The organism is Micromonospora chalcea, assembly GCF_002926165.1.
Classification (GTDB): Bacteria; Actinomycetota; Actinomycetes; order Mycobacteriales; family Micromonosporaceae; genus Micromonospora; species Micromonospora chalcea.
Genome location: NZ_MAGP01000165.1, coordinates 1 through 56853 on the forward strand (window position 1 = coordinate 1; position 56853 = coordinate 56853).

The 56853-nt window shown below is 70.1% G+C and carries 51 protein-coding genes and 3 tRNA genes; 35 read left to right on the forward strand and 19 right to left on the reverse strand.

The features are described from left to right. The coding region (locus BAW75_RS28540) for a non-reducing end alpha-L-arabinofuranosidase family hydrolase (RefSeq protein WP_208635332.1) at positions 1-991 on the reverse strand (991 nt) is incomplete at its 3' end. A 306-nt stretch (positions 992-1297) separates the two neighbouring features. Between BAW75_RS28540 and BAW75_RS28545 the strand changes: the two genes are divergently transcribed. From BAW75_RS28545 to fxsT, 7 genes are all read left to right on the forward strand, one after another. Further along, positions 1298-3343, forward strand: a complete 2046-nt coding sequence (locus BAW75_RS28545) for a hypothetical protein (RefSeq protein ID WP_244206300.1) — start codon at positions 1298-1300, stop codon at positions 3341-3343. Between the two features lie 10 nt (positions 3344-3353). Continuing rightward, positions 3354-5615: a hypothetical protein gene (locus tag BAW75_RS28550; RefSeq protein ID WP_104115579.1), complete on the forward strand. Its 2262-nt coding sequence runs from the start codon at positions 3354-3356 to the stop codon at positions 5613-5615. A 273-nt stretch (positions 5616-5888) separates the two neighbouring features. Continuing rightward, positions 5889-6062 carry a hypothetical protein gene (locus BAW75_RS32490; RefSeq protein WP_166456745.1) on the forward strand — a complete coding sequence of 58 codons (174 nt, stop codon included), beginning with the start codon at positions 5889-5891 and terminating at the stop codon, positions 6060-6062. A 6-nt stretch (positions 6063-6068) separates the two neighbouring features. Next, entirely contained in the window at positions 6069-8372 is a 2304-nt protein-coding gene (locus tag BAW75_RS28555; protein ID WP_104115580.1) for an FxsB family cyclophane-forming radical SAM/SPASM peptide maturase, read from the forward strand. Then, the gene (locus BAW75_RS28560) at positions 8360-9175 is read left to right on the forward strand and encodes an AAC(3) family N-acetyltransferase (RefSeq protein WP_104115581.1); all 816 of its coding nucleotides are present in this window, start codon (positions 8360-8362) and stop codon (positions 9173-9175) included. Before BAW75_RS28555 ends, BAW75_RS28560 begins: the two co-directional genes overlap by 13 nt. 129 nt (positions 9176-9304) lie before the next feature. Further along, entirely contained in the window at positions 9305-10495 is a 1191-nt protein-coding gene (locus BAW75_RS28565) for a TIR-like protein FxsC (protein WP_064448829.1), read from the forward strand. Next, a complete protein-coding gene (gene fxsT / locus BAW75_RS28570; protein WP_104115582.1) occupies positions 10492-14427 on the forward strand; it encodes an FxSxx-COOH system tetratricopeptide repeat protein in 3936 nt (1311 codons plus the stop codon). The genes BAW75_RS28565 and fxsT overlap by 4 nt, the downstream gene beginning before the upstream one ends. Here fxsT and BAW75_RS28575 read toward each other — a convergent pair. Beyond that, positions 14405-15325, reverse strand: coding sequence for an alpha/beta fold hydrolase (locus BAW75_RS28575; RefSeq protein ID WP_104115583.1), 921 nt, complete (start codon positions 15323-15325; stop codon positions 14405-14407). The genes fxsT and BAW75_RS28575 overlap by 23 nt on opposite strands. 41 nt (positions 15326-15366) lie before the next feature. Next, a complete protein-coding gene (locus tag BAW75_RS28580; protein ID WP_104115584.1) occupies positions 15367-18837 on the reverse strand; it encodes an NACHT domain-containing protein in 3471 nt (1156 codons plus the stop codon). Positions 18838-19003: 166 nt separating this feature from the next. On the opposite strand from BAW75_RS28580, the gene BAW75_RS28585 reads away from it, so the two are divergent. The 4 genes from BAW75_RS28585 (at position 19004) to BAW75_RS28600 (ending at position 22480) form a co-directional block, all read left to right on the forward strand. Continuing rightward, positions 19004-19612 (forward strand): class I SAM-dependent DNA methyltransferase, encoded by a 609-nt coding sequence (locus BAW75_RS28585; RefSeq protein WP_104115585.1) that lies wholly within the window; start codon positions 19004-19006, stop codon positions 19610-19612. A gap of 96 nt (positions 19613-19708) precedes the next feature. Next, positions 19709-20050, forward strand: a complete 342-nt coding sequence (locus BAW75_RS28590; RefSeq protein WP_030499352.1) for a DUF1330 domain-containing protein — start codon at positions 19709-19711, stop codon at positions 20048-20050. 47 nt (positions 20051-20097) lie between these two features. Next, entirely contained in the window at positions 20098-21099 is a 1002-nt protein-coding gene (locus BAW75_RS28595; protein WP_104115653.1) for a P1 family peptidase, read from the forward strand. An 88-nt stretch (positions 21100-21187) separates the two neighbouring features. Then, entirely contained in the window at positions 21188-22480 is a 1293-nt protein-coding gene (locus tag BAW75_RS28600; protein WP_104115586.1) for a hemolysin family protein, read from the forward strand. A 15-nt stretch (positions 22481-22495) separates the two neighbouring features. On the opposite strand, the gene BAW75_RS28605 is transcribed toward BAW75_RS28600, so the two are convergent. Continuing rightward, a complete protein-coding gene (locus tag BAW75_RS28605) occupies positions 22496-22873 on the reverse strand; it encodes a winged helix-turn-helix transcriptional regulator (RefSeq protein WP_104115587.1) in 378 nt (125 codons plus the stop codon). A 79-nt stretch (positions 22874-22952) separates the two neighbouring features. Here BAW75_RS28605 and BAW75_RS28610 point away from each other — a divergent pair, with 79 nt between their 5' ends. Continuing rightward, positions 22953-23363, forward strand: a complete 411-nt coding sequence (locus BAW75_RS28610) for a RidA family protein (RefSeq protein ID WP_104115588.1) — start codon at positions 22953-22955, stop codon at positions 23361-23363. 474 nt (positions 23364-23837) lie between these two features. On the opposite strand, the gene BAW75_RS28615 is transcribed toward BAW75_RS28610, so the two are convergent. Then, positions 23838-24905, reverse strand: coding sequence for a polysaccharide deacetylase family protein (locus BAW75_RS28615; protein WP_043327788.1), 1068 nt, complete (start codon positions 24903-24905; stop codon positions 23838-23840). Positions 24906-25515: 610 nt separating this feature from the next. Here BAW75_RS28615 and BAW75_RS28620 point away from each other — a divergent pair. The 3 genes from BAW75_RS28620 to BAW75_RS28630 all read left to right on the forward strand — a co-directional run bounded on the left by BAW75_RS28620 (position 25516) and on the right by BAW75_RS28630 (position 28055). Beyond that, a complete protein-coding gene (locus tag BAW75_RS28620; protein WP_208635333.1) occupies positions 25516-26646 on the forward strand; it encodes a DNA cytosine methyltransferase in 1131 nt (376 codons plus the stop codon). 25 nt (positions 26647-26671) lie between these two features. Continuing rightward, positions 26672-27094 carry a very short patch repair endonuclease gene (locus tag BAW75_RS28625; protein ID WP_275937813.1) on the forward strand — a complete coding sequence of 141 codons (423 nt, stop codon included), beginning with the start codon at positions 26672-26674 and terminating at the stop codon, positions 27092-27094. Positions 27095-27341: 247 nt separating this feature from the next. Beyond that, positions 27342-28055, forward strand: a complete 714-nt coding sequence (locus BAW75_RS28630; protein ID WP_208635334.1) for a GIY-YIG nuclease family protein — start codon at positions 27342-27344, stop codon at positions 28053-28055. 35 nt (positions 28056-28090) lie between these two features. Here BAW75_RS28630 and BAW75_RS32495 read toward each other — a convergent pair whose 3' ends face one another. Then, on the reverse strand, positions 28091-28699 hold the full coding sequence (locus tag BAW75_RS32495; protein WP_167435627.1) for a hypothetical protein: 609 nt from the start codon (positions 28697-28699) through the stop codon (positions 28091-28093). Positions 28700-29050: 351 nt separating this feature from the next. Here BAW75_RS32495 and BAW75_RS28640 point away from each other — a divergent pair, with 351 nt between their 5' ends. Further along, positions 29051-31078 carry an ATP-binding protein gene (locus BAW75_RS28640; RefSeq protein WP_167435628.1) on the forward strand — a complete coding sequence of 676 codons (2028 nt, stop codon included), beginning with the start codon at positions 29051-29053 and terminating at the stop codon, positions 31076-31078. 1023 nt (positions 31079-32101) lie between these two features. Here BAW75_RS28640 and BAW75_RS28645 read toward each other — a convergent pair. The 4 genes from BAW75_RS28645 to BAW75_RS28660 form a co-directional block, all read right to left on the reverse strand. Further along, complete coding sequence (locus BAW75_RS28645; RefSeq protein ID WP_146074912.1) at positions 32102-32725, reverse strand: hypothetical protein; 624 nt, start codon at positions 32723-32725, stop codon at positions 32102-32104. A 117-nt stretch (positions 32726-32842) separates the two neighbouring features. Further along, positions 32843-33049: a hypothetical protein gene (locus BAW75_RS32175; RefSeq protein WP_146074913.1), complete on the reverse strand. Its 207-nt coding sequence runs from the start codon at positions 33047-33049 to the stop codon at positions 32843-32845. 390 nt (positions 33050-33439) lie between these two features. Beyond that, complete coding sequence (locus BAW75_RS28655) at positions 33440-34135, reverse strand: HAD family hydrolase (protein WP_104115596.1); 696 nt, start codon at positions 34133-34135, stop codon at positions 33440-33442. Next, a complete protein-coding gene (locus BAW75_RS28660) occupies positions 34132-34998 on the reverse strand; it encodes a GntR family transcriptional regulator (RefSeq protein ID WP_104115597.1) in 867 nt (288 codons plus the stop codon). Before BAW75_RS28660 ends, BAW75_RS28655 begins: the two co-directional genes overlap by 4 nt. Positions 34999-35183: 185 nt before the next feature. On the opposite strand from BAW75_RS28660, the gene BAW75_RS28665 reads away from it, so the two are divergent. The 13 genes from BAW75_RS28665 to BAW75_RS28720 all read left to right on the forward strand — a co-directional run bounded on the left by BAW75_RS28665 (position 35184) and on the right by BAW75_RS28720 (position 43883). After that, a complete protein-coding gene (locus BAW75_RS28665; protein ID WP_013477439.1) occupies positions 35184-35582 on the forward strand; it encodes a hypothetical protein in 399 nt (132 codons plus the stop codon). After that, positions 35582-35791 carry a hypothetical protein gene (locus BAW75_RS28670; RefSeq protein ID WP_104115598.1) on the forward strand — a complete coding sequence of 70 codons (210 nt, stop codon included), beginning with the start codon at positions 35582-35584 and terminating at the stop codon, positions 35789-35791. The genes BAW75_RS28665 and BAW75_RS28670 overlap by 1 nt, the downstream gene beginning before the upstream one ends. 269 nt (positions 35792-36060) lie before the next feature. Beyond that, complete coding sequence (locus BAW75_RS28675; protein WP_104115599.1) at positions 36061-37704, forward strand: FtsK/SpoIIIE domain-containing protein; 1644 nt, start codon at positions 36061-36063, stop codon at positions 37702-37704. Further along, the gene (locus tag BAW75_RS28680) at positions 37701-38012 is read left to right on the forward strand and encodes a spread protein (RefSeq protein WP_104115600.1); all 312 of its coding nucleotides are present in this window, start codon (positions 37701-37703) and stop codon (positions 38010-38012) included. The genes BAW75_RS28675 and BAW75_RS28680 overlap by 4 nt, the downstream gene beginning before the upstream one ends. A gap of 25 nt (positions 38013-38037) precedes the next feature. After that, positions 38038-38226 carry a hypothetical protein gene (locus BAW75_RS28685; RefSeq protein WP_104115601.1) on the forward strand — a complete coding sequence of 63 codons (189 nt, stop codon included), beginning with the start codon at positions 38038-38040 and terminating at the stop codon, positions 38224-38226. After that, entirely contained in the window at positions 38223-38483 is a 261-nt protein-coding gene (locus BAW75_RS28690) for a hypothetical protein (protein ID WP_104115654.1), read from the forward strand. Before BAW75_RS28685 ends, BAW75_RS28690 begins: the two co-directional genes overlap by 4 nt. After that, the gene (locus BAW75_RS28695) at positions 38468-39070 is read left to right on the forward strand and encodes a hypothetical protein (protein ID WP_104115602.1); all 603 of its coding nucleotides are present in this window, start codon (positions 38468-38470) and stop codon (positions 39068-39070) included. The genes BAW75_RS28690 and BAW75_RS28695 overlap by 16 nt, the downstream gene beginning before the upstream one ends. Further along, on the forward strand, positions 39067-39213 hold the full coding sequence (locus BAW75_RS32500; protein ID WP_167435629.1) for a hypothetical protein: 147 nt from the start codon (positions 39067-39069) through the stop codon (positions 39211-39213). The genes BAW75_RS28695 and BAW75_RS32500 overlap by 4 nt, the downstream gene beginning before the upstream one ends. Positions 39214-39297: 84 nt before the next feature. After that, entirely contained in the window at positions 39298-39741 is a 444-nt protein-coding gene (locus BAW75_RS28700) for a hypothetical protein (RefSeq protein WP_104115603.1), read from the forward strand. Positions 39742-39955: 214 nt separating this feature from the next. Next, the gene (locus BAW75_RS28705; RefSeq protein ID WP_208635335.1) at positions 39956-40717 is read left to right on the forward strand and encodes a DNA cytosine methyltransferase; all 762 of its coding nucleotides are present in this window, start codon (positions 39956-39958) and stop codon (positions 40715-40717) included. Continuing rightward, positions 40714-42429, forward strand: a complete 1716-nt coding sequence (locus BAW75_RS28710) for a replication initiator (protein ID WP_104115604.1) — start codon at positions 40714-40716, stop codon at positions 42427-42429. The genes BAW75_RS28705 and BAW75_RS28710 overlap by 4 nt, the downstream gene beginning before the upstream one ends. 15 nt (positions 42430-42444) lie before the next feature. Then, positions 42445-42651: an excisionase family DNA-binding protein gene (locus BAW75_RS28715; protein WP_104115605.1), complete on the forward strand. Its 207-nt coding sequence runs from the start codon at positions 42445-42447 to the stop codon at positions 42649-42651. Then, positions 42651-43883 carry a site-specific integrase gene (locus BAW75_RS28720; RefSeq protein WP_104115606.1) on the forward strand — a complete coding sequence of 411 codons (1233 nt, stop codon included), beginning with the start codon at positions 42651-42653 and terminating at the stop codon, positions 43881-43883. Before BAW75_RS28715 ends, BAW75_RS28720 begins: the two co-directional genes overlap by 1 nt. A gap of 76 nt (positions 43884-43959) precedes the next feature. Here the strand turns inward: BAW75_RS28720 and BAW75_RS28725 are convergent. Both BAW75_RS28725 and BAW75_RS28730 read right to left on the reverse strand, forming a co-directional pair. Continuing rightward, positions 43960-44032, reverse strand: a tRNA-Arg gene (locus tag BAW75_RS28725). Between the two features lie 35 nt (positions 44033-44067). Beyond that, positions 44068-44158 (reverse strand) — tRNA-Ser (locus BAW75_RS28730). 443 nt (positions 44159-44601) lie between these two features. Here BAW75_RS28730 and BAW75_RS28735 point away from each other — a divergent pair. Beyond that, complete coding sequence (locus tag BAW75_RS28735; RefSeq protein ID WP_275937814.1) at positions 44602-45525, forward strand: hypothetical protein; 924 nt, start codon at positions 44602-44604, stop codon at positions 45523-45525. A gap of 91 nt (positions 45526-45616) precedes the next feature. Here the strand turns inward: BAW75_RS28735 and BAW75_RS28740 are convergent, their stop codons facing one another. After that, positions 45617-46390 (reverse strand): CPBP family intramembrane glutamic endopeptidase, encoded by a 774-nt coding sequence (locus tag BAW75_RS28740; protein WP_030499361.1) that lies wholly within the window; start codon positions 46388-46390, stop codon positions 45617-45619. A 122-nt stretch (positions 46391-46512) separates the two neighbouring features. Between BAW75_RS28740 and BAW75_RS28745 the strand changes: the two genes are divergently transcribed. Further along, positions 46513-47634: a globin domain-containing protein gene (locus BAW75_RS28745; RefSeq protein ID WP_104115608.1), complete on the forward strand. Its 1122-nt coding sequence runs from the start codon at positions 46513-46515 to the stop codon at positions 47632-47634. A gap of 67 nt (positions 47635-47701) precedes the next feature. Here BAW75_RS28745 and BAW75_RS28750 read toward each other — a convergent pair whose 3' ends face one another. Next, positions 47702-49234: a peptide deformylase gene (locus BAW75_RS28750; protein WP_104115609.1), complete on the reverse strand. Its 1533-nt coding sequence runs from the start codon at positions 49232-49234 to the stop codon at positions 47702-47704. A 320-nt stretch (positions 49235-49554) separates the two neighbouring features. Between BAW75_RS28750 and BAW75_RS28755 the strand changes: the two genes are divergently transcribed. Beyond that, positions 49555-50337, forward strand: coding sequence for a hypothetical protein (locus BAW75_RS28755; RefSeq protein ID WP_104115610.1), 783 nt, complete (start codon positions 49555-49557; stop codon positions 50335-50337). Between the two features lie 4 nt (positions 50338-50341). On the opposite strand, the gene BAW75_RS28760 is transcribed toward BAW75_RS28755, so the two are convergent. Further along, positions 50342-52120 (reverse strand): DUF6311 domain-containing protein, encoded by a 1779-nt coding sequence (locus tag BAW75_RS28760; protein ID WP_104115611.1) that lies wholly within the window; start codon positions 52118-52120, stop codon positions 50342-50344. Positions 52121-52328: 208 nt separating this feature from the next. Here BAW75_RS28760 and BAW75_RS28765 point away from each other — a divergent pair, with 208 nt between their 5' ends. Further along, on the forward strand, positions 52329-53033 hold the full coding sequence (locus tag BAW75_RS28765; RefSeq protein ID WP_104115612.1) for a class I SAM-dependent methyltransferase: 705 nt from the start codon (positions 52329-52331) through the stop codon (positions 53031-53033). A 53-nt stretch (positions 53034-53086) separates the two neighbouring features. Here BAW75_RS28765 and BAW75_RS28770 read toward each other — a convergent pair whose 3' ends face one another. The 3 genes from BAW75_RS28770 to BAW75_RS28780 all read right to left on the reverse strand — a co-directional run bounded on the left by BAW75_RS28770 (position 53087) and on the right by BAW75_RS28780 (position 54750). Beyond that, a complete protein-coding gene (locus BAW75_RS28770; RefSeq protein ID WP_043327783.1) occupies positions 53087-53620 on the reverse strand; it encodes a YbhB/YbcL family Raf kinase inhibitor-like protein in 534 nt (177 codons plus the stop codon). Positions 53621-53660: 40 nt separating this feature from the next. Next, positions 53661-54350, reverse strand: a complete 690-nt coding sequence (locus BAW75_RS28775; RefSeq protein ID WP_104115613.1) for a DNA alkylation repair protein — start codon at positions 54348-54350, stop codon at positions 53661-53663. Between the two features lie 313 nt (positions 54351-54663). Beyond that, positions 54664-54750 (reverse strand) — tRNA-Ser (locus BAW75_RS28780). A gap of 95 nt (positions 54751-54845) precedes the next feature. Here BAW75_RS28780 and BAW75_RS28785 point away from each other — a divergent pair. Together BAW75_RS28785 and BAW75_RS28790 are read left to right on the forward strand one after the other, a co-directional pair. After that, complete coding sequence (locus tag BAW75_RS28785) at positions 54846-55385, forward strand: AAA family ATPase (RefSeq protein WP_043327781.1); 540 nt, start codon at positions 54846-54848, stop codon at positions 55383-55385. Positions 55386-55394: 9 nt separating this feature from the next. Continuing rightward, positions 55395-56369 (forward strand): NAD(P)H-quinone oxidoreductase, encoded by a 975-nt coding sequence (locus tag BAW75_RS28790; protein ID WP_104115614.1) that lies wholly within the window; start codon positions 55395-55397, stop codon positions 56367-56369. Positions 56370-56372: 3 nt separating this feature from the next. Here the strand turns inward: BAW75_RS28790 and soxR are convergent, their stop codons facing one another. Next, positions 56373-56825, reverse strand: coding sequence for a redox-sensitive transcriptional activator SoxR (gene soxR / locus BAW75_RS28795; protein WP_030499370.1), 453 nt, complete (start codon positions 56823-56825; stop codon positions 56373-56375). Between the last annotated feature and the right edge of the window lie 28 nt (positions 56826-56853).

Sequence of the window (56853 nt, forward strand, 5' to 3'; positions counted from 1 at the left end):
GCGCCGACGACCACCCGTTGGGGTTGGTGGGGTCGTTGGAGGTGCGGTAGGAGAACGCGGTCGGCCCCCACTGGTACGCGAGGACCCAGATGTTGCGCGGCGCGAAGTAGAACAACGTCGGCGCCACAGTCCCCGACGACATCGCGTTCTGGCTGGCCGACGCCATCTGCGACCAGTTCGAGAACAGACCGAAGTTCATCGACCCCCACGACGACCCGGTGTCGTGCGTCGTCGCGTAGACCAGGTGCTGCCCGTTGTACGGCACCACCGTGAAGTCCTTCAACGACACCCAACCCGAACGCGGCTGCGCCAACGCGCCCGTCGACGACCACCGGTACGACGACGGCAGGTTGCACGTGCCACCCGGCGGCGGCGTGGTGGGAGGCGGCGTGGTGGGGTTGCCGCCACCACCGTCGACGCGGACGAGCTGCCACTGCTGGTTGGCGCCGTTCCAGTCGTCGTACTGGACGATGTTTCCGCCGTCGGCGGTCGAGGCGCCCTGCACCTCCACCACCTTGTTGCTGTTGCGGTTGATCAGCCGGATGTAGCCGCTGTCGGAGTCGGCCAGCCGGAACTGCTGGTTGGTGCCGTTCAGGTCGGACCACTGCACGATGCTGCCGCCGTTGGCGGTCGACCAGTTGTAGACGTCGAGCACCTTGCCGGACAGCCGGGACTTCAGCCGGTAGTAGCCGCCGCCGGAGTCGACGAACTGCCACTGCTGCTGGTTGCCGTTGTTGCGCGTCCACTGGGTGATCCGCGCGCCGTCGTTGGTGGCCAGGTTGTAGACGTCGAGCGCCTTGCCGCTGTTGCGGTTGACCAGGACGTACCAGGCGTTCGTGTCGACGCTCGCGGCGACGGCGGGCGCGGACACGGCCGCCACGGCGGCGGCGCCGACGAGGACCGCGGCAGCGCCGGTCGCGACGACTCGCGGCAGCCATCCGCGCCGTCGCGGGGGCGACACCGTCGATGGGGATCTACCAAAAGCAAACATGTTCCTCCCTCAGATCACACTTGTGAGCGCTAACAATCAGCGTCGGCGCACTGACCCCACACCCGGCCTGCCACGCGGCCGTCCGCGCCCGCTCGGCGACCCATCGCTCCCGCCGCCCTGTGCCATCGACTGTGAGCGATAACACGCCGTTCGTCAAGTCGTAACAGTCGATGGAAGGCGGGCGCGTGACGTTACCGGCCCATGTCAGCTTCTCGACCCAGCACTACCGCTGCCCGCACCACGGCTCGACAGTGCACACGGCTGGAGGGGGTGGGGGAATTGGGGCAGCCGGCGAACGAATCCGTCATGATCCGGGACTGGTTCAGCGTGCCGCGGGTGTCCGCCGAGGACCGGGCCGCGATCTTCGGCGTACGCACCCAGGACCCGCGGGTGGAGTTCGTCGCGCTGACCGTCAAGTACTGGCTGGACGCGCACGCCACCCGGTCGATGACCCGCGAGCGGGTCCTGACCGCGCTGAGCGGGCGCATCACCGCCGACAACGTCTGGGACCTGGTCGCGATGCTGGCGAGACTGCGGCTGGCCGAGGCGTTCTTCGACCTGGCCGCCTCGGACGTCGACACCGACGGCGCGTTCCGCCGTCTCCTGCTCGGCCTCGACCCCGCGCTGCTCGACGCGATGCGGCACTACGCGGCCTGGAACGGGATCAACCCGAAGCTGTTCCTCGACGGGTTCGCCGTCGGCGTCGGGGAATCCGTCGCGACGGTGGTGGTCGACCTCGGCAAGCTCGTGCAGTTGATCGGCCGCCTTCAGCAGGAACAGTTCACCACGCTCATCGTGCTGACGGTCGACCCCCGCGCCGGTGTGCAACGCATCGCCGACCAGGCCACAGTCGTACGCCAGGCGCTGGCCGGGATCGTGGCCGCGCTGGACCCGACCACCGTCCCGGATCGGCTGCTGGCGCTGTGGCGCGGCTGGGCGGCCGAGTTCGCCCGCCACCTGGAGAACCTCGACCCGTTCGCCGCCGGCCGGCTGCTCGGCCGCGTCGCCGGTGACCTGTACCAGGTGCTCACCGGCCTGGTGCATCTCGCCCGGCTGCTCGGCGGCGTCGCGGTGCGCGCCGCCGTCCGGTACGTGCCGCTACTGCTCGCGGGCGCCCGCGAGGCGCGCCTGCTGACCGCCCAGATGGCCGCGCTGCTGGTGGCGATCGGCCGGGCCGCGATCGCCGCCACGCCCCGGGTGGGGCTGGCCGTCCTGCGCACGCTCTTCCCGCCGAAGGTGCTCGACGCGCTGTTCCGGCAGGGCCGGGTGCTGCTCGCCGACGCCGAGCTGACGTTGAGCGTGTTCAACCAGGCGGCGCACGCCGAGGCGTTCGCGGGCGCCGGTGCGGGCACCCGGCTCGGCGCGCTGGTCAGCCTCGACGGCCGACCGGTGCTGATGGCGAGCATGTCGGAGACGGTGTCGTCGGCCGGCCGGGCGGCGACCCGGGCCGAGCTGAGCGAGGCGCTGGACGAGATCATCAAGCGGGTCGAGGACCTGCGCGAGCTGAAGCCGCCGAAGACACCCCGGGACGTCCAGGCCGCCGTCGTGCGCGCGGCCATCGCCCGGCAACTGGAGCAGCGGCTGACCACCGCGTTCAACAGGGCGCTCCAGAGCGCCGCGTACGAGGAGTTCCGCGCGCTGCGCAAGGCCGGGCAGGCGCAACCGTGGCGGCTCGGCCAGCAGGTGCACCGGCGGATGGCCGCCGAGGTCGCCCAGCTCGTCGGCCGGTCACCGGGCCTGGAGGCGTTCGCGGAGAAGTCACTGGCGACAGTGGTCGAGGCGGTCCGCACGGCCCACCCGGAGCTGGCGCCCGAGCGGGGCGGCTCCGACGCGGTGCTGCGCCAGACGGTCGCCCAGATGCTGCTCGGCCACCCGGACCGGGATCTGCTGCTGCGCCTCGTCGGCTTCACCGGCAACCCGGCCGCGGCCGGGGCGGAAAAGGCGCTCGCCGGCCACCTCGCCGAGCGGTTCCGGTGGAAGGCGTCCACCACCGTCGGGGACCTCCGCTCCGACCTGCTGCTCGTCGACCCCGAGGCGGCCCGCGTCACGAACGTCGACTGGACCTCCTCGACCAAGCTGGAACGCTTCGAGAAGACCTGGGGCACCGTCGCCGACGACCTCGGGGAGACGTTCGACGGTCGCTGGGAGGCGATCGCGGAGGCGTACCAGCGGGCCGCCAAGGGCGGTGTGCCGGCGGAGGTCGTCGCCGGCCTCGAAGAACTGACCGCGCACGCCGTACGCGAGACGGTCGTCCGCCAGGCCGCCCTCAGCCAGTTGTTCCCCGGATTCTTCGTCACCTCGCACGAGATGACGTACCAGGGGCTGCACTCCCTGTTCACACTGCCGCTGTAGAGGAGCACCGATGGGCAGAGTCGTCGTCGCCGACGCCGATCCGGCGACGCTTGGTTTCAGCACCGCGCATTCCGACAGGTACGTCTACTCCAACTACTTCGTACCGGTCCGGCTCACGTTCGGCGGTGGCGAGACGCCCATCCTGCCGTTCTACGTCAAGCAGGCGCTGATCGAGGCGATCCGCTACGGCGGGCTCGACGGCGACCGGCTGCCGCACCTGCTCAAACAACTCGGCCTCTACGACCTGTGGAAGGCCAACGAGATGGACGCCGCCACCGAGGCGCTGCCCGGCGCCGACTCGGGCATGTCGTACCGGGAGCCGCCGGCGCGACGCCAGACGCTCCTCGGCGACCAGCAGGCGGAGTTCCTCGCCGGCCTGCTCCAGTCCGACGTGGGCATCGCGTTCCTCGACCGCACCCGGATCCGGCCGGTGGGCTTCGCGCTCGGCGAGCACGTCTACGCGCTGGCGCTCGCCCCCGGTGAGGAGGCCGTGCTGGAGCAGCGCACCTACACCAAGCGCGAGCTGACCCTGGAGGAGCAGAACGAGTCGGAACAGCAGACCGACGTCGAGCTGACCAGCGCGCTCACCACCGAACTCCAGGAGGGCTTCGAGCGGCAGAAGTCGCTCACCGACACCTGGGGGCTCAACGCGAGCCACACCGGCCAGTACACCAGCCCGACCGGCATCTGGGGCACCTTCAACGCCAGCCACACCATCGGCTTCGCCACCAGCGTCACCGCGGCGAGCCAGGAGACGAGCCGCCGCGCGGTCAAGGACAGCCGGACCGCCACCTCGAAGGTCGCGGCGCGCTACCGCACCCAGCACAAGACCGATTTCAAGCTCGTCACCGAGACGGGTACGGAGTCGTCCTCGAAGCGCACCGTCCGCAACCCGAACCGGGCCACGCCGATCACGCTGCACTACTTCAAGGTGCTGCAACGGCTGGAGCTGGCGCACGAACGGTACGGGGCACGGGTCTGCTGGGCCCCCACGATCAAGGATCCGGCGTTCGCCTTCGCCCAGAAGATCGTCGACGGGCGGCAGCGGATCCGCGACAACGCGGTCGCCGCGCTGCCCCCGATGCCGGTGAAGCCGGAGCGCCCGCCGCGCGGCGCGCCCGCAGCGGTGGAGACGCGCGTCGTGTACTCCCCCGTGGTCACGCTCGACAAGTGGGGATTCACGGGGGACATGAGCGCGGACTACGACGTCGACGTCCCCGTCGACGCCGGCTGGGAGTGGGACGGCAACGTCGACACGATCCGGCAGAACCTCACGCTGATCACCCGCCGCCCGCCGGATGCGATCGCCGCCCGGGTGGTGGGCGTGCCGGTGGTCACCGAGGCGGACGGACGGCCGGTGCTGCGCGTACGCGTGCACGTCGGCGCCCGGAGCTGGCTGGCGGGTCCGGGCGCGGACGTGCAGCTCGCCGCCGGGTTCCGGCGTACCCCGACGGTGGTGGACCAGACCGCCGACGACGCGGCGTACAACGCGCTGGTCGCGGGCTACCTGACCGATCTTCAGGAGTGGCAGGACCGGCGCGACGCGGCGCTGGCGGCGGCGGAGACGGCGGGGGACGAGTTCGAGGCGCGGCTGCGGGCCGGCTTCTCCCCGGTCAACGAGATGGTCTCGCAGATCGTGGAGGCGCACTTCCCGGCCAGCGTGCGGGACGAGGCGTGGGAGATCGACTTCTGGCACCGGGTCTTCGACTGGGAGCGCGCGTCGTTCGTGGCGTACCCCGGGTGGTGGTCCGGCGGCGACGCCCGCGCCCCGGAGCGCGACCCCGGTGACTTCGTCAACGCCAGCTGGGCGAAGCTCTACCTGCCGGTGCGGGCCGGCATGGAGCTGGCCGCGCTGCGGTGGATCTTCGGGAAGGTGGTGGCGACGCGCCTGGCACCGGAGGTGGAGCGGGAGCTGGAGGCGTTCGTGGACGAGCTGACGGCGTACCGGGCCGGCCATCTCGGCACCGGCGACGAGATGCCCGAGCTGACCACCGAGTGCCAGGACGTGCCGGAGCGGGTGTACTGCCTGGCGAAGTGGACCGAGTTGATGCCCACCGACGGCACCCACCTGGAGGTGGTGCAGGGCGCCACCACGGCGGCCGACGAGGTGACCGCCAAGGAGATCAGCGACGCGGAGGCGCTGCGGGCGGCGCTGCTCGACGGCGAGGTGCAGACCAACCGGCTGCGGACCAGGGCGTACGACCAGATGACCGAGCCGGCCGACGTCGACATCCGCCTCGGCACGCCGTCCGGGAGCGGTCCGGCCGCCTGAGCCGCTCGTCCACCCCGATCCCTCGCCTGACCAGGGGATTGGGGTGGACGATTTCTGGCAAAGTCTGAACTTTCGATTCGTGGCCTAGATCGGTAAAAAGGCGCATAATTGATCCCTTACGCTCGCTCCCTCGGGGCGACGACGACGCCGGCCGGCGAACCGTCCAAAAAGAACCGTCTCCCACCGGTGGGTCGATGGCGCTGGATCCCTAAAGCCACTAGGTTGGCCGTCGCCGCTGTGCTCGGCCGGCATTCACAAACCTAAGGAACACTCATGACGACCGCACCCTTGCGCCAGGATGAGCCCCCGGTCTCGCTGGTCAGGGTCCGCGCGGAGCCGCTCGACCGGCTTTCCGCCGCGGACATCTCCCCCATCGTGCGCCGGGTGATGGCGGCTCACCTCGATCAGACCCGGATCCCGGCGGCGAAGTTCTCGTCGTTCATCTGATCCGCGATGGCCCCGGGGCCCGCCCGCGCGGCGCTCACCGAGTTCGTCCTCAAGGTGCACGCCAGGTGTGACCTGGCGTGCGACCACTGCTACGTCTACGAACACGCCGACCAGAGCTGGCGCCGCCGCCCGGTACGGATGACGCCGGACGTGCTCCGGGCCGCGGCCGGAAGGATCGCCGAGCACGCGGCGGCCCACGGGCTGCCGGACGTCACAGTCGTCCTGCACGGCGGGGAGCCGCTGCTGCTCGGCCCCGACGGGCTGGGCCAGGTGCTCGCCGAACTGCGGCGCGTCATCGGGCCGGTCACCCGGCTCCGGATCGGCATGCAGACAAACGGCGTGCTGCTCTCCGAGCGGTTCTGCGACGTACTCGCCGAACACGACGTGGCGGTCGGCGTATCGCTCGACGGCGACCGGGCCGCCAACGACAGGCACCGGATCTACCGGTCCGGCGCCAGCAGCTACGACCAGGTGCTGCGCGCGCTCGCCCTGCTGCGCCGCCCGGCGTACCGGCGGCTCTGGTCCGGCCTGCTGTGCACGGTGGACGTGCGCAACGACCCGATCGCGGTGTACGAGGCCCTGCTCGCCCAGGAGCCCTCGCGGATCGACTTCCTGCTCCCGCACGCCACCTGGGACGACCCGCCGTGGCGGCCGGCCGCCGGGGACACCGCGTACGCCCGCTGGCTGCGCGCCGTCCACGACCGCTGGCGCGCGGACGGCCGACCCGTCCCGGTGCGCCTGTTCGACTCGCTCCTGTCCACCGCACGCGGCGGACCCAGCGGCACCGAATGGCTGGGCCTCGACCCGGTCGACCTGGCGGTGATCGAGACGGACGGCGAGTGGGAGCAGGCGGACTCGCTCAAGACCGCGTACGACGGCGCGCCGGCCACCGGCATGACCGTCTTCTCGCACGCGGCCGACGACGTGGCGGCAAGCCCGCTCCTGGCCCGCCGCCGCTCCGGCCGGGCCGGTCTCAGCGACGAGTGCCGGCGGTGCCCGGTGGTCGACCAGTGCGGCGGCGGACTCTTCGCCCACCGGTACGGCGCCGGGCACTTCGACCATCCGAGTGTCTACTGCGCCGATCTGAAAGAGCTGATCGTGCACGTGAACGAGAACCCACCGGAACCCGTCCGGCTCGACGCCGGCCTGCCCGACGACTTCATCGACCGCCTCGCGGCGCCGACCGGCGACCGGGTCGCCATCGGCCGGCTCGTCGAGGCACAGATCGCCATCGTCCGCGCGCTGCTCGCCGAGGTGGCCGACCGCCTGCCGGCCGGCGGGGCCGGAGCTGACGGCTGGGAGGCGCTGACCGCGCTCGACCGCAGCGCGCCGGAATCAGTGGCCCGGATCGCGGCCCATCCGTACGTGCGCGCGTGGGCTGTCGACTGCCTCGCCGGCACCGGCACCGGCGCCCGCCAGGGGCCGGGCTACCTGAGCGCGCTCGCCGCCGCCGCCGCGCTCGACGCAGGCGTTCCGGTGCGCCTCGACGTGCCGGTGCGATCCGGCCGCCTGCACCTGCCGACGATGGGCACGGTTCTGCTGCCCGAGGTGGGTGACGGCACCGCCCGGGTGGAGACCGGCCCGGGCTCGCTGCGGGTGCGGGCCGGGGACGTGACGGTGGCCGTGAGTCCGGGCGCGGCGGGCGGGCCCCGCTGGTGGCCGACCCGCCGTCTCGTCGCACCGGACGTGTCGGTGCTGCTGGAGGACGGCGACCCGCACCGCGACTGCCACCGGCTGCCCGCCGATGACCGGCTCGACGACGCGGGCGCCGTGCGCTGGGCGGAGACGTTCGCGGCGGCGTGGCAGGTGATCCGGGACGAGGTGCCGGGCCACGCCGAGGAACTGCGTACCGGGCTGCGGGCGGTGGTGCCGTTGCGGCGCAGCGGCGACGGGGTCAGCGAGGCGTCGACCGCCCGGCAGGCGTTCGGCGGTGTCGCGGCCACGGAGACCGATGCCGGGTCGCTGGCGGTGCTGCTCGTGCACGAGTTCCAGCACAGCAAGATGAACGCGCTGCTGGACGTCTGCGACCTGGTCGACGGCACCGGGCCGATCGACATCACTGTGGGCTGGCGGCCCGACCCGCGTCCGGCGGAGGCCGTCCTGCACGGCATCTACGCGCACGCGGCGGTGGCCGACATCTGGCGCGTCCGGGCGGACCGCCAGGTCGACGGCGCGCAGGCGGTCTACCGGCAGTACCGGGACTGGACGGCCGAGGCGATCGGCGCGCTGCAACGGGCGGACGCGCTCACCCCGGCCGGCTCACGGCTGGTCCGGCAGGTGGCCCGCTCGATGTCCGGATGGCCGTCGTGACCACCGCCGTCCCGCCCGCGCACCGGGTCGACACGCTCGCCGCCGACCTGCGGGCGCTCGGGCTCGGCCGCGGTGACGTGGTGCTCGTGCACTGCTCCCTGCGTGCCCTCGGACCGGTGGCCGGCGGGCCGGCCACGCTGGCCGACGCGCTGCGGGCCGTCGTCGGGCCGTCCGGCACCGTCGTCGTCCCGGCGCAGACCCCCGACAACTCGGTGAGCAGCCCCGCGTACCACGCCGCGACCGCCGGACTCACCGACGAGGAACGCCGGGCGTACGAGGACCGGATGCCCGGCTTCGACCCGGCCGTCACGCCGTCGTTCGGCGTGGGCGCGTTCGCCGAGCACGTACGCCGGTTGCCCGGCGCGGTACGCAGCCCGCACCCGCAGACGTCGTTCAGCGCCTGGGGCCCCCGGGCGGAGGAGCTGATGCGCGTCCACGACCTGGACTCGCATCTCGGCGAGCGCTCGCCGCTGGCCGCGCTGGAGGCCGCCGGGGCCTGGACCCTGCTGCTCGGTGTCGGCTATTCGACATGTACCGCGTTGCACCTCGCCGAGTACCGGTTGCGCCGCCCGCCGCAGCGGCGTCCGTACCGCTGCTACGTGCTGCGCGACGGCCGCCGGGAACGGCTGGACTTCGAGGCGCCGCACCTCGACGCGAGCCCGTTCGCCGAGGTCGGAGTGGAACTCGACAGGGAACCGTTCACCCGGCGCGGCACGGTCGGGAGCGCCCCGGCACGGCTGCTGCCGATGGCCGCGGCGGTACGCGCCACGGTCGCGTGGATGGACGCCCACATCGGACGGTGAGGGCCTGGTAACCCGAGCGCAACCTCTCTACCCTGATCGATAGACGCCGTATCGTGTCGAGCGGGGAGCAGCGCGTGATCATTGACGGTTGGGGGTCAGGCGCACTACCCGTGGAACGGTCGTGTCGCCGTGACCTCTGAGCGGCCCGCGCTGCCGGGCCCGCCCTATTTCTTCCTCAGCTACGTCCCCCCGCCGACGCACAACGACCGCACCCCGGGCGACCACTGGGTCCGCCGCTTCTACCACGATCTCAACCTGGCCATCGACGGCCGGCCCGGCGACCGGTTACGCCGGCAGGGTTTCGCCGACTTCATCGTGCGGCCGCCGGAGGACCGGACGGAACGAAAACGCACCGCGCTCGCCGAGGCCGAGGTGTTCGTGCCGCTGTACTCGCCGGACTATCTCAACCGGGACGACTCGCGCCGGGAACGGGAGTGGTTCCGGCAACGGCTGATCCGGGCCGGCCGCCCGCCCGACGGCGACAACATCCTGCCGGTCCTGTGGATCCCGTCGCCCGCCGCCGTGCACGCGCCGGACCAGGCCCGGGCGGTGGCGATGGCCGCCGACGTGGACGCGTACGCGGCGAACGGCATGAGCGCGCTCTGCCGGCTGCAGAAGTTCCAGCACGCCTACAAGGAGGTGCTGGGCCGGCTCGCGCAGCACATCGTCGACACCGCCGAGCAGACCCCGCTGCAGGCGGCCGAGCCGCCGACCGGCCCGACCGACCTGCCGTCGTCGCCGACCAGCGAGGTGCCGTTCCGGGCGGTGGTGATCGCGCCCGAGCAACCGCACGAGCCGGGCCGGCTCAACGGACGATCCGACACGCACGCCGGCCGGTGGCGCCCGTTCCACGGCCGGCCTCCCGTGGTCGACGACGTGACCGACGCGGTGCAGCGGCTGCGGATGCCGATCGACGTCCGCGACTTCGTACCCGATGCCGGGCTATTCCGGGGCTGCCCGGGCGTACTCATGATCGATCCTCGGGTGGTCGAGACGCCGGACGGTGCGGAGGCCGTCCGCGCGGCCGCCGCCTCGCTGCACCGCTGGGTGGGCGTCGTGGTCATCATCGAGGACCCGGCACCCGGCCGTCGCTCCCAGGCGACGGTGCTGCTCGACCGGGCCATCGCGATCTTCCCGGCCGCGGCACGCCCCCTGGCGATCACCACGTACGACGACTGGCGGGCCGGGATCCACGGCCTGGTCGACCGGATGCGCCGCCGCTACCTGGAGGCGAGACCGGCCTACCCGCCGCCAGGACGGCCGATCAGCAAACCCCGGCTCTGGGAGAACCCGCCGCCCGACGAGGGAGTGGACACATGACCCGACGCGAGGGACAGGTCGTCACCTTCTACTCCTACAAGGGCGGCACCGGCCGGACGATGGCGCTGGCCAACGTCGCCTGGATCCTCGCCGCCAACGGCAAGCGGGTGCTCGCCGTCGACTGGGACCTGGAGTCCCCCGGCCTGTCGCGCTTCTTCGCGCCGTTCATCGACCGGGACGCGCTGGAGAGCACCGGCGGGGTGATCGACCTGATCCGCGAGTACGAGTGGGCGACCACCACCAAGCAGGACAAGGGCGACGACCGCTGGCACGAGCAGTACGCCCGCGTGCACAAGTATTCGTTCTCGCTGAACTGGTCCAACTTCCCCGGTGACGGGACGCTGGACTTCCTCGGCGCCGGCCAGCAGAACAACGACTACGCGGGCGCGCTCGCCGGGATGAACTGGGACGAGTTCTACGAGCGGCAGGGCGGCGGCTACTTCTTCGACGCGCTGCGCGCCGACATGAAACGCAACTACGACTACGTGCTCATCGACAGCCGTACCGGGTTCTCCGACGTCGCCGACATCTGCACCATCCAACTGCCGGACGTGCTGGTCACCTGCTTCACCCTCAGCGAGCAGGGCATCACCGGCGCGGCGAAGGTGGCGCGGCTGGTCGAGCACCGCTACGGGTCGCGGCGGATCCGGGTGCTGCCCGTGCCGATGCGGATCGACCCGGCGGAGAAGGTCAAGGCGGACACCGGGCGGGCGGTGGCCCGGCAGCGCTTCAGCGGGCTGCCGAGCGGGATGAGCGAGGCCGACCGGGACCGGTACTGGGCCCGGATGCAGGTGCCCTACCAGGCGTTCTACGCGTACGAGGAACTGCTCGCCACGTTCGCCGACCAACCAGGAGTCAACGGGTCGCTGCTGTCCGCGTACGAGGTGCTGGCCCGCGAGATCACCCGGGGCGAGGTGGAGTCGCTGCCGCCGATGAGCAGCGCGGTACGCGAGCGGGTGAACGCCCGGTTCACCCGTACCTCCACGTCGGTGGAGAGCGAGATCGTGCTCCGGCACGCCCCGTACGACCGGGTGTGGGCGGAGTGGATCGGCCACCTGCTGGTCTCGGCCGACGTCCGGGTGACCGACCCGTGGTTCACCGACGACGAGGTGCCCCGGACCGCCCGGGAGCTGATCATCGTCTCCGAGTCCAACGCCAACGAGGAGGCGGTGCTCGCCGCGCCGGACCGCTCGCCCGACCAGGTGCCGCTCGTCGTCTACGTGGCGGACGTACGGCGCCTGGCGAACGTGCCCGCGGCGCACACCGTCTCGGTGGCCGGCCTGGAGGCGCGGACCGCCGCCGCGCGGATCCTGCGCCTGGTCGGCCGCGAGGGGGTGCCGGCCGACCTGGAGCTGCCCACCGGTCCCCGGTTCCCCGGCCGGGACAACACCGTGTTCGAGGTGCCGGGCCGCAACAAGCGCTTCACCGGCCGCGAGGCGGACCTGCGCGAGCTGCGGACGCTGCTGCGCAGCAGCCCGAAGGTGGTGCTCTCCGGCACCGGGCCGGTGGCGTTGCAGGGCATGGGCGGCATCGGCAAGAGCCAGCTCGCGCTGGAGTACGCCCACCGTTACCGCGCCGCGTACGACATGGTGTGGTGGATCGACGCCGACCAGGTGCCGTTCATCGAGTCCGCAATCGGTGACCTCGCGCCCTACCTGGGCGTGCCGTCGTCGGAATCGAACCGGGAGAACGCCCGTCTGGTGCTCCAGGCGCTGCGCCGCACCGACCTGCGCTGGTTGCTGATCATGGACAACGCGGACGAGATCGAGGGCGTGCTGCCGTACGTGCCGGACGGCAAGGGCCACGTCCTGATCACGTCCCGGAACCTCCAGTGGGTCGAGCGGGCCACCACCGTCCAGGTCGACGTGTTCAAGCGCGCGGAGAGCATCCAGCACCTCACCGAGCGGGTGCCGAACATGCGCGTCGACCAGGCCGACCGGATCGCCGCCCTGCTCGGCGACCTGCCGATCGCTGTCACCGCCGCCGCGGCCTGGCTCGCCGACACCGGCCACTCCGTCGACAGCTACCTCACCGAGATCGCCAAGTTCGGTCCGGGCGCGGTGATGGAGCCGAACAGCAACGTCTCGGTGGAGGCCACCTGGGAGCTGTCGCTCAACCACCTGCGCACCCGCAACCCGGCGGCCTACCGGGTGCTGCAACTCTGCTCGGTGTTCGCCCCGGAGATCTCCGCCGACCTGGTCTACAGCGACGAGTTCGCCGAAGCGCTGGTGCCGTTCCACCCGCAGGCCAAGGAGCGGCTGGTCCGCCAGCAACTGGTGCAGCAGGCCAACCGGCTCGCCCTGGTGCGGGTCGACCTGCGGGCCGAGAACCCGGCGGGCGGCGAGCGGGGCCGGGGCGGCCTGGTACTCATGCACCGCCTGCTCCAGCACGCCGTCCGGTCCCGGATGACGGAGGCGGAACTCGACGAGGCCCGCCGGCAGGTCCACCTCGTGCTCGCCGCCGCCCGGCCCGAGGGCGAGGTGGACGACCCCGACGGGTGGCCGCGGTTCCGGGTCATCTGGCCGCACCTGGAGGCGTCCAAGGCGCCGCTGAGCAGCAAGGTTGAGGTGCGGGCGCTGATGATCGACCGGGTCCGCTACCTCCAGTTGCGCGGCGACCTGGAGACCGGCCGACGGCTCGGGCAGGAGGTCGCGCAGACCTGGGAGCAGATGCTCGCCGAGGAGACCGACCCGCGGGCTCGCGACGACCTGCGCCGGCAGTTGCTGCACCTCCAGTTCAACCTCGCCAACATCCTCGCCTTCCTCGGCCAGTTCACCGAGTCCCGGGCGCTGGACGAGGAGGTGCTGGCAGCCCAACGGGAACTGCTCGGCGAGGACCACCCGCACACGCTGATGACCGCCGGCGGGCTCGCCCGCGACCTGCGCGGCATGGGCATGTACAACGAGGCGCTGCGTCTCGACGAGATCACGTTCAACGCGTGGAAGCGGAACTTCACCGAGGAGCACCCGCGTACGCTCGCCGCGCTCAACAACCTCGCCAGCACCCAGCGCCTGATGGGCGACTTCCGGGAGGCCCGGAAGAACGACGAGATGGTGCTGGCCGGGCGCCGCGCGATCCTCGGGGAGAACCACCCGGACACGCTCGCCTCCTCCGCGTACGTCGGCATCGACATGCGCGACGCCGGCGACTTCGAGCAGTCGGTCACCCGCCTGCGCAGCGTCCACCGGGAACTGCTGAACACGGCCGGAGCCGAACACCTGATCACCCTGCGGACGCAGACGAACCTGGCGGTGTCGCTGCGCGCGGCCGGGCACGCGGTCGAGGCGGGCAAGCTCCTCGAAGCCGCCTACGAGCTGCTGAACGAGCGGTTCGGGCCGGACAACCCGGAGACGCTCACCTGCCGGCTGAGCCTGTCGATCAACCTGCTCACCGTCGACCTGTTCCAGCGCGCCAGCCGGGAACTGACCGAGGTGCACCGCATCTACCAGCGCAACCTCGGCCCGGCGCACCCGCTGACGCTGGTCTGCATGGTCAACCTCGCCATGGTGGCCCGCCGCGCCGGGGACTTCGCCGAGGCCCGGCAGCTCGCCGGCCGGTCCGCCGACGCGCTCGCCGGCGTGCTGGGCAGCGGGCACCCGTACCCGCTGTCCGGCTGGATGAACCAGGGCATCTGCATCGCCGAACAGCCCGACCCGCCGGAAGGTCGGGAGGCCGCCGACGTGGAGGCGCTGGGCGTGTTGCGGCGCGCGTACGACGGGTTGGTCCGGATCCTCGGCCGCGACCACACGAACACGCTGCGCTGCCAGGCGAACCTGGTGGTGATGCAGGAGCGGGTGGAGAGCGGCCGGCGCGCGGAGCTGGAGGCGGTCACCCGTGAGCTGACCTACCGGCTGGGCGAGAACCACCCGGCCGTCGAGGCCGTCCGGGAGAGCCGGTTGCAGCGGCGCATCATCGACCCGCATCCGATCTGACGGTGGCCCGCTCCACCGGGTCGGCCAGCCAGGCGAGGATCTCCGGCAGCACCTCGACCGCGCCGAAGTGCGCGCTGCGCGGCTGCACGTGCAGTTGCGCGCCGGGGATCTGCTCGGCCAGCCACCGGGTGTGGCTGGCCGGGGCGAAGTTGTCGTCGGCGCCGTGCCAGAGCCGGACCGGCATCCGGATCCCGGCCAGCGTGACGCCCCAGTCGGCGCGCAGCGCCAGCACGTCGTCGATCCAGCCGTCCGGCCCCTGGCGCAGCGCCTCGGCGTAGGCGTCGGTGAGCTGTCGGCGGATCGGCACCCCGGCCACCACCCGGCGGTCGGCCTCGGTCATCTGCTCGACCAGCAGCGCGAGCAGCGAGCCCGGATCGTCCATCGTGCGCTCGGCCCGCAGCCGCAACTGCTCGGCGAGCACCGGCACGGCGCGCTCGGCGGCACCGTAGTCACGGACGTTGGCGTCGGTCATGCCGCCGAACCAGTCCAGCCCGGCCGCCCCCGCCGGGGCGAGACCGACCAGGACGGCGGTACGCCGTACCCGCTCCGGCAGCAGCGCGGCGCAGGCCAGGGCGTGCGGGCCGCCGCCGGACCGGCCGACCACCGAGAACCCGTCCAGGCCCAGGTCGTCGGCGATGGCCGCGACGTCGGCGGCGGCGTCCGCGACCCGGCGGCCGGGCAGCCGGCTGGATCCGCCATAACCCGGCCGGTCGTAGGAGATCAGGCGTACGCCGAGGCGGTGGAGCACGATCGAGCGTGGTCGTGGACCGTTCCGGCTGCCGGGTGTGCCGTGCATCAGGAACACGGGCCAGCCGCGTTCCGCCCCGGCGATGTCGACCGCCAGATCCCTCCTTCCTGTTCGGACGATGTGCTCTCGATGCCGGGGCGAGTGTGCCAATCGGGGCCTCCGAACGGGTGGTGGCGGTACGGGTGGCGTGGTCAGACCGCCTCGGCGGCCGGGATCTGGTCGGGCTGGTCGGGCTGGTCGGTGGGGTCGGTCGCTGCGAGGACGCGCAGCGTGTCGAGGGCGGACACCAGCGAGACCTCGGCCGGCGCCCGGTCGTGCGCCCGCAGGTAGTCCACGAGCAGCCGGCACAGGCTCGCCTCGTCGAGGAACTCGTCCGGCAGCCGGTGCGCCAGCAGCTCGGCCATCGTCCGGGGCGGTATCTTCCGCCAGGCCAGGTCGCCGTACTCGGTCAACGCCATGAGCAGCCACAGCGCGGTGCGGTTGTCGACCCGCGCGGCCGCGAACTGCTCGGCCATCTCGGCCGAGACCACGCCGTCCTCCAGCGGCAGCTCCGCGAGCCGCCCCTCGATGTCGGTGAGCACCTCCCGCACCCGGGCCACGTACCGCTGCGGCAGCCGGTCGAGCCCGTGCCGCAGGATGAGCGCGTGCAGGACCGCGTGGTCGTCGGTCGTGCCGAGCGAGTCGACCAGCTCGGGGAACTCGTCGATCAGGTACGGACACGAGATGATCAGCTCCGGCGGCGCTGTCGGTGAGCTGGGCAAGCGGCTCAGCGCCACCCGGGTCAGCCCGCACACCACCTCGCGTGGCAACTGCGCGCCGTCCTCGGCGAGGCATTCCAGCAGGACCGTGGCGCTCGTGCTGGACACCGCCTCCGGGAACTCGACGGCACGCGCCCACAGTCGCCGGTAGCTGCGCTCGTCGTACAGGATCAGCTGGTGCAGTGACGGCACCGGCCAGCGGCGGGTGGCCAGCTCCACCAGGTCGGCGTGGAACCGGCCCGCCTCGAAGCTGGTCGGCGCCTGGCCGCGCCACGTCCGCGCGCCGGCCTGCAACTGGCCGTAGGTGGTGACGTCGCCGAGCAGCTCGGCGACCTCGGCCGCCACGTTCACCTTCTCCCCCCGCCGTTCCCGCCGCAGCCCGGCGACGATCCGGCCGTCGGCGTCCCGGCGCAGCCAACTGATCATCGCGAGCTGGCCCTTCTCGTCCAGACCCGCCCGCCACAGCCGCACCGTGGACACCCAGGTCTCGTCGTCCATCAGGTCGCTGTGCCGCACCCCGTCCGGTGACACGAGCGCAGCCAGCGCGACCAGGTTCGCGGTGTACGCGGCGAGCAACCGCACCGGGTCGTACGGCGCGGGCCGGTAGCCGTCCACACCGGCCAGGTTGGTCCGCTGCCGGGCCTCGGCCAGCAGTCCGGCGACCGTCTCCACGATCGCGTCCCGGTCCCGTGGGTGCCGGAAGGCGAGTTCCCGCGCGAAGCCCACCACCGCCTCCCGCTTGACCAGCGGCTGGTGCGAGAGAAGCGCCCGGAACTGGCCGGTGTCCAGCTGATAGCCGAACCCGGCCGGGCTGAGGGTGCGCCGCCGCAGCTCGGCCAGACTCCGCAGCGCCCCGATGACGTACTCGGCGATCAGGAAGTCTCCGATGGTGGTGTGCAGGAACTCGTACGTGCGCCGGGCGTCCTCGCCCTGCACGTCGTCCGGGCCGTACACGACGAAGAAGGCGGCGGTGACCAGTTGCTCCGGGCCGAGCACGTCGCCGAGTTCGAACCGGGAGCCGTCGCCGGCCCCGGGCCCGAAACAGTCGAGGTCGGCGCGGAGCGCGGCCCGGTTCACCAGTTCCCGGTTGCGGTTGAACATGGCAAACGCGGTGATCGCCAGATCGCGCCGCAGTTGGTGTTCGCGGGCCTCCCGCTCGTGCGTCGGGAGGGCGGTCGGCGCCTTCTCGCTCACCTGCCGTCTGATGAACGCGGTGAGCAGGCCGGTGAACAGGTCGGACGATGACATGGCGCCGGGACGGCGGTCGGCCCAGTGCTCGTTGTAGTAGATGGCGAGCAGCGTGAGCAGCAAGGGCTGGCGGGCCAGCTCGCCGTGCCACAGCAGCTCGCGGGCGGAGAGCCGACGGTAGCCGGGCCGGTCCTCGTTTGCCGCGTTGACGGCGGCCAACCAGGCCGTCACCTGGGCGTCGGTCAGGTCTTCCAGCCGCACCAGCGCGGTGCCCTGCGGCACGCTGGCGCGATCCATCACCAGCATCCGGGACGTGATGATCGGGATGACGGAGTAGCCCAGGTCCCACTGGGTCTCCTGGAACTCGGCCACCCGGTCGATGTACTGGGAGTGGGCGGTGCCGGTGACCTGGACGAGTTCGTCGAACCCGTCGAAGATCACCACCACCGTGGTGTGCTCGGTGGCCCGGCGCAGGTCCGCCCAGCGGATGCGCTCGTCCATCACCTGCTCGATCGCTGCTTCGATCTGCTCGGTCGGCGACGAGTCCCCGGACATCCGGCGCAGCGGCACCACTATCGCGGTGAACCGGCTCGCCGGCAGCCGGGCCGCGATGACCCGGGTCAGCAACGTCTTGCCGGCGCCCGGCTGACCGAGGAGCAGCAGCGGACGGTGCAGGCTCGCCGGATCGGTCAGGTATTCGGAGAGGAAACCGACCAGGTCGCCCCGGCGCGGCTGGTCGTCCCACCAGGCATCCCGCTCCGGGGACGTGTGCTTGCCGTACTCGGCGGCCCGGAAGTCCGGGCTGATGAACCCCTCCTCCACCGTGGGCAGACGCAGGTGGAAGTCGACGTCCTTGATCCGCAGCAGCGGCTGCCGGAACACCGCGGCCAGCGAACCGGTGAGCCGGTCGAGCGACTCCCGGAGCAGGTCGGGGCGGTCGGCCGGGGCCGGGCCGGACAGCTCGGCGAGATTGCGGTACAGCTGCGCCAGCGCGTCCAGCCGGGCCGAGACCTCGGTGGTCAGGTTCCGGTTGTCGATCAGGTTGTGCTCGATCGCCTGCCGGAGCATCCGGAACCCGAACTCGGGGAGGTCCGCGGCGAGCCGGTCGAAACGGTCCTCGTAGTGCCACATGGCCCGGCCCACCACCCGGGACCGCAGCGACGTGAGGTCGAGCCCACGCCGCACCGACGGCCAGGCGGCGAGGCCCTCGCAGAACGCGATGGTGGCATCGTACAGCTTGACGTAGGCGGCCTCGACGTCGCGCCGGGTGTCGTCCATGCCGTGGACCGAGGACGGCAGCGGGAAGTATCCGCCGTCGATCTCCTTCGGCAGCGTGTGCTGGCGACGGTCGGCCGCCACCATGCCCACCTTTTCCTCGTCGGTCAGCTCCAGCCGGTCGAAACCCGGCCCGACCTCGTCGCGGAAACCGTCGAAGAACGCGGAGAGCGCCAGCACGGTATGGCTGGCCTCCAGCAGCTTGTAATACGATTTTCCGCCGGTCGTGCGGATGCGGCCGGCCTGGTTTCCGGTGGCGTCCCGGACGAGTTGCATGAGCGCGTTCTTCGGGCCGAGCAGAGCGAGCGCCGCGCCCTGGGTGAGCGCCCCGGCGCCGAGGATCCCCGCGCTGACGACCTTGTCGGTCTCGGTGATGCGCGTGCTGCCCGGGGCCAGCAGCTTCAACGCATCTCGATAGCTGAGGCTCGAACGGCGCGGCATGCCGCCCCTTCCGCTGCTGGCGATCGGGATTCTTCAAGGATAGAAACTTCAGTGACGGAAAGCTATCGATTCCGCACCGGGCGGCTGCTTTGCGACGACTTTTCCATTCATTCATCTCATTCATCTGCTAAATGCGGCCAAGGCGTCGGACCCCTATGGTCGAGCGGTGGACGACACACGGGTACGGCAGGCGTACGGGGCGGTCGCGGAGCTCTACATCGAACTGTTCGGCAGCACCGCCGCGGTGCACCCGGACGACCTCGCCCTCATCGGGCGGCACCTGGCCGGCCGGACCGGCCCGGTGCTCGACCTCGGGTGCGGACCGGGGCACCTCACCGACCACCTCCGGTCGCGGGGCGTCGACGCCACCGGGATCGACATGGTTCCCAAGTTCGTCGCGCACGCGCGGGCCACCCATCCGGGCGGCGCGTACCGGCTCGGGTCGCTGCACGACCTCGCCGTCCCGGACCACTCCGTCGACGGCATCCTCGCCTGGTACTCGCTGATCCACCTCCCGCCACCGGATCTCGACGGCGTGCTGGCCGGGTTCCGGCGCGCGATCGTGCCCGGTGGACCGCTCGTGGTCGGCATCTTCGTCGGTGACGAGGTGAGCGCCTTCGACCACAAGGTCGCCACCGCGTACCGCTGGCCGGTGGACGAGTTCTCCGCGCGGCTGCGGCAGGCCGGGTTCACCGAGGTCGAACGCCTGACACGCCTGTACGACGAGACCCACCGCACGCACGCCGCCATCGCGGCCGTGGCGTCCGGCGCCTGAGCGCGCGCCGTCGTCGGCGCCGGGAAAATGGGCGCGAACGTCTGCCGTCCGCTGTGCCAGGATCGGCGTTCGGAGTTCGACGGCCGGAAGGACACCATGCCCGCGTACGCCATCGCCCACCTCCAGGACGCCGCCCCGCACCCGGACATCGCCGAGTACATCGAGCGCCTCCCGGCCACCCTCGCCCCGTACGGCGGCCGGTTCCTCGTGCACGCCACGCCGCACGAGGTGAAGGAGGGCGCCTGGCCCGGCGCGGTCGTGATGCTCGGCTTCCCCGGGATCGCCGAGGCGCGCGCGTGGTGGGACTCGCCCGCGTACCAGGAGATCGCGCCCCTGCGCTCCCGGCACATCGAGGGCGACATCATCCTGGTCGAGGGCGTCCCCGACGACTACTCACCGACCGGCATCGTGCAGGCGATCCGGGCGGCGCTGCCCTGAGCCGGACCGCCCGGCGCGCCCGTGACCTCGGCGTCGTCGTCGGAACGCTGCCCACCGGACGCCACAACGCGATCACCGACGTCCCCGGCGTCCTGGTGGGGCACACCACCGTCGACGACGGCGGCGACCTGCACACCGGCGTCACAGCGATCGTGCCGAGCGGGCTCGGCCCCGGACGGTGGACGCTGCCGGCGGCGGTGTTCTCCGGCAACGGGCACGGGAAGCTCGTCGGGTCGACCCAGGTGGACGAACTCGGCGTACTGGAATCCCCTGTGGTCCTGACCGCGACGCTGTCGGTGTTCCGGGCGGCGGACGCGCTGCTCAGCTGGTTGATGGAGCGCCGGCCGGACGGGGTGTCGTTCAACCCCCTGGTCGGCGAGACGAACGACGGGCACCTGTCGGACATCCGCCGCCGCCCGATCACCGAGGACCACGTCCTGGCCGCCGTCGCTCAGGCGTCCGACGGGCCGCCCGCCGAGGGCTGCGTCGGTGCCGGCGCCGGCACCACCGCGCTGGGCTTCAAGGGCGGCATCGGCACGTCGTCCCGGGCCGTGCGGGCCGCCGGCCGTACGGGGACTGTCGGCGCGCTGGTCCAGTCCAACTTCGGCGGCGTCCTCAGAGTGCTCGGCGTGCCGATGCCGGCCGAAGAACTGGTCCCCGCCGCCGACCGGGCCGAGCCGCCCGGCAACTCGTGCATGATCGTGGTGGCCACCGACGTACCGCTGGACGCGCGACAGCTCGGGCGGGTCGCCCGCCGGGCGGTGTTCGCCATGGCCCGGGTCGGCGCGTCCTTCAGCGGCACCAGCGGCGACTACGCGATCGGGTTCACCACGTCGGATCAACAGCCGATCCCGGACGGGGAGATCGACCCGGTGTTCGCGGCCGTGCTGGACGCGGTCGAGGAGGCGCTGCTGAACTCGCTGTTCACCGCGGTCACCACCACGGGCGTGGGTGGCCGTACCAGTCACGCGGCTTCGCACCGGGCCGTGCTCGAGCGGCTGACGGCGGCTGGCCGGCTGATTCCGGAATCACCGGCGGAAACGCGCTGATTGCTCGCAACCCGGCCCGCCCCGCCCAGCCGCGGTGGCTACGGTTGACGCTGCCGGAGGGTCCGGCCGAGGAGGCGTCGAACTGGCCGTGGACGGCTATGGCGTGCAGGTCACGCTCGTGTTCGTGTTGGTGTTGGTGAACGCGGTGTTCGCGGGCAGCGAGATGGCGTTGGTGTCGCTGCGGGAGAGCCAACTGCAGCGCCTGGAGCGGACCTCCCGGGGCGGCCGGGTGCTGGCGAAGCTGGCGCGGGATCCGAACCGCTTCCTGGCCACCATTCAGATCGGCATCACGCTGGCCGGTTTCCTCGCCTCGGCCGCCGCCGCGGTGTCCCTCGCCGCCCCGCTGGTGGGCCCGCTGGGATTCCTCGGGTCGGCCGCCGAGCCGGTCTCGGTCGTCGTCGTCACCATCATCCTGACCTTCGTCACGCTGGTGCTCGGCGAGCTGGCGCCGAAGCGGATCGCGATGCAGCGTGCCGAGGGCTGGGCGCTGCTGGTGGCCCGCCCGATCGACGCGCTGTCGACGTTCTCCCGCCCGGCGGTGTGGCTCCTGAGCAGGTCGAGCGACGCCGTCGTACGCCTGGCCGGCGGCGACCCCCGGGCGCGCCGGGAGGAGGTCACCACCGAGGAGCTGCGGGACATGGTCGCCGCGCAGCGCAACCTCACCCCGGAGCACCGCACGATCATCTCGGGCGCGTTCGAGGTGGCCGAGCGGATCCTGCGGGAGATCCTCGTCCCACGCCGCGACGTCGTCACGTTGTCGGCGGATCTGTCCGCGCCGCAGGCGCTGCGCGAGCTGGGCAGGTCGGGGCAGACACGCGCCCCGGTCGTGGGTCGCGGCGGACTGGACGACACCGTCGGCGTGGTGCACATGCGGGACCTGCTCGACCAGGAAGGGCCGGTCGCCGACCACGCCAGCCCGGCGGTGTACCTGCCGGAGACGCTGAAGGTGACCGAGGCGATCCGGGAGCTGCGCGCCCAACGGCAGCAGTTCGCGCTCGTGGTCGACGAGCGCGGGTCCATCGACGGCATCGTCACGATGGAGGACCTGGTCGAGGAGATCGTCGGGGAGATCTACGACGAGACCGACCGGGACGTGCAGGCCGTCGTACGGGAGGCGGACGGCGCGCTGCTGATGCCCGGCGGGTTCCCGCTGCACGACCTGGTCGACGTGGGCATCGACCTCGACGAGGCCACCCTCGAAGCCGGGGACTACACGACGGTGGCCGGCCTGGTCCTGGCGCATCTCGGCCACATCCCGAAGACCCCCGGCGAGACGGTCGAGCTGCCCGGCCTGAGCGCCGAGGTGGCGGAGGTGACGGGCCGGGCCATCACCCGGGTACGCCTGCGGACGACGCCGACGCGCGACGAGCCGGGCTCCTGAGTCCGGCCGTACTCGTCACCCCAGCTCGGCGTCGAAGCTCCGGCGGGCCTGCTCGATCTGGGGCAGGTGCGCGTCGGCCCAGTCGAGCAGGACGTCGATCGGCGCACGCAGGGTCTTGCCCAGCCGCGTGATCCGGTACTCGACCGCGACCGGCCGGGTCGCCACCACGTGGCGTTCGACGATGCCGTTGCGTTCGAGCCGTCGCAGCGTCGCCGTGAGCGACTTCTGTGTCACCGCCGGGATCGCGCGGCGCAGCTCGTTGAAGCGACAAGGGCGTTCGCACAGCTCGTTGAGGACGCTCAGCGACCACTTGTCCAGCACCTGATCGAGCAGCTCGCGATGCGGGGCGTCGATGCGCAGCTCGTCGGCGCGAGCGCCTGCGGTATCGCCCATGAAACCAGGTCTCCTTGAAGTGTCCTTCGTCAACTAGGTATCAATGGTAAACCACCTAGGTCCCCATGGAGGAGACACGATGTCCGTCACCCGCTTCAGCCCTGCCGGTCTTCAGCCGCACACGCCGTACCACCACGTGGCGGTGGGCACCGGCGCCCGCCACATCCATGTCAGCGGCCAGGTCGCGCGACTGGGCGACGGCACCCCTGTCGCACCGGGCGACCTCGGTGGGCAGGTCGCGCAGGTGCTGCGCAACACCGGGCGCGCCCTCGCGGGCGCCGACGCCTCGTTCCAGGACGTGGTCCGGCTGACCTTCTACGTCACCGACTGGACGCCGGACAAGATCGGGCCCTTCATGGCCGGCATCGAGTCGGTCGCCGAGGAGCTCGGGCTGCCCCAGCCGCTTCCGCCGGCGTCGCTGATCGGCGTCGAGTCCCTCTTCGAGCCCGACGTGCTCGTGGAGCTGGAGGCGACCGCCGTCGCGCAGTGAACGCCGTCGTGGTCGACGCAGTTCGGCGCTGGTCGTCCCGACGACTTCCACGTCCATCGTCATCCGCGCATCCATGGAACCAGTCCCGCCCTCGGGTGGATCCACCACCACAGGAGGCACGCGGGTGGCCAGTAGGTCACGGCGGCGACGGCGAGATACCAGGGACGCCATCCGCCCAGCAGTCCGCGGTAGCCGTGGGCATCAGCCCAGCCGTGCACGGCCCAACTCCACAGCGCATAACCGGCAAGGAAGGCGAGAGACCAGCCGACTCGTACTGACGTTCCGGGCCTCCGCCCGCGCCGGCGGTCCGGTGCCTCTCGCGCACTCCACGCCATGCGCACATCATGGCGCTGCCCTGCAAAGTCAGAACCCGGTCGGGGTGCCCCTACGGTCCAGGGTCAGCTGGACCGTAGGGGCACCTGGTCGACCACGCTCACCCGAGCCGTTTCCGGTGACCTGGGTGGGCCACCGGGATCAGCCCGCGGTGCAGGAACGGATCTGCGGTCTGGCGCCGCTGTTGCCGTTCATCATCGTGGTGAAGCCGAAGGTGTTGCCGCTGCCGTTGGACCGCATCGTCATCACGTAACCGGTGCTGTCCCAACTGGGGGAGCCGTTCCAGGTGGTGGAGACCCGCTGCGGCGGGGTCAGAGCCACGACCACGGTCCAGTTGCTGGCCCCCTGAACCGTCACCGAGGTGTTGTACCGGTCACCCCAGACGTTGGGGGTCGTCGCCGTCGCTGTGCACCCGCCGCTGGGAGGCGGAGTGGTCGGCGGCGGAGTGGTCGGCGTGCCGGTCGGCGGCGGAGTGGTCGGCGGCGGAGTTCCGTCCGGGGCCACCGCTCGGCCGGTGCTCGGTGAGATCATGCCCGGGCAGAGGTTGCGGCTGGTCAGGTTGGCCATGATCTGCGGAATCGCGTCGCGGGTGTTCTGAATGCCGTCGTGCATCAGGATCACCTGGCCGTCCTGGAGGCGGCTGGCGTTGGAGACGATCTGGCTGACGCTGGCACCGTTCCAGTCCTGGGAGTCGACGTCCCAGATCACCTGGCGCAGGCCGAGCGACGAGGCGACCGACTGGAGGGTCGAGTTCGTCTCCCCGTAGGGCGGGCGGAACAACTGCGGCCGGACGCCGGTCGCCGCCTGGATCGCCGAGTTGGTCTGGGAGAGGTCCGACTGCATCTGGCTCTGGTTCATCGAGGTCATGTGCGCGTGGTTCCAACTGTGGTTGGCCACCCACATGCCCGCGTCGACCTGGGCCCGCGCGGCGGACTGGTTGTTCTGCACGTTCTGGCCGACGTTGAACATGGTCGCCCGTACGCCGTTCGCGCGCAGCACGGACAACAGGGCGCTGGTGCTGCCGGTCGGCCCGTCGTCGAAGGTGAGGCCGACGTACCCGTTGCAGGTGGCGGCGCTGGACGGAGTGGCGGCGACCGCAAGGCCGGCGGCGCCCAGCGCCACAGTGGAGGCGAGCACTGCCAACCGGAAGGTGAGACGCGATTTTCGGGGAGTGGACGGGCGGCGGGAGCCGCGGATGCTGGCGTACATGCGCAGGTCCTCCTTGGGACGAGTGACACCTGACGACGCATGGCTTCAATCGACGCATACTGATGTCGCAGTGTTCGGAGTATTGCAGCGGCGTTTCGAACAGGTCAATGATTTTCCGGAAGTTTTCCGGAAGGATCGGCTCCCAGCCAGTCGCTGCGCATCCGGACCCATCAGTCGCCATCGCTCTGTGGCTGGGCGACGCGAGGCGGCATGACCGCCGGTGGAGCGCACGAAAAAGGGCCGCCCCGGTTTCCCGAAGCGGCCCCTCAACTGCTGTGCGCCCGAAGGGACTCGAACCCCTAACCTTCTGATCCGTAGCTCTGGGCGGTGCGATCTCTCCCAGCCGCGCCCGACCTCACCCGGCTTCGGGTCGTCGCGTGACGGCTCATGCGGGTCGCTTGGTTGCTGTACTTCGCTGCTGTACCGGTCGGTCAGCTCCTGAACCACGTCCGTGGAAGCAGATCGCGCCGGGGACGACAGCTGGACCCCCGAGCGTCGGGTGGCGTGCCGCGCTCGAACTAATGATCGAATCATCACAGATGAGTGTCATGCCTGGGGCTCGTCGCCAGGGCATGTATAGGCTGCAGCGATGGTGGGCGAGGGAGGAAGCATGGACAGCGCGCCCGTCCGGGCGGCGGAGTTTTTTGCCGGGATTGGTCTCGTCCGCACCGCCCTAGAACGCGTCAAGGGTGCTCAGATACAGGTGGTCTGGGCAAACGACATCAAGCAGGCGAAGTACGACGCCTATGCCGCCAACTTCCCAGACGCCGAAGATCACTTCGTTGTTCGGGACATCCGCCGGATCGAGGCTTCTGATCTGCCGACGGGGATCGAGTTGGCGACGAGCAGCTTCCCGTGCATCGACCTTTCACTTGCTGGGAACAGGCGGGGTCTGGTCGGCGAGCAGTCCGGGATGTTCTGGGAGTTCGCCAAAATCGTGGAGGGCATGTCACCCCGGCCCTCAGTGATCCTCCTAGAAAATGTTCACGGGTTCGCCACCAGCCACGGGGGCAAGGACCTGGAGGCCGCCCTGGCAAGCCTGTCGAAGCTCGACTACTCCTTGGACGTACTTGCAATCGACGCGCGGCACTTTGTGCCACAGTCCCGGCCCCGAATGTTCATCGTCGGCATCCAACAGGACAAGCTGCCGAGCCAAGCCCTGCATGACGTCCCGCCGGTCAGCGACGTGCGTCCCGCTTGGGTACGGGCCATCCACGAGACGCACCGGCAGACGCTAGATATGCACTACATCGACCTTCCTGCTTTGCCGGAGGGCCCACGGGACTTGGACGGCTTCGTCGAGACGGACGTCGCCGGCGACTTGTGGTGGGACGAGGGCCGGGTGGAAGCCTTCGTCAGGTCCCTCAGCGACGTGCAGAAGGCTCGCTTCGAGGCTCTTCTCGCCGGGAACACCATCAGCTACCGGACTGCCTACCGGCGAACCAGGCAGGGTGTCTCAGTGTGGGAGCTTCGCAAGGATGGCATCGCCGGATGCCTCCGGACCACTGGGGGCGGATCAAGCAAGCAGGCGCTGGTTCGGCTAGGCAGAGGCAGCAAGGCAGTTCGGTGGATGACCCCACGAGAGTACGCGAATCTGATGGGTGCCCACGAGTACAAGCTTCTTGCTGGGACTCCAAATCAACAACTCTTCGGGTTCGGTGACGCCGTTGTTGTCGACGTCATCGAGTGGATCGGCAACAAATACCTCCTGCCGGTCCTTAGGCCAGCTGGCACCGAGTAAACGAGTTGGCACGAAAGACAGCGATGTGAGGCTACCTCCTACCCCACCGCCGTCGTCAGCGTCGCGGGCCATGAAGTCCAACAGGAGCTCCGACACAAAGCCGGAGTTGGCTCTGCGGCGGCAGCTCTTCCGCCGAGGGCTGCGTTATAGGGTCGGCTATCGAATCTCACTCCCCGAACGTGCGGTGCGGCCCGACGTCGTCTTCACGCGTCGCAAAGTGGCGGTTTTTGTGGACGGCTGTTTTTGGCACGGCTGTCCGCTTCACTGTCGTATGCCGTCTGATCCGAGCGGGTACTGGCATCAGAAGATTCACCGCAATCGGCGTCGTGACCTAGAAGTTGATGGTGCCCTACGTACTGCGGGTTGGACGGTCTTCCGGGTCTGGGAGCACGAGGCAGTGGAACAAGCAGCGGAAGCCATCCACGCCGCGCTGACTCAGTCTCGGTGATCGCCAGGGCCGCCGCGGTCGCGCCGCAGGACAGGCAGCGCCGTTCCCCGGAACGTAACGGCTCTACCTGTATGTGCGGTTCGACCAGGCTGGCGGCTCAGCCGCCCGTCCTCAACCTCGCGATCACGTCGACCCTTAGACTGCTGACCCAGGCCATGATCGGGTGAGAAGGTCGAGGAGCCAGGTGACTAGTCGGGGCGTCGCGTCGTACAACGAGCCAGATCACAAGCCTCCGTCCAAGGCCTCAATGCCGACCAAGTTCGTCCAGGGGTTTCGACGGCTGCTCAAAGACGCGATGGACTCTGCAGATCCAGCAAGCGGCAAGCGGCTAGGCAGCTGCATCGGTGCTTACGCCTTCTACGATTACGATGCCGAGCCCATCTACGTCGGGCAGACCACAGAGAGCTTCGGGTCTCGCGTCGGCAGGCACATGACCGGTCAACGAAGCGACACGCTGGCGTACCGTATTCTCGACCCCTTCGAGGTAGCCGAGTTGGAGTTTTGGCCGGCTGAGCACCTACGCAGGGACCCTGACAAGGCAACGAAGATCAACGCCATCGAGTACTCGGCGTACCGGTGGGCGATCGAGCAGTCGAAGTATCGAGCGATCTTGAACGAGAAGATTCCGCCGGTCTCCCAGCTCGTGGAGCTACCGCCCTCGTATCGCTTCAACTTGATCCCTGAGGACCTGCGGGAAGACCGCGAGCATCCAGACGTTCGTATCGCCCGCCGAGCCGAGACCTTGGCCAGGGTGGCGGCTGTTGCTCACGAGCGTGGCGAGGTCTCGCCCGGCCTGCGGCGGGTCATCGTGATTCAAGCCGTCCGCCTCGCTGACTTGGCGGCTGCACGGTTCGCCTATGCGGAAGGTCGAGCCAGGCCGGCTCCTGACGCGATCGACGTGCACGCCCTAGTCGGGAGTGTTCTGCAAGAGTCAGGCGCCGACGATGCGCCCGAAGAATGATGCAGCTGTACCGCGTTCTGGCTAGAGAACGACCGTCAGGTTAAGGGGTAACGCTCTAGCAGGAGCTGCTCGGGAAAGACGACCCGGCAAGCCTCCGGCACGTTTGCCCCATTACTTGGCTCCGATGGAGTTGCATCCCAAAGGCCGCGCACCTGCTGGACGAGGTCGGTCACCTTGTGCATCGCCAGCGCGCCCCGAGATCTGCTGCCTTGCCGGACCACTTCCCTCCAACCTCCGTCGGGCCTACGACGCTCGGAGTTCACGATCGGGCACAGCTGATCCTGCAGCGCGAACTCGAGCGCCAACCCCGCCGTCCGTAGATCGATGGTCCCGGCGAGCGATCGCGCCTGCGGCAACTCGGGCCAAGCTAGGACGACAACCTTATGCCAGATCTCGGGTGGGAAGGTGTTGGCCAGGTGGTGACTCTCTCCGACGGCCAAGTCACGTAGCCGCCGTTCCGCCTTGCTGGTCTGACCAATGTAGAGCAATCCCCAGCGCAACCAGACGCCATAAATCACTGGCCCTCTCAACTGCGACTGTCCGCCGGCAGTACCGACCAAGGCCTCGCCAAGATGATGAGCAAAGCCATACCGAGCGCGCCGCCAGGACCTTGCTGCTGTCGGATCAGAGGTCAGGCGATGCATGGCCTCATGCCAGGTACGAAAGAGACGGCCCCCGTATATGTTGGAACCTTCAGACACTTCGATCACACCTCGGTCGATCCTCTAGCCGGCCCGCCCGCGGTGTCGCCAGCCTCATGCGCGCTGTCGGCACCTCTCAGGCATGACCGCTCGCCCTCCGCCCCATGTTGCAGGCCGAAGCCTACAGCCTGGCGCATCTCCTGGTTGGCGGCGATTTGGTGCGAATTCATTCGATGTGTTGCCCCTGCCCCCTGCAAGAGCGGCCCCCGTCGCCAGCCGTTGCCACCTGCCCGTCAAGCCTTATACCTAGTAGCTTGTGAAGGTGGCACAGCAGACGGACGGTGGGGAGCTGCAGTGAGTCCGAAGTTGGAGATCCGGTTCCACGGGCGGGTGATCGAGCACCTGGGCATTGAGATGTACCAGTCGCCCGTTGCGGCGATCGCCGAGCTTGTCTCGAACGCCTGGGATGCAGAGGCGACGTCGGTCAAGATCACCCTTCCTGAGTGGTTGGACGAGAATGCGGAAGTCGTGATCGAGGATGACGGCGACGGCATGACCATCGAAGAATGCCAGGAGCGCTTTCTCAAAGTCGGTTACAACCGCAGGAAAGTGGATGGCAAGTCGACAACTCGGACCGGACGGCCCGTAATGGGCCGCAAAGGGATCGGGAAGTTCGCTGGCTTCGGAATCGCGCGGGTGGTCGAGGTCGCCACGACAAGCAGTGCAACTGGGGAGCGCACTTCGTTCGCCCTCGACGTCGCAAAGCTCCTTGGTAACACAACCGAAGGTGAGTACTTTGACGACACTCCAATGGATGTAGAACTATTGGAGGCCCTTCCGCCAGATGAATCGCGCCGAGCCAAACATGGGACTACCCTTCGCCTCAAAGGGTTGACGTTCAAGAAGACTCCGAACGCCGCCGCATTCAGTAAAAGCATGGCACGCAGATTCCTACTGCTTCAACGCGCCGAAAACTTCCGCGTGCTGGTCAACGGAAGCCCCTTACCGAACCCTGAAGACGTAGAAAAAATTGAGTTTGACTACCCCACCGACTATCCGGAGGGCAGCCGCCCACCAAACGTCATAATTGACGGGAAGTGGGGAGTGGAACGCCTCCCCACGGGGGATGTCATCAGGTGGCGGTTTCTCTTCTACAAGGAACCAATTGGGCAGGAAGACCTAGCCGGGATTTCCGTTTTTAGTCACGGAAAGCTCGCCCAGCGGCCGTTCTACTTCCAACTAGGCGGGGGGTGGGGTGGACAACAAGGCCTCGTTTACCTTTCCGGAAGCGTCGAGGCCGACTTCATCGATGATCAGCCCGCTGACCTTATCTCCACCGAGAGGCAGCGAGTAAATTGGACCGCCGAGGCGACTCTTCCCCTCCTTGAGTGGGGACAAGATCGCATTAAAGAACTTCTCAAGAAATGGCAAACCGCCCGTGCCGCCAAGAAGGTGCATGCAATTGAGAACCGGATGGCCGCCTTCTCCAATCGCCTAGAGGCGTTGGCGAAGTACGAGAAGACGATTGTCAAGCGAGCACTTACCTCCATAGCGCGTATCAGCGTCCTGACGGACGACCAGTTCGCGGACCTAGCCAACGCCATTCTGACGGCTTGGGAGGGCGGTCGCCTGAAGGATTTGATTGTAAAGTTGGCTGATGCAGAAACCATGGGCGCCGACGACCTCGTGCGCCTTCTGGTTGAAAATGAAGTGATGACCGCGCTTCATGCCGCCGAGCGTGTCAAGACTCAGCTCAACCTAATCCTTGGCCTAGAAGCTAGAATTCAAGGCAGGGAACTTGAGAATGCGGTGCGGGACTACATCGCTGGAAACCCATGGCTCATCTCTCCGAAGTGGGAGACCTTCAAGATTGAACGCTCGGTCGATCACCTAATCGCCGACGCCGCTAGTGAGGCGGCGCTGAATAGAGACGACGGCTGGCGGGCGCGCGTCGACTTGGCCCTCTCGGCCGGCGAGCAACTCTTCATCGTCGAATTTATGCGTCCGGGCCTGACGATCGACTGGGACCACATTGGGCGATTTGAACGCTACGTTCTGGTGCTCCGCGAGAAGGTTCAGGCTAACACTTCCCGTTTTCGACGAGTCACCGGCCTGCTCGTGGCGGACCATTTTGAACGTCCGTCAGGGATGGGAAGCCGACTAGCCTCGCTTCGTCAAAATGACATGGACGCGATGGACTGGGCAACATTGCTCGCCACTGCACGCAGCCAATGGATCGAGTACTTCAAGATTCTGGTTGATCGCGCACCCGAGGATGCCCGAATGCAAGAGCTCGTCGCACTACGCCGGTCTCTTCCTGGCAGTCAACCGGGACCTGCCGACCATATCGAATCGGCCGCAATGCCGGCGGACGCTTCCTAGGAGAAGGCTGGCGATGGCCGCTGGGGCCAACGGGCAGAACTGGCCGAATGACGGAACAGCGCTCCCTCCGTTGCATGCTCAGCTCGGACACCCGCCGTCCCGCTGCCATCCCGTCTGCCGCCGACCCACACACCGTGGAGCGGGCCAGGGCCAGGGCGACAAGGTGGAGCGCCCTACCGGACGTACGACCTTGTCGCCCTGGCCCTGGTCTGCTCGGCTTGCCTGGGTCGGTGGTTGGCGGGATGGCAGCCCACCTCAACCACTCTCCTACCGGAACCGTTCGGCAACTTCATCTCGGAGTCGTCTGGCCCCCGCCGGAGGCACAGTTCTAACCCCGCCCTCTCCCTCACCCCACCACCCCTGCACCCACCTCCATCCCTTCCCCAGCCTGGGCCTGAGCGACCGTGCGGAACCGTTCGGCAACTTCGTCCGCCGCGGTTGGCCTGCCGGATCTCGTGCTGCTTCGGGATTGTCGGAACCGGGTGGAAGCGTGTCCGCCAGGCCCTGGGTCGTCCTTCGGGACTCGTCACCGGGTCACTTCACTGACTCAGTGGTGACGCGCGGGGCGGGGCGTGGGGTTCGGGCCGGTTGACTTTCCGCCCCGGCGCCCTTGCGCCGGGGCGGCGGCTCCGCAGGAGCCGTTTGCCGCGCCCCGGCCCGCGCCGCGCGGAACGCGCTTGATCTAGTACAGGCCAATTCGGCAACAGATCACAGGAAGCGCTCCGAGCCGACCCCAGCCCGACCGAACACCACACCGCCTGGCCGTCGTCCGCACGGCGTCGCCTCAGGATTGCCGTGGCTCGTCCGCGAGTGACGCCAGCTGCCTCGCTGGCTCCGCTGGTCGCCTGCCATTCTCTCCTTCATCGGCCCCACCCGGTTCCCTCCGCGGCTCCCATCTCTCTACGCGGCAGCTCAGCTAGCCCAGCGTCTCGTGCAGCCCGTGGGCGTCCAGTAGCGGGACATGGACGGCCACACCACCACAGAGAGCCCGCCGCCTGAGTCACCGTGTGTCGTGTACGCGGGTCACTCCAGCAAAGGGTCACCAGAGAGGCCGTAGGGATGCGGATTCCTTGACAAGACGATGCAGGCTGCCAGGGGCTCCAAGGCGCGGTGCACGATGCGGCCGATCGCTAGCACCGTGAGCCGAAGCGCAAGGTCATGTTCACCGCGAAGGGCCACAAGGAGAGGCAGGTCCGGAGGGGTCGGGTCGTAATGCACTCCACCCTCCCGGTTGGCGTAGTGCTTGACCAATTGCTGGACAGTTACGCCCAGCTCCCCCGCCTCAACAACCCGATGCTTGAGGAATTCGTCCACGTTGCCCGTGTGAAGCCCGCCCAGCGATTCCCGCGCCACACTCGCCGGCAAGTTCGCATCCAAGATTAGGTCTTCCAGCATCGGGTCAAGCCAGTGCATGGTGATACAGGCAGTCGCGTCGCCATAGGTACTCGCTGCGATCAGTACCCTGCCCCAGGTATACATGGGCTTCACGCCGTATGCCTTGTTCGACACGCCACACAGACGCCTTCCATCGATTAGCAATCTCCGAACAAGTCCTGCCACTTGCACCATGTCGTACTCAGAAGCGCGCAGATCGCAGCGCCTGCGCAGATCCTCTAGCGTGTCAAGAAATAGATCCTCAGGTCCCATGCCACGACTGTAGTGATCTCATGGCCGCTCCTCGTCTGCCCCATCAGTCAGCCCACACCGGAAAAGCGATGACGACGGCCGGCTGACGCACCGTCCCTACCCCTCGCCTCCTGGTCCTCATCGCTGGCAGACGTTGGCTCGAACGTGCACGCCGCACCATGGCGGGAGGTCAACGGACCACACGCGCCAGCCGCCGTCGTCCTTGCGCAGCTTCCACCGCCACGGGTGGTCCGCGCCAGCGAGGATCTGCGGGCCGTCCCACCACACCGCGCGTACCTGCTGCACCACCGTCGCCCGGCCGCTGCCCTGATGCTCGATGGTCATCGGCCCCACGCTCTCCAACTTCGATGGTGGCCGGGCTGTGCTGGTTATCTCGGCGCGGTAGTCGCGCCACTGCCGGCGGAGCTCGTCGTGACGGGGGCTGGCTAGCACCCGCGACAGCCCCAGCTCGTCACCGGCACTGAGTTTCAGGAGCCAAAGCGTGGCCGCCGCTTCCGGCGTCGCCTCACCGCGCTCCGCTTCTAGCTGCTTCCGCACCGCCCAGGACGCGGGCACAGCGACAAGGCCAGCGCAGGCAAGCCCCACGAGTGTCACAAGCACCCAGGGCCATCCCCGCGCCGGCCTTGTCGCTGCTCGGACTCGGTGCGGTCGCCATCCGTGCGGTTCCTCCCCCATGGTCATCATCTGCCGACGATACGAAGCAACCGAGAAAGGTCAAAGACCCTCGACCTGCATGAGGGCCTGCGCGATCTGCCGCATCGACGTAACCACCGCGTCCGCACCCGCCTCTTGGAACGCCGCCACCTTTGCGGGCTTGTTCGCGTACCCAATCACACGAGTGCCTGCGGCTTTCGCTCCCTCGATGTCGGAGAGCGAGTCGCCGACCAACACACACAGCGCCGGAACGACTCCAAGGGATGCCGCCGCGTCAACAATGGGCGTCGGGTTCGGCTTCATACGCAAGGGATCGGCGTATGCCCGGCCAACAGTCTTGGCGACATGTTGGCTCAGTCGGTGCTCTCTCAAGTAGGCGTCCACCGCCTGGGGCGAGTTGTTGCTGACCACCGCGATTGGCAGCTGCAGCTGGCGCGCGGCCACGATGACCTCTCGCCCGTAGGCGGTCGGTTCCGCCGTCGATGCCGCTTTCACCTCAGCTGCGATCAGGGCGTCTTCGACGAGTCGGGTCAACTCCTGATCCGTCGAGCTGCTGGTGTGCCTCAGCACCTCCAGCGGGTCCGATTCTTCGGCTAGCTCGTTCGTGAGCGCCAAGCCCTGGCTCACTAGTAGGTCCAGGAGCTCCCTCGCAACCTGTGGTGCTGGGTAGTTGGCGAAGATGCTGCATACCGGCCCGTCGAAGTCGAGCAGCAATGCGCGGACATCCCGGCACAGCTGCTCCAGGCTGGCGGTCATCCTTCGTGCCGATAGGCGATGGTCGACCACAGTGAGTCGAACCACTGGCGGGACGCTTCCACGAACTGAGTGCCGTGCGATGTGTCGTCGTCGGTGACGGCGTAGTGGAAGAGCGGGACGTCCTTGCCCATGAGGTGGTAGGTGGCGGTGGGCTCGCCCTTGATGGTGACGGTCCGTTCGACGGCGGGGTAGAAGCCGAAGAACACCTCTTCACCGTTGAGGACGTAGAGCTTGAACTGCGGTGAACCTCGATGCATCCGCACCTCGACCGTGGCCGAACGAATCAAGCCCAGGTCGCCTAGCTCCGTAACCTGATCAACAATGCCGTCGACAGCCCTGCGGGTGATGCGATCAGCTCGTTCCCGGACGGCTGGATCGTCGGACTGTGTCTCAGCCCTGGCGGGTAGCGCCATGGGGACTGACATGTCGGAGACGAGCACACGTACTGCGATCGTCTCCGGGGCGAGGCGGCCAACGCGGACCTTGTCCAGCACCTCGGCCAGGGCGTCTCGCAGGGTCTCGCCTGAAAAGCCGGCGAAGTCGATGGTGACGTGGGCTCGCTCGAACGCTGCTTCGATGTGGGGTCGTAGCTCCACTGCCCGTTGCGTCTGGGCGCGAACGAAAGCGCCGCTGCCTTGCCGGGTGATGATGAGGCGTTCTGAGCGGAGCACCTCTAGCGCTCGTTTGATGGTCTCCCGTGCCACCCCGTAGCGGGAAGCAAGTTCAGGTTGCGACGGCAACTTGTCGCCCGGCGCCAGTCGGCGCGTAAGGATCGCGGCCCGGAGCTTGTTTGCGATCTGCTGTGACGCCTGCTTCGGGTCATCGGGGTCGAGTTCACCCAGGTAGTCCAGGTCTTCGGTCACCCGTCAAGGCTACCTGCTTGCTAGCCGAGCTAGGAAACCCCGACTCCAACTCTTGACCTGACCAGCCAAGGCGGCCTAACCTCGGTGCATGCCACTTGGCTAGCAAGGCAGGTCAAGCCTGGTGTACAAGCTCTACCGGATGGGTCCGGCTGAGCAGAAAGCGCATTGCGCTGAAGGAGGAATCCGTGGCTCTTCGTGGTGGTACTCGGTTCTCGGTTCCGTTCGAGGCGGTCTTTCCGCATGGCGCGGTGTTCGTGCCGGACTCGATTGCGGAGGCGCAGGACTTCAACGAGGCGACTCGTCAGCGGACGCCGGCGAAGGACAAGGTGACGGGGCAGCGGGTGTGGCAGTGCCGGGTGATGGACATGGACCCGGAGCTCGGCTCGCGGTCGCGCGAGGTCGCGATCAAGATCCTGGCCGATCACCAGCCGGTGCCGCCGGTGGGTCCGTTCCAGCCGGTGGAGTTCGAGGGCCTGACGGTCACCCCGTACGTGGGCAGCAACGGTCGGCTGGCGTTCTCCTACCGGGCTACCGGTCTGGTGGCGCCGAAGACCCTGGCCGAGACACGCGGGAAGGCCGCGTGATGGCGGGGCTGCACATGACGGCGAACGTGCACGTGAAGCCGGAGACGGAGCTGTCGTTCTCGCTGTACCCGACGCAGGGTCGGGTGGCGGTGCAGATCGGTGGGGTCGGTGGTGACGTGACCTTGTTCCTGCCGGGCAGCGAGATCGAGCGGTTGGCCGGTGTGCTGGCTGACGCGCGTGAGTCCCTGTCGGCCGTGACGGCGGCCTGATTCCTGTTGGTGGCGCGGGGCGGTCCTGGCCCTAGGAAAGCTTGACCGCCCCGCTGCCCTGTCCAAATCCTCTCGGCCTGGAAGGGCAGATTCATCATGCCTGTTGTCCTGGACTGGACGCGCACTGCCGGTGCCGGCGAGCCGGTCCCGTGTGTCATCTGCGGTAAGCCTGCGATCTGCCGGAGTCCGGCGGGCAAGCCGGTGCACAAGGTCTGCGCGGAGACGTGGACCGAGCAGCACCACACCAACGGCCGTCAGGCGGTGGCGTGATGGTGCGGGCGCCGCTGGTCAACTTCCGCCGGTTCCAGATCAGCGCTCCGTGGCCGCTGGTCTGGATCGTCACCGTCCTGTTCCTGCTGTTCCGCGTCGCCGTGGCGGTGGTCCGGCTCGCGGTGTTTGTGGTGCGGCATTGGCGGGCCTGGCCTGCCGTGGCCCTGGTCCTGCTCGCCGCCGACACCTACCGCACGCACGGCTGGTGGCTTCACCTCCTGGCCGCCGTCGTCCTGGCCGCCTCGGCCGGCGTGTGGTGGTGGCGTGGTCGGGACTCGTTCCACCGCCACGTCGCCTTGCGGGCGGTGTCGGTGTGGCGGCGGTTGTGGGTGTATCGGCGGCAGTGGCACGAGGTGATGTCCCTGTGCGGGCTGGTGAAGAAGTACGACGGCGGCGAGGTCGTGCCGCGGCTGTTGTCGGTGCGCTGCTCCTACGCCACCGACGAGCTGGTGCTGCGGATGCCGAAGGGCCAGAACCCGGAGGTCTGGCACAAGGCCGCCCGGGATCTCGCGTACTCGTTCGGTACCCGGCACTGCCGGGTGTTCTCCACCCGCCGCCACCCGGTCCCGCACCGCACCGGCCGTCTCGCGTTCGTGCTGCGGCTGATCGATCGGGTGCGGTTCCGCGACCGGCCCCGGCACGTGTGGCTGGTCTTCATCCGCCGCGACCCGCTGACCCGCATCGTCGCACCGCTGCCCGTGCCCGCCCGTCCGGACTTCACCGCCCTCCCGCTCGGCCTGCGAGAAGATCTGGCCGTCTACTGCTTCCGGCTGCTGGCCACGCACGTGCTCATCGGCGGCGCCACGCGGATGGGCAAGGGCTCGGTCATCTGGTCCCTGCTCCGCTCCCTGGCGGCGGGGATCCGGTCGGGGTTGGTGCGGGTGTGGGCGATCGACCCCAAAGGCGGCATGGAACTGGCGATCGGCCGGCCGCTGTTCTCCCGCTACGTCGACGACGACTGGTCCCGCATGGCCGACCTGCTCGAAGACGCCGTAGCCCGGATGCGCGCCCGTCAGCAGATCCTGCGCGGCAAAGCCCGCGTCCACACCCCCACCGTCGATGAGCCGCTGATCGTCGTCGTCATCGATGAGATCGCCGCGCTCCTGGCCTACCTCCCCGACTCCGAGATCCGGGCCCGGATCACGCAGGCCCTCGGGCTGCTGCTGTCGCAAGGTGCCGGCCTCGGCGTCCTGGTCGTCGCCGCCACCCAGGACCCCCGCAAGGAAGTCGTCTCCGTCCGGGACCTGTTCCCCACCCGCATCGCCCTCGGCCTGACCGAACGCGGCCACGTCGACCTCCTGCTCGGTGACGGTGCCCGCGACCGCGGCGCACTCGCGGATCAGATCCCGCTGTCCGGCAAGGGCGTGGCCTACGTGCTGCTCGACGGCCAGCCCGAACCCGCCCGCGTCCGCTTCTCCTACCTGGCCGACGACGTGATCCGGGACATGGCCGCGACCTTCCCCGCCCAGCCCGACACGCAGCCCGAGCCGGTCGTGCAGCCGGCGGCGCCGAAGCCCCGCGCCAGCAAGGGCCAGCACGTCTACCGGCCCACCACGGCGTCGAAGCAGGGCGCGCCGCTGCTGCCGCCGTCACTGCTCAACGCCCTGGACCTCAACCCCAGCAACGGGAGTGACCCCCGATGACCCACCACGAGATCCCCGACGGCACCGCGGTGCGGATGCCCTACGCCGACGAACCCGACCAGCAGACCCCGGAACCGCGGCGCTTCTACCGGCTGCGCGCCCCGCACATCGACAAGGCGTCAGTGCCGGTCACGGTTCGCGTCACCCCGGACGCCGACCTCTACATCGCCGTTGGTGCCGGTCGTCGGCGGATGTACCTGACGCCTGCGGAGGCGTGGGCGCTGTGGCGCTGCCTCTCCGAAGCCGTCGCCTCCACGGGCGAACCGCCGGAGTGGATCCGCGTGCACCTCAACCCCACCACCCGCTAACCCGCCTGCCTGCTTGGAGATCCTGATGCCTACTCGTCGTCTCACTCGCCGGCCGATCCGCCGGACCTGCCTCGACCTGCTCCACACCGACCCCGACCAGTCCTGCCCCTACTGCGCCCCCGACACCGACGCCGTCGACGTGATCGCCGCGGCGCTGCGCCGCCACGCGGAGATTGCCGCCGAGGACGCCGAAGCGTGGGGGTGGGCGGCGTGAACCAGCAGATCTGGTCGTGGCTGCTCATGGCCGTCGGCGTCACCGGCCTCTACCTCGCCGGGAAGCGTTCCTGGACCGGCTGGGCCGTCGGCCTCGCCGCCCAAGGACTGTGGCTGGCCTACGCCATCGCCACCCGCCAGTGGGGCTTCCTCGTGTCCTGCTTCGTCTACGGCGCGGTCTACCTGCGCAACCTGCACGCCTGGCTCCACCCCACCCCGCCCGCTGAGCGGGAGGTGACCCGATGCGCCGCTTCCTGAACGCCGATGGCCTGGAGGCCGTCGCCCTGGTCCTCATCCTCCTCATCGTCGCCGCAACCGCCGGGTGGGCGTCGTTCTCCCACGTCCACGACTGGACCATGCGCCACGTCCCACCCGGCACCCCCGACGCCTTCGGCTGGGCCAACGCCGTCCTGTCCGACCTCGTACCCGTCGCCTGCCTGCTCGACATCCGCCGACGCCGACGCCACCGCCAACCCATCAGCTACCCGGTGTTCCTGATGCTCGCGTTCGCGTCCTTCTCTCTCGCCGCGCAACTCGCCGTCGCGGACGCGAGTCCGTCGGGGTGGCTGCTGTCGGCGCTGCCGGCGCTGGCGTTCATGGCCCTGACCAAGCTCGTCTTCACCGGCACCGCCACCCCCGCACCCGCCCCGGTGAAACCGACCCCGGCACCGGCCCCGGTTCGGGAGCCCGTCGACGCCGAACCCGTCGACGTCCCGAACGCCCCGGCGCCCGTCTTCACGCCCCCGGCCCCGGCTGCGGCTGTCGCCCCGGTGCGGTCGGCGCTCGTGTCGTCGGTCGTCCAGACCCCGCGCAACGGCCACATCGTCTCCGAGGTCACCCGATGAACCAGCCCAAGCAGCCGCCCCTGACGGACACGTGCGTCGTGTGCAACGGACCGATCGAGTACGTCGACGTGAAGGACCCCTACTGGCGGCACACCGACATGCGCAACCTCGCCAAGCCCCACGGCGCCCGCCCCCGCCGCTGACCCCGGCCGCTGCGGCGTGGCCGACTCAGCCTCGACCGCGCCGCAGCACCCGGACACCGACCGAGCCAGAGCAGGAGAACCGCGATGCACTCGCCCACCCGTACCGCTCTCGCCCACCGGCCCCGTCCCACCACGCTGACCCGCAGCGTCGTCGGCACCCCCGCCGAGGTCGCCGCCGCGCTCGCCGTGCTCAGGGAGTCGGGGCGGCTGATGTTCGCCGATAGCCCCTACCAGCATGCTGATGGGCGGGTCACGGTCACGGTGCGGTTCCTCGACACCGCCCGAACCACCCCACCGCCGGTGCGTCGGCTGCGCCGCGGCCGGGTCATCGCCGCCGCCGCCATCACCACCGCGGCTATCGGCGCCCTGGCCGGAGTCGGCTACCTCGCGACCCAGGTCGCGCACACCGTCCAGCGCAACGCGCCCGCCGTCGTCGGCGTGGTCCTGGTCCTGCTCGTCCTGGCCGTGTTGCTGCTGCGTCGCAAGGCGACCTGCGGCGGGCTGCACTGCTCGGGATGCCGGCACTGACCGCCACGGCTCGGCCCGTCTACTGCGCGCGCTGCTGTGGCCGGGCCACCGCCCTCGTCGAGGCCGGCCGTCCGGGTACCGGCCGCTACCGCGCCGAGACCGCCTGCGCCCGGCACGAGTCGGCCGCCCGTCGCTGGGCCGGGCACGCCGGTCCACCCCGTAGCACCCCTATTACCCCTGTTCAGGCTGTCTTGTTCGAGTTGGAGGTAGCGCCGTGAGTACGCCGCTGACCTACCTGTCGCTGTTCTCCGGAATCGGTGGCCTGGATCTCGGCCTCGACCGCGCCGGGATGACCTGCGTCGGTCAGATCGAGGCCGACCCGTTCTGCCGATCCGTGCTCGACCACCACTGGCCGGAGGTCCCCAAGCATGACGACGTCCGCACCGCCCCCACCTGGTGGCACTCCCGCCCCCGTCCCGCTGTTCGACTGGTCGCCGGCGGCTTCCCCTGCCAACCCTTCTCCGCCTACGGCCTACGCCGCGGCATCGCTGACACCCGTTGGGGCTGGCCCTGGTTCCGCGACGTGGTTCGCGCAGTACGACCCGACTACGTCCTCGTGGAGAACGTCGCAGCTCTGCTTCGCGATACCGACGCCTTCGGACGCCTGCTCGGTGACCTGGCCGAAGACGGGTTCGATGCGGACTGGACGGTGCTATCCGCGTGCGCCCTGGGTGCGCCACACACACGCGAACGCCTGTTCCTGGTGGCCCACACCCCGCGCCGTGATGGCCAACAACCGCTGCACCTACCGACCGCACTACCGACCCGACGCCCCAGCCCTGGAACAACGAGTAGCCCTACGCGGGCAGACCGGTGGCTACCTGAACCCGCCGTGGGTCGAGTGGCTCATGGGCTTCCCAAGCGGCTGGTTGCCTCCCACCTGCATGCCCTCGGCAACGCCGTCGTCCCCCAGGTCGCCGAAACGGTCGGCCGCCTGATCGTCGCCGCCGACACCACCCGGGAGGTGAGCCGATGACCACCCCGACTCTGCCCGGTCTCACCGCCGACCCGGTGACCGTTGCGGCTGAGCCCACACCGACGCCCGGCACCCGTGCGGCCCGTCTCGCGCTGCCGATGTCGCGGAAGATCGTCACGGAGATGGCCGCTGAGTACGGCGTCTGCCTGCACCCGGTCACCCTGCGCCGTACCGACCTGCACACCGGTCTGACCGAAGTCGTGGACCTGCCGTGCGGCTCGACCCGCGAGGACAAGTGCGAGCCGTGCGCGAAACGTGCTCGCCGGCTGCGGCAGACGCAGATCCGGGAAGGCTGGCACCGCGCCGACGAACCCGCGCCCGGCCCGAACCCGGCCACAGACGCGCAACGCGAGTTGATCCTGCTGCGGGCTCATCTGGAGTTCGCCCGCGATGAGGCCCAACGCGCGGCGCAGTTCGACCAGGTCCCCGCCATCGATGAGGCGATCGGGGAGGTCGAGGAAGCCATCGCCGCCGAAGGACTCCGCGGCGCCGTCGCACCCCCGCACGACTCCGACGACGACAACCACGGACGGCGCAAGCGCTCCACCCGCCGCCGCCAAGACGCCCCCGACCTGCCCCGCAAGAAGGTCGAACCGCGCACTGTGGGGAAGGTCTACACCGCACCCGACGGAACCGAACACCGGCCATCCATGTGGCTGTCCCTCACCCTCGACACCTACGGCCGGGTCCTACCCGACGGCACCCCCGTCAACCCCGACACCTACGACTACCGGCGAGCAGCGTGGGACGCGGTGCACTTCGCCCGGCTCCTAGACCGGTTCTGGCAGAACCTGCGGCGGTGCGTCGGCTGGAACGTCCAATACGCCGGTTGCGTCGAGCCCCAACGCAGGCTCGCCCCACACGCGCACTTCGCCATCCGCGGCACCATCCCGCGCGCGGTGCTGCGGCAGGTCGCCGCCGCCACCTACCACCAAGTCTGGTGGCCCGCTGCTGACGAACCCGTCTACACCCTCGACCGACCCCCGGTATGGGACGCCGACCGCGCCGAATGGGTCGACCCCGACAGCCGGGAACCGCTCCGCTCGTGGGCTGACGCCCTGGACGACATCGACACCGACCCCGACGCGCAACCCGCTCACGTCGTCCGCTTCGGCACCCAGGTCCACGCCGAAGGCGTCACCCCCGGCACCGTCCACGCCAACCGCACCATCGGCTACATCACCAAATACATCACCAAGAGCGCGGCCGACTGCCACAAGCCCGATACCGACCGGCAGCGGGACCACCTCGACCGGCTCTGGCACGAACTGCGGGTCACGCCGTGCAACGAGCGGTGCGCCAACTGGCTGCTCTACGGCATCCAGCCCAAGAAGGCACACGGACGCCTGCAAGCCGGACGCTGCAAAGGCAAAGTCCACCAACGCGCCACCCTCGGCATCGGCGGCCGACGCATCCTCGTCTCCCGCGACTGGTCCGGAAAAACCCTCGCCGACCACCGCGCCGACACCCGCGCCTGGGTCCGCAACCTCCTCGGCATCACCACCGACGCCACCCACGCCGACACCGTCGACCAGAACGACCCACCCGCCTACGCCTGGGAACTCGCCCGCCCCGACGACCCCGACCTACCACCCCTGCAACACCGACTCCTCAAAGCGCTGTCGCAACGTGCCCAGTGGAAGGCGGCACTCCTCGCGGCGAGAGACAGAGCGTCAACCGGTTCCGCCCCACCCGCCGAACAGACCGTCTGACGAAGAGAGGACACCATGAGCACCCGTTCCCAGCTCTTGGCCCCGAAGTGGTACTCGCCCGCTGAGGTCGCTGCCTTGCTCGGCTTCGGCCTGTCAAAGGTAAAGATGAAGATTGCCACCGGTGAGCTGCGCTCGGTGAAGGACGGCAAATACCGCCGGATCCTGCCGGAGTGGGTCGACGAGTACATCCGCGATCAGGTCGACCGGCAGGAGGCTGCCTGATGACGGGCCGTACTCGCGCCAACGGCGAAGGATCGATCTTCCCCTACCGCAACGGCTACGCCGCTTACGTCTGGGTCAACAAGCCGGACGGCAAGCGCGATCGTAAGTACGTCTACGGGCAGACCCGGGAGATCGTCCACGAGAAGTGGCTCAAGCTGCATCACCAGGCCAAGGCCGGTCCGGTGGCCACCCGCGTGCCGACCCTCGCCGGCTACCTCGGGTACTGGCTGGAAGAGATCGTGAAGCCGAATCTCGCGCCGGCTACCTACGTCTCGTACGAGGGGTTCACCCGTCTCTACATCGTGCCGGGCATCGGGACGAAGCGGCTCGACCGTTTGCAGGTCAAGGACGTCCAGACCTGGATCAACAAGGTGGCTCGGACGTGCCAGTGCTGTGCCCAGGGCAAGGACGCCGCCAGGCCGCCGGCCAAGCGACGCTGTTGCGCGCTCGGCGCCTGCTGCAACGCCGTCCCGTCCGACAACGCGGTCAAGGGGCTGCGGGCGACGCTGCGAGCCGCGCTCTCTCAGGCCGTGACCGAAGAGCTGGTCAGCAAGAACGTGGCGGCACTGGTCAAGCTGCGTGTCACCCGCAAGAGGGCGGGCACGGCGTGGGACAGCGAAGAGGCACGCCGGTTCCTGGAAGCGGCACGGGCTGACCAGGATCCGATGTACGCCGCCTGGGTGCTGCTGCTGGTGCTCGGGCTGCGCCGCGGGGAACTGCTCGGCCTCGGCTGGGACGACATCGACCAGGAGGCAGGCGAACTCGACGTCTCCTGGCAACTTCAGCGCGTCGGCGGGCAGCTCCTGCGCCGCGAGACCAAGACGGCGGAATCCGACGCCTCGATGCCGTTGCCCGAGATCTGCCGGACCGCCCTGGCCATCCGACGCGCGGAACAGGCGGCTGACCGGAAGGCTGCCGGTGAGGTGTGGCAGGAGTCGCCGCTGGTGTTCACTACCCGGTTCGGCACGCCGATCGAGCCGCGGAACTTCAACCGGGCCTGGGAAGCTCGGATCCGCCGCTACGGCCTGCGGGAGATTACTCCGCACGGCGCCCGACGGACCTGCGCGAGCATCTTGGCCGATCTCGACGTGCATCCACGGGTGGCGATGCAGATCCTGCGGCACGCTGATTTCAAGGTCACGATGGAGATCTACACCCGGGTCAGCTCGAAGCAGACTCGTGAGGCGTTGAAGCGCTTGGGCGACCGGATGAACGGCACGGAATCGGCATGACCGCTGCTGTACTTTGCTGCTGTACCGCACGAGAAAGGGGCCGTCTCGGTTTCCCGAAACGGCCCCTGACCTGCTGTGCGCCCGAAGGGACTCGAACCCCTAACCTTCTGATCCGTAGTCAGATGCTCTATCCGTTGAGCTACGGGCGCTTGTGCTCGGCCAGTCTACACAACCGGCTTTCGCGCGGAGACTCCGGGATTCGAACCCGGGAGGGGCTTTAAGACCCCAACCGCATTAGCAGTGCGGCGCCATAGACCAGACTAGGCGAAGTCTCCCTGGTGACCCTGAGGTCACCGCGCCCGAGGATACAGGCCTGCACCCGCCCGGGGCAAAGCGGATGCCGGGACCGGCCCTCACGACCGCGTTTCCGTCGTGTGCCAGATCACGTCCACGGCTACGCTCCATCGATATGCAGGAGCAGCCGCCGAGCGATCCGCCCCGTCGCGAGCCTGCCGCGAAGGCCCGGCGGACCCGCTCCACCCGACCCACGTTCAGCCCGCCGCCCACGCCGGAGCCTCCCGCCGGGAGCGCGACGAGCGACACACCGCCACCCCGGCGTCCGCGCCGGGCCGCGCCGACCGTCGTCTTCCAGCCGCCGGCGGCCGACGCCGCAGCGCCGGCGCGGCGACCACGCCCGGCCGCCGAGCCTTCGACAATCGATCCGGGTACGCCTGCCGCCGCGCAGCCCGACCCCGTGCCCGCCGAGCCGGACGTGAGTATGCCTTCCCCCGAGCCGGCCGCGCGATCACGCCGTCCGGCCGAGGAGTCGGTGCCGACCGAGCCGTCGAGCGAGGACGAGACGCCGAAGCGGACCCGCCGTGCGCCCGCCGCGAAGAAGGCGACCCCGAAGAAGGCCGCCCCGATCAAGGCCGCTCCCGCGGTCAAGAAGGCCACCCGGAAGGCGACCCTCCCGAAGCAGGCCGCCCTGGACCCGCCGGTAGAAGCGCAGCCGCACGACAAGACCGAGAACCTGCCGGCCACCGTCGACGGCCGGCACGCTGCGCGTACCCAGGAAAGGGGCTGGCGGGCGGTGGGGCCGCAGCTGCGCGACCACCCCGGGTTCGCGCCGGAGCTGCTGGCGCTGGCGGCGGTGGACGCGCTCGGGCCGCGCGCCCGGGACTGGGTGGCGCAGGTGCGGCGGGCCTACCCGGAGGCGGACGCCGACGGGGTGGCCCGGCTGGCGACGCGGCGGTTCGTCCGGATGGCCGGTACGGGTGGGGCGCTGGCGGCCGGCGCCGGCATGTTCGCGCCGGTCGCGGAGCTGGCAGCGGTGCTGTGGACGCAGGCGAACCTGGTGCTGCACGTGGCCGCCGCGTACGGGCGGGATCCGGCGCATCCGGATCGGGCGGCCGAGCTGCTGGTGCTGACGTTGGTGCACCCGGACGACGGCACCGCCCGGGCGGCGCTGGCGGCGGCTCGCGCGGCCGACGAGCCGGCGGACGGGCCGTGGGGGCGGGTGGCGGAGGCGGCGTGGCGGCTGGCGACGCCGGTGGCGGCGCAGGCGGGCGGGTGGCTCGGGCTGCGGCTGGCCGCCCGGCGCCTGCCGGGTGCGGCGGCGTTGGCGGCGGCGATCGGCGGTACGGCGACGGCCGAGCGGGTGGCCGCGCGGGCGGTCGCCCGGTACCGGCCCGGCCGTACCTGATCGACGCCGGTTCGGCGAGGTGGCGGGGTCCGTCGGGCCGCGACACCGCTACCTCGCCGACCCGGCGAAGCCATCAGGCCGGCAGCCGGGATCAGAGCCAGTCGAACCAGGACTTGGGCAGCATCGCGTACCCGACGAACGCGAAGATGTCGAGCAGCGTGTGCGCGACGATCAGCGGGGCGACCCGGCGGGTGCGCAGGTAGAACAGCCCGAAGATCACACCCATGACGGCGTTGCCGACGAACGCGCCGAAGCCCTGGTAGAGGTGGTAGGAGCCGCGCAGCAGCGCGCTCGTGGCGAGCACCGCGCCGATCCGCCAGTTGAGCTGCCGCAGCCGGGTGATCAGGTAGCCGACCACGATCACCTCCTCCAGCACGGCGTTCTGCACGGCGGCGAGGATCAGCACCGGCACCGTCCACCAGAGGTCGGGCAGCGCGGCCGGGACCAGGGTGGCGTTGAGGCCGAGCTGCGCCGCCGCCCAGAACAGCGCCAGCCCGGGCAGGCCGATGAGCGCGGTCAGGCCCGCGCCCCGGGCCAGGTCCGAGCCGGGCCGCCGGAAGTCGACGCCGAGCGTCCGTGCCGGGTCGCCGGGGTCGCGCGCCAGCAGGTGTACGGCGAGCAGCACCGGCAGCAGCGCGAAGACGATCCCGAGCAGCTGGTACGTCAGGTCGAGGTAGGGCCGGGCCGACGCTGAGGTGTTCAGCGCGGCGGTCTGCTTGGACAGCCCACCGGTCGCGGTGAGCTTCGCGATCAGCGACACCAGCGCGTACACGGCCGACTGGCCGAGGGACAGACCGAGCACGAGCAGCGTCTCGGTGCCCAGCATCCGGCGGGAGACCGGGCGGGCCAGCTCGTCAACCGTCACCGGACCATGAAATCACTTCGGCGTCCCGACCCGGCGATCGCACAGTCTGTGCGACCGACGTACACGCTCCGTGGAGATTCTATGGCTGCCGATCCGCCCGTACGGAGAAGGAGCGTGCCCCTGTGGAGAACTTCGCGCGGCTGCTGAAGGAGAGCTGGGCCCTGGTCGAGGAGGACCGGGAGCGGCTCAGCGGTCACTTCTACGCCCGGCTGTTCCTCCTCGACCCGGAGCTGCGCAAGCTCTTCCCGGTGCAGATGAACGGGCAGGGCGACCGGATCCTGGAGGCCATCGTCACCGCCACCCAGACCGTGGGCGACCCGGAGAGCTTCGACGAGTACCTGCGGGCGCTGGGCCGGGACCACCGGAAGTACCACGTGACGGCCGAGCACTACGCGACCATGGGTGTCGCGCTGCTGGACGCGCTGCGCAGCACCGCCGGGGACGGCTGGAACCTGGAGTACGACCAGGCGTGGCGGGAGGCGTACGCGAGCATCAGCGCGCGGATGCTGGCCGGCGCGGAGGCCGACGGCAACCCGCCGTACTGGCACGCCGAGGTGCTCACCCACGAGCGGCACGGCCCGGACACGGCGGTGCTGACCGTACGCGCGCTCCAGCACCCGCTGCCCTGGCAGGCGGGGCAGTACGTCAGCGTGGAGGTGCCCCGCTACCACCCGCGGGTGTGGCGGACGTACTCGGTGGCGAACGCGCCGAACGAGGAGAACGTGCTGGAGTTCCACGTGCGTACGCCGCCCGGCGCGGCCGGCTGGGTGTCCGGGGCGCTGGTGCGCCGCACCAAGCCGGGTGACCTGCTGCGGGTGGCCGCGCCGATGGGCTCGATGACGCTTGATCCGGAGTCCACCCGGGACGTCCTCTGCGTGGCCGGCGGGGTCGGGCTGGCGCCGATCAAGGCGCTGGTGGAGGAGCTGACCCGGGTCAACCGCACCCGCTGGGTGCACGTCTTCTACGGCGCGCGCCGCCCGGACGAGCTGTACGGGCTGGCCGGCCTGGAGGACCTGGTCGCGACCCACCCGTGGTTGTCGGTGACGCCGTCGTGCAGCGAGGACCCGGGCTTCGGTGGCGAACTCGGTGACGTGTCCGAGGTGGTCACCCGGTACGGGCCGTGGACCACGCACGACTGTTACGTCTCCGGCTCGGCCGCGATGGTCCGGGCCACCCTGCGGGCGCTCGCCGCCGACGACGTCCCGCCGGACCACATCCGGTACGACACGTTCGGCAACCTCTGAACCTTGCTCCCCCCGAGCCGGGTCGCGTGCCCCCGCCCCCTGGGGCACGCGACCCGGCCCCCCCGTTTCAGTAGCGCCAGGGGGTGCCGGTCTCGCGGTACTCCTCCACCGGCACGAGCGGCACGCCGGGCGCCATCCGGTCGACGTAGAGCCGCCCGTCCAGGTGGTCGATCTCGTGCGCGACCAGCCGCGCCATCGCGTACTCGAACGAGGTGATCACCCGGCTGCCGTCCCAGAGCGCGTGTTCCACGTCGATCCGCAGCGGCCGGGGCACCAGGCCGCGGTGGTCGAAGAAGGAGAGGCACCCCTCGTACTGCTCGTCGGTCTCGGCGGCGGTGTCCACGACGCGCGGGTTGAGCAGCACCACCGGTTCGGCCGCGCGGGCGGCGGGCCGGACCAGCGCGGCGGACCAGCCGATGCCGAGCTGGGGCGCGGCGAGGCCGACGCCCTTGCTGAACGGGTGCAGCTCGTCCAGCCGGGCCAGCATCGCGGCGAGCCGGTCGATGACCTGCCGGGCGTGCCGTTCCTCGGCCGGCAGGTCGAACTGGCGGGCCGGCTGCCGCAGCAGGTCGTCGCCGCGCTGCACGATGCCCACGGCACGCATCCGGTCGCTGGCCCGAACCCGGGCGCCGCCGGTGGGCGCGCTGTCCGGCTCGGCGTCCGCCTGCGGGCTGCGGAACCGCCACTGCATCCGGTAGCGGGCGTTGAGCGGCGGGTCGTCGGTCCCCCAGTCGAAGATCACCCGGTCGCCGTCGGAGGCACGCTGGATCGGCGTACGCAGCGGTCCTTCCTCGGCCGACAGCGAGGTCTCCGCGCCCCACACCTTGGGGTCGAGGTCCGCGGGCAGGTCGAGCCGCACCGCCAGGTGCCGGGTGGGCAGGCGTACGGCCCGCTGGAACCAGGGGCCCCACTTGTCCTGGCCGACGCGGTACGCGTACTCGATGGTGACCCGGTCGCCCGGGTAGAGCGGGAAGCGTCCCTCGTCGTTCTCGAAGAGCAGCCAGATCTCCTTGAACGCGTCCCGGTCGTGCTTGGCCCGCCAGTGCATCGGCTCGCGTCCGTTGCCGTCGTCCCGGTACGCGGTCAGTTGCAGCTCGGCGAAGGTGAGCGGGTGTTCCCGGTGGTGCCGGTTGGAGCGGCCCGGGTCGTTCGGGTAGCGGTCGACGGCGACCCGGACCAGGTAGCGGGTGACCGGTTCGGTGCCCGCGTTGTACAGCTCCCGCCGGATCGCGCAGTGGTAGCCGTCGCCGATGTGGGTGAGCGTGGCCACCTCGCGCTCGACCACGAGGCCGGTGCCGGGCGGCAGCCACTGCCCGGGGACCGGCGGGTCGCGGTGCGCTCCGCCGGCGCGGCCGTGCCGCAGCTCGTCGTACTCCCGGAAGCGCTGCCAGATCGCGCCGCTGGCCTCCAGGACGGCCTCGGCGCGGCGGGCGAAGTCCTCGGTGGGCCGGTGCCGGCGCCCTTCGACGTGGCTGACGTAGGACGGGTCGAAGCCCATCAGCGTCGCCAACTGCTTCTTGGACAGCCCTCGGCCGGTCCGGTGCCGGGCAAGTTCCGCCGCGAACGAGTCCGCGGCACGCTCGATCGGTGAGGTCGTCATCAGCTTCCTCGTGGCGGGAAGCCCATTTTCACGTTGGGTGGCCGAACGTGTACGGAAACTGCCTCGTATTCGACATACACCTTGACATCTGAACGGAGCGCATCGATCCTTACACCGTGCGTCGCCGTTTCCGGCGGCGTTTTTCGTCTTCCGGGCCGGGTAGTACGCGACCGGCGCCGGAGTGACCGGGACCTCCCCGCGACACCGCGACGTCACTTCCCCTCCCGCCGAGGGAGTGGTTAGGCTAGCCTTAGCTTCGGTCGACGGCACGCGCCGGCCGACAGGGCGACCAGACAGGGGACGGCCAGGTGACTGCGGTGATGCCGGGGCGCGACGCCGCCACCCCGTTCGCCCCGGTGACCGCGACCCTGCGCGCCATGTTCGGCACCGACGACCTGCCCGGGCTCGCGCCCGGCCTGCTGGTCCGCGACGAGCTGGACCGCTGGTCCCCGGCCGCCCGGCTGATCGACGGCACGCTGCTTCCCGAGTTCCTGACCCGCGCCGGCCGCCGCTGGGGCGGCACCCCGCACGCCTGTGCCGCGCTCGCGTGGAAGTCCTACAGCTACTGGACGGCGCTCCCAGCGGTGCTCGGCTGGGCGTCGGCCCGGCGGGTGCCGCTGCTCGACCCGGCCGACGCCCTCGTGCACTTCGAGGACCACCACCAGCTGCTCACGCTGGGGCTGCGCGCGTCCACCCCGGTGGCGGTGCTGCCCGGTGACCCGCTGGCGCTGGCCGGCGCGCCGGGTGTGGTCGTGGTGCCGGACGAGGCCGCGCTGCTCGGCGCGCTGCGCGCGTCCCTGCTCGACGCGCACTTCGCCCCGCTGATCGCCGCCATCCAGGGCGAGGTGCGGATCGGCACCCGTACGCTGCTCGGCTCGGTGGCCTCCGGCATCGCGCACGGCATCCTGCGCGCGGCGGACGCGCTGCCCGGCTCGTCCGTGGCGACCGTCGGCACGCTGCTCGGCGCGCTCGACCTGAACGACCTGGTCGAACTGGTGCCGGGCCCGGCCGGCGAGCCGACAGTGCAGCGGCGCACCTGCTGCCTGGCGTTCACGCTGCCCCGGCCCAAGGTGTGCCAGGGCTGCTGCGTCCGCCAGGGCTGACCGCTCAGTCGGCCAGCGGCCGGACGTCCCACAACCACACCCCGCCGGTACGGGTGGGCGTGATCCCGCTCAGCTCCGTCATCGCCCGGCGCAGCGCGTCGGCCTGCGGCAGCCGGGGGTCGAGGATCACCGCGCCGGCCCGCCAGTAGCGCAGGTCGTCGACGGCGGCCACCCGATCCTGCGGCGTGATCGGCGGAACCGCGTCGGTGCGCCGTACCGTCTCGAAGAACGTGCTGGTGGGACGCGGCGGCGCGGTGAACAGCGCGATCCGGTCCCCGCCGGGGCGGGTGTCCGGATAGAGGAAGTAGCCGCGGGCCAGCGGCATGTCCAGCCGGGTCTCGGCGGACCAGCGCAGCGGAACCGCGTACGTGGTGTCGGGCAGCGGCAGCGTGACGATGCTGCGTCCGTCGGCGACGTAGGGGCGCCAGGCGCCGGAGGTGACGAACGCCGGGGTCGGTTCGAGGCGCTTGGCCGGCAGCGGGGTGGGCAGGAGCGGCAGCAGCGCCATCGCGAGCACGGTGACGGTGGCGAACCGGATCTGCCCGCGTGCGTCCGGATGCCGGGCGGCCAGCCGGCGGACCCGCTCGGCGCCGAGCGCGAGCAGCACGCCGATGATCGGAGTGAGCGCGAGCGACCAGCGGGTGGGCACCACCGAGTGCAGGACCGGCAGGTTCTCCAGCGCGGCCCACGGGCCGGGGATGCCGGTGTCGCGTCCGTCGTAGCGGATCTCCCGGCCGAGCGAGAAGAGCGCGAACACGAGGCCGACCGCGGCCAGGCCGAGCACCACCGCGTTGCGGCGCATCCACCAGACCAGCGCGGCCACCAGGATCACCAGCGGCCAGCCGAAGAACGCGTTCTCCTCGGTGGCGTTCTTGACCAGCGGTTCACTGCCCCGGGCGTCACCGGCCACCGACTCCCGGGACCAGGCGACGTACGCGGCGAGGTCGGTGGAGTAGCCCCGGATCAGCGTGGAGAGCCCGCTGTACGCGCCGGGACCGAAGAACTGGACCCAGAGCGGGTACGCGAGCAGCGCCCCGGCGACCACCGCGGCCACGGCGACTCCGGCGGCGAACGGGCGGGCCGCCGAGCGCAGCGGGGGACGGCCGAGTACGAGCGCCAGCACCACCACGCCGAGGCCGATGGCGGTCATCAGCAGGATCTCCAGGTTGAGGAACGCCTGCCAGACGATCACCAGGGCGAGCAGTACGCCGTTGCGCAGCCACCGGCCGGGTTCGGCCAGGCGCAGCGTGCGCCAGATGATCAGCGGCACCACGAACTGGCTGACGATGTTGGGGTGCGAGTTGGCGTGCGAGATCATCGCCGGCGCGAACGCGCAGAAGGCGGCGCCCAGCCAGGCCGGACCGCGAGACCGCACGACAACTCGGGAGAGAAGGAAATACCAGGACACGCCGGTGGCGGCGAGCCCGAGAGTGAGGAAAATCAGGAATGACCAGCGCGGACCGGCCCAGAGCGTGATCGGGGTCAGTGGCAATGAAACGGATAATACGGACGTATTAGCCATGAGATTGACGACATCCGGCACATTCATCCGGTCCGAGGTGAACGGATAGGCAAAATCAGTGACGACGCGCGCACCATGCGCCATCATCCATTCGAATTGCGCCTGATCTGTCCGATTGTCCCGGATCCCGTTGCGGGGGTCGACCCACAACCGGGCGGTGACCCAGAGCGCGAGCAGCACGAAGCTGAGCACGGCGAGCACATCGATCCGCCTGCCGTGCCCCGTTTTCGCCGGGTCCGCCGCTGATTCCGGAGTAGTCATGACATTTCAGAGCGTAGTCAGGGTATGACCGGCAGGTGCAATGTTCCGCAGACTCACGTACTATGTGCCGAGTTCGCCGACCGCCGATCAGGCACCCCTCCGCATCACAATTCGGCCCCCCTCCGTCCCCCGATTTCCCCCTCAGCCATCCAGATGGTTGACTCTGACGGTCCAGGCGCGGGTCAGTCATATCGTGAGGAATCGACGCATGGCAGAAATCACTGGGGACCAGCGCGTCCAGTCCGAGGTGCTCGAAGGCCTCGCGACCGCTGTCAACCACCGGCAGTGGTTCGTCGAGCTGGCGGTGCCCTACCTCGGTGACAACCCGATCGAAATCGGCAGCGGCCTGGGCGACTACGCCTCCGCGTGGGCCGAGCAGGTGCCCCGGATCACCGCCACCGAGGCGGACCCGACGCGGCTGGTCCAGCTCAAGGAGCGGCTGGCCGACCACCCGGGCGTCGAGGTCCGGCAGATGCTGCTCCCGCACCACGAGCGTGGCGACTACAGCGCGGCCGTCTCGTACAACGTGCTGGAGCACATCGACGACCACGTGGGCGCGCTGCGCAGCATGCGCGACCTGGTCCGCCCCGGCGGCGCGGTGGTCATCATCGTGCCGGCGTTCCAGTTCGCCATGAGCCCCGCCGACATCGCCACCGGCCACGTCCGCCGCTACACCAAGAAGACGCTCGCCGCGGCCATGACCGAGGCCGGCCTCACCGTGGAGCGGATCCACTACGCCAACGCGCTCGGCCTGATCGGCTACTTCATGGCCACCAAGGTCTTCCGGCTGATGCCGAAGGAGGGCCCGATGGTGAAGGTGTACGACACGCTCGTGCTCCCCGTCACCAAGGCCGCCGAGCAGCGCGTCCGCCCGCCGTTCGGCCAGTCCGTCTTCGCTGTCGCCCGCGTGTAAGGAAGGGCCCCTTGTTAACAGACGTCTGTTAACAAGGGGCCCTTCCTTACACCTCACTCCTTGATCTGGTACGTCGGGCGGATGACCGCCCGGGCCAGGGTGTGGAACGCCAGGTTGAAGCCGACGAAGGCCGGGCTCGCCCCGGCGGGAATGTCGAGGCGGTCCACGTCCACGGCGTGCACCGCGAACACGTACCGGTGCGGGCGGTCCCCGGCGGGCGGCGCGGCGCCGCCGTAGCCGGTCTCGCCGTAGTCGTTGCGGACGCTGAACGCGCCGCCCAGGTCGCCCTCGTCAACGCCGCTGGGCAGCTCGGTGACGGACGCGGGCACGTTCACCAGCACCCAGTGCCAGAAGCCGCTGCCGGTCGGGGCGTCCGGGTCGAAGCACGTGACCACGAAGCTCTTGGTCTCGGCCGGGAAGCCCGACCAGGACAGCTGCGGGGAGACGTTCTCGCCGCCGGTGCTGCCGTGCGCGTACCGCGCGTCCATCGGCTCGCCGTTGTGCACGTCCTCGCTCGTCAGGTCGAACGACGGCACCGTCGGCAACAGCTCGTACGGGTCCGGGGCGATCGGTCGTTCCAGGGTCATCGAAACGGTCCTTCCGGGTACGCGAATGTCCTGCGCCCCTTCATACCCCGTTGTCCGGGCCGCCGTGCTGTCGGCGCACCATCTCGTTGATCCAGACCGGCGCGTACGGCGACGTGCAGCCCGGCGGCGTGGGGTAGTCCTTGAGCACCCCGAGCCGCTCGCCGATGCCGATCGCGCGTTCCCGGTACACCGGATGTTCGATCCCGATCTGCGCGAGGCAGTGGTTCATCGCCCACTGGAGGCGCTCCGGCGCGCCGGCCATCTGCGCCTCGATCTCGTCGAGCAGACCGGCCAGGTCCAGCCCGTCCGGATTGCGCGCCACCCGCTCGGTGGTCAGCGCCCAGCCGGCGCTCGCCACCACCGGATCGGGATCGGCCGACCAGGCCAGGCGCAGCGGCTCCGCGTGCGGGCTCTTCTTCACCACGTAGTTGACGAGCCAGTCGTGCACCTTCGGCGTACGCGCCTCGCGCAGCATCGCGTCCAGCTCGTCCCGCCCGTACGCCTTCGGCCGGCAGATCAGCAGCGCCAACAGCCGCGCCGCGCTGTCGCCGGTCGCCCACAGCTCCCGCGCGAGGTCCTGCTGCGTCTTCAGCCGCTTCGCGACCGCCCGCAGCTTGCCCAGGTTGACCCCGTGGTCGTCGCCGTGCCGCTCGTTGACCGCGCGGATCTTCGGATCGTCGAGCGCGGCCAGCTCGGCCGTCACCTCGGCCACCGTCGTCGTCTCCGCCACCAGGCCCTCCCGCCGTATCCGTGTCCCGCAGCCTACGGCCGCGCCCGGCGCTCCCGCTGTTCCGCCGCCCCGCCGGTCAGCGTCGTCCCGTCTCATCGCGTTCCCCCGATTCCGGCAACTCGCGCGGTATCAGGCACATCCGGTGCGGCCGAGACTCGCCGTGGGGGTCGCCGAAGAAGAGAGCACTCAAGACGCTTATGACTCTCAGTCATATTTGTGACCGAGAGTCATAAGCCGCAGAGGCGGTGGTTACTTCCGGGGCGACACGCCGATATGTCCGCACGCGGCCGAGGCGAGGCGAGGCGGGAGTGGGCGGAGGGTGTGGGATTCGAACCCACGAAGACATCGCTGCCTTACCGGTTTTCAAGACCAGCGCCATCGGCCACTAGGCGAACCCTCCCGGCACGCCCCCGAGGGGTGCGCGACGGGGACCAGTCTGCCACGAACCCCGTACCGGGCAAGCCGCCGTCCCACCTCCGTTGCGAGAATGTGTGCGTGTGGGAGAGTCCGGCAGTGGTGCTGATCAGCGGAATCATGGCCGCAGGCAAGTCCACAGTGGCCGAAGGGCTGGCCCGGCGGCTGCCCCGCTCGGTGCACCTGCGCGGCGACGTGTTCCGCCGCGTGATCGTCAACGGGCGGGCCGACATGACCGCCGAGCCGAGCGACGAGGCGCTGCGGCAGCTCCGGCTGCGCTACGACCTGGCCGCCTCGACCGCCGACCGGTACGCAGCGGCGGGCTTCACCGTCGTACTCCAGGATGTGGTCCTCGGCGCGGACCTGCCGGCCATGGTCGGCCGGATCCGGCACCGGCCGCTCGCCGTGGTGGTGCTCGCGCCCCGCGCCGAGGTGGTCGCGGCCCGCGAGCGGGACCGGCCCAAGACCGGGTACGGGGACTGGCCGGTGGCGGACCTGGACGCCGGGTTCCGGGCCGACACGCCCCGGATCGGGCTCTGGCTGGACACGTCCGACCAGACGCCGGACGAGACGGTGGCCGAGATCCTCGCCCGCGCGTGGACCGACGGGCAGATCGGGTAAGACTGAGTCATGCGCGCGATCACGATCACGGAACCCGGCGGACCCGAGGCGCTCGTCTGGACCCACGTGCCGGACCCGGAGCCCGGCCCCGGCGAGGTGGTCGTGGAGGTGCGGGCCAGCGCGGTGAACCGGGCCGACCTGTTGCAGCGGCAGGGGCACTACCCGCCGCCGCCGGGCGCGTCCGCGTACCCCGGTCTGGAATGTTCGGGGACGGTGCGGGCGCTCGGTCCCGGCGTGACCGGCTGGTCGGTGGGTCAGGAGGTCTGCGCGCTGCTCGCCGGCGGCGGCTACGCCGAGCAGGTCGCGGTGCCGGCCGGGCAGTTGCTGCCGGTGCCGGCCGGGGTGGAGCTGGTCGACGCGGCGGCGCTGCCGGAGGTGGCCTGCACGGTCTGGTCGAACGTGGTGGACCTGGCCCGGCTGGCCGAGGGTGACACGCTGCTGGTGCACGGCGGCGGCAGCGGGATCGGCACGTTCGCGATCCAGCTCGGCGTGGCGCTCGGCGCGACAGTGGTGGTGACCGCCCGCTCGGCGAAGCACGACCGGCTGCGGGAGCTGGGCGCCGCGCACACGATCGACTACCGCGAGCAGGACTTCGTGGACGAGGTACGCCGGGTCACCGACGGCCGGGGCGCGGACGTGATCCTGGACATCATGGGCGCGTCCTACCTGCCCCGGAACGTGGCGGCGCTGGCGACCGGCGGGCGGCTCGTGGTGATCGGCATGCAGGGCGGCCGCAAGGGCGAACTCGACCTGGGGATGCTGCTGGCGAAGCGGGCGGCGGTGCACGCGACAGCGCTGCGGTCCCGTCCGGACGAGCAGAAGGCGGCGATCGTCCGGGGCGTACGCGATCAGGTGTGGCCGCTGGTGGAGGCGGGCCGGGTCCGGCCGGTGGTGCACGCCCGGGTGGACATGGCCGACGCCGACGCCGCGCACCGCCTGGTCGAGACCAACGACCACCTGGGCAAGGTGCTGCTGGTCCGGTGACGGTCAGCCCTGGCCGGGGCGCGGGAGCATGAGACGCGGGCCGGGGCCCTCGTCGGCGAGCGAGTCGCCGGGGTTGTAGAGCGTGCAGCGCTGCAACGACAGGCAGCCGCAGCCGATGCACCCGTCCAGGTCGTCGCGGAGCTTGCCGAGCAGCCGGATCCGCTCGTCCAGCCGGTCCCGCCAGGCGCGGGACAGCGCGGCCCAGTCGTCGGGCGTGGGGGTACGCCCCGACGGCAGCGAGTCGAGCGCCGCGCGGATCTCCTCCAGCGAGACACCTACCTGCTGGGAGATCCGGATGAACGCGACCCGGCGCAGCTCGGTGCGGGCATAGCGGCGCTGGTTCCCGCCGGTGCGGGCGGCGTGGATCAGGCCGAGCCGCTCGTAGTAGCGCAGCGCCGAGGGGGCGACGCCACTGCGGTCGGCGAGCTGCCCGATGGTCAGTGTTGCTTCGTGCATCACACGGCCTTGAGTTGAAGTTCGCTTC

Coding starts and splice junctions, on each gene's coding strand:
- BAW75_RS28545 (WP_244206300.1), top strand. CDS start 1,298: ATGATCCGGGACTGGTTCAGCGTGCCGCGGGTGTCCGCCGAGGACCGG.
- BAW75_RS28580 (WP_104115584.1), bottom strand. CDS start 18,837: ATGCCGCGCCGTTCGAGCCTCAGCTATCGAGATGCGTTGAAGCTGCTG.
- BAW75_RS28700 (WP_104115603.1), top strand. CDS start 39,298: ATGCACTCGCCCACCCGTACCGCTCTCGCCCACCGGCCCCGTCCCACC.
- BAW75_RS28590 (WP_030499352.1), top strand. CDS start 19,709: ATGCCCGCGTACGCCATCGCCCACCTCCAGGACGCCGCCCCGCACCCG.
- BAW75_RS28645 (WP_146074912.1), bottom strand. CDS start 32,725: ATGGGACCTGAGGATCTATTTCTTGACACGCTAGAGGATCTGCGCAGG.
- soxR (WP_030499370.1), bottom strand. CDS start 56,825: ATGCACGAAGCAACACTGACCATCGGGCAGCTCGCCGACCGCAGTGGC.
- BAW75_RS28750 (WP_104115609.1), bottom strand. CDS start 49,234: ATGACGACCTCACCGATCGAGCGTGCCGCGGACTCGTTCGCGGCGGAA.
- BAW75_RS28765 (WP_104115612.1), top strand. CDS start 52,329: ATGGCAGAAATCACTGGGGACCAGCGCGTCCAGTCCGAGGTGCTCGAA.
- BAW75_RS28620 (WP_208635333.1), top strand. CDS start 25,516: ATGGACAGCGCGCCCGTCCGGGCGGCGGAGTTTTTTGCCGGGATTGGT.
- BAW75_RS28695 (WP_104115602.1), top strand. CDS start 38,468: ATGCGCCGCTTCCTGAACGCCGATGGCCTGGAGGCCGTCGCCCTGGTC.
- BAW75_RS28720 (WP_104115606.1), top strand. CDS start 42,651: ATGACGGGCCGTACTCGCGCCAACGGCGAAGGATCGATCTTCCCCTAC.
- BAW75_RS28605 (WP_104115587.1), bottom strand. CDS start 22,873: ATGGGCGATACCGCAGGCGCTCGCGCCGACGAGCTGCGCATCGACGCC.
- BAW75_RS28770 (WP_043327783.1), bottom strand. CDS start 53,620: ATGACCCTGGAACGACCGATCGCCCCGGACCCGTACGAGCTGTTGCCG.
- BAW75_RS32495 (WP_167435627.1), bottom strand. CDS start 28,699: ATGCATCGCCTGACCTCTGATCCGACAGCAGCAAGGTCCTGGCGGCGC.
- BAW75_RS28630 (WP_208635334.1), top strand. CDS start 27,342: ATGCCGACCAAGTTCGTCCAGGGGTTTCGACGGCTGCTCAAAGACGCG.
- BAW75_RS28715 (WP_104115605.1), top strand. CDS start 42,445: ATGAGCACCCGTTCCCAGCTCTTGGCCCCGAAGTGGTACTCGCCCGCT.
- BAW75_RS32175 (WP_146074913.1), bottom strand. CDS start 33,049: ATGACCATCGAGCATCAGGGCAGCGGCCGGGCGACGGTGGTGCAGCAG.
- fxsT (WP_104115582.1), top strand. CDS start 10,492: ATGACCCGACGCGAGGGACAGGTCGTCACCTTCTACTCCTACAAGGGC.
- BAW75_RS28755 (WP_104115610.1), top strand. CDS start 49,555: ATGCCGGGGCGCGACGCCGCCACCCCGTTCGCCCCGGTGACCGCGACC.
- BAW75_RS28735 (WP_275937814.1), top strand. CDS start 44,602: ATGCCTTCCCCCGAGCCGGCCGCGCGATCACGCCGTCCGGCCGAGGAG.
- BAW75_RS28615 (WP_043327788.1), bottom strand. CDS start 24,905: ATGTACGCCAGCATCCGCGGCTCCCGCCGCCCGTCCACTCCCCGAAAA.
- BAW75_RS28675 (WP_104115599.1), top strand. CDS start 36,061: ATGGTGCGGGCGCCGCTGGTCAACTTCCGCCGGTTCCAGATCAGCGCT.
- BAW75_RS32500 (WP_167435629.1), top strand. CDS start 39,067: ATGAACCAGCCCAAGCAGCCGCCCCTGACGGACACGTGCGTCGTGTGC.
- BAW75_RS28560 (WP_104115581.1), top strand. CDS start 8,360: ATGGCCGTCGTGACCACCGCCGTCCCGCCCGCGCACCGGGTCGACACG.
- BAW75_RS28550 (WP_104115579.1), top strand. CDS start 3,354: ATGGGCAGAGTCGTCGTCGCCGACGCCGATCCGGCGACGCTTGGTTTC.
- BAW75_RS28670 (WP_104115598.1), top strand. CDS start 35,582: ATGGCGGGGCTGCACATGACGGCGAACGTGCACGTGAAGCCGGAGACG.
- BAW75_RS28760 (WP_104115611.1), bottom strand. CDS start 52,120: ATGACTACTCCGGAATCAGCGGCGGACCCGGCGAAAACGGGGCACGGC.
- BAW75_RS28680 (WP_104115600.1), top strand. CDS start 37,701: ATGACCCACCACGAGATCCCCGACGGCACCGCGGTGCGGATGCCCTAC.
- BAW75_RS28685 (WP_104115601.1), top strand. CDS start 38,038: ATGCCTACTCGTCGTCTCACTCGCCGGCCGATCCGCCGGACCTGCCTC.
- BAW75_RS32490 (WP_166456745.1), top strand. CDS start 5,889: ATGACGACCGCACCCTTGCGCCAGGATGAGCCCCCGGTCTCGCTGGTC.
- BAW75_RS28655 (WP_104115596.1), bottom strand. CDS start 34,135: ATGACCGCCAGCCTGGAGCAGCTGTGCCGGGATGTCCGCGCATTGCTG.
- BAW75_RS28555 (WP_104115580.1), top strand. CDS start 6,069: ATGGCCCCGGGGCCCGCCCGCGCGGCGCTCACCGAGTTCGTCCTCAAG.
- BAW75_RS28710 (WP_104115604.1), top strand. CDS start 40,714: ATGACCACCCCGACTCTGCCCGGTCTCACCGCCGACCCGGTGACCGTT.
- BAW75_RS28610 (WP_104115588.1), top strand. CDS start 22,953: ATGTCCGTCACCCGCTTCAGCCCTGCCGGTCTTCAGCCGCACACGCCG.
- BAW75_RS28790 (WP_104115614.1), top strand. CDS start 55,395: ATGCGCGCGATCACGATCACGGAACCCGGCGGACCCGAGGCGCTCGTC.